Source organism: Streptomyces sp. NPDC021749, from assembly GCF_040640655.1.
GTDB lineage: Bacteria > Actinomycetota > Actinomycetes > Streptomycetales > Streptomycetaceae > Streptomyces.
In genome coordinates, this window is the sequence record NZ_JBFACE010000005.1 from 226,697 (window position 1) to 283,598 (window position 56,902).

At 72.4% G+C, this 56,902-nt stretch carries 50 protein-coding genes and 1 pseudogene (2 of these 51 cut by a window edge); 24 read left to right on the top strand and 27 right to left on the bottom strand.

Annotated elements, in window-relative coordinates:
• Together AB0G35_RS07420 and AB0G35_RS07425 are read left to right on the top strand one after the other, a co-directional pair.
• On the top strand, positions 1-259 hold the 3' portion of the coding sequence (locus tag AB0G35_RS07420; RefSeq protein WP_360945340.1) for an aromatic amino acid ammonia-lyase. Its footprint begins 1,226 nt before the window's first position; only the last 259 of its 1,485 coding nucleotides appear in the window; its start codon lies beyond the left edge, outside the window; its stop codon occupies positions 257-259.
• A 532-nt stretch (positions 260-791) separates the two neighbouring features.
• Positions 792-1,751, top strand: coding sequence for a MurR/RpiR family transcriptional regulator (locus AB0G35_RS07425; protein ID WP_360945161.1), 960 nt, complete (start codon positions 792-794; stop codon positions 1,749-1,751).
• Between the two features lie 252 nt (positions 1,752-2,003).
• Here the strand turns inward: AB0G35_RS07425 and AB0G35_RS07430 are convergent, their stop codons facing one another.
• The 5 genes from AB0G35_RS07430 to AB0G35_RS07450 all read right to left on the bottom strand — a co-directional run bounded on the left by AB0G35_RS07430 (position 2,004) and on the right by AB0G35_RS07450 (position 6,353).
• Entirely contained in the window at positions 2,004-3,326 is a 1,323-nt protein-coding gene (locus AB0G35_RS07430) for a diaminopimelate decarboxylase (protein WP_360945164.1), read from the bottom strand.
• 153 nt (positions 3,327-3,479) lie between these two features.
• On the bottom strand, positions 3,480-4,391 hold the full coding sequence (locus AB0G35_RS07435; protein ID WP_360945167.1) for an ABC transporter permease: 912 nt from the start codon (positions 4,389-4,391) through the stop codon (positions 3,480-3,482).
• Positions 4,392-4,492: 101 nt separating this feature from the next.
• The gene (locus AB0G35_RS07440) at positions 4,493-5,458 is read right to left on the bottom strand and encodes an ABC transporter ATP-binding protein (RefSeq protein WP_360945170.1); all 966 of its coding nucleotides are present in this window, start codon (positions 5,456-5,458) and stop codon (positions 4,493-4,495) included.
• The gene (locus tag AB0G35_RS07445) at positions 5,455-5,838 is read right to left on the bottom strand and encodes a transcriptional regulator (protein WP_360945173.1); all 384 of its coding nucleotides are present in this window, start codon (positions 5,836-5,838) and stop codon (positions 5,455-5,457) included. Before AB0G35_RS07445 ends, AB0G35_RS07440 begins: the two co-directional genes overlap by 4 nt.
• On the bottom strand, positions 5,835-6,353 hold the full coding sequence (locus AB0G35_RS07450; protein WP_360945176.1) for a hypothetical protein: 519 nt from the start codon (positions 6,351-6,353) through the stop codon (positions 5,835-5,837). The genes AB0G35_RS07445 and AB0G35_RS07450 overlap by 4 nt, the downstream gene beginning before the upstream one ends.
• A gap of 213 nt (positions 6,354-6,566) precedes the next feature.
• On the opposite strand from AB0G35_RS07450, the gene hutU reads away from it, so the two are divergent.
• Genes hutU through hutI form a run of 4 tightly spaced genes read left to right on the top strand, consistent with a single transcriptional unit; the run spans position 6,567 to position 12,014 of the window.
• Positions 6,567-8,231 carry a urocanate hydratase gene (gene hutU, locus AB0G35_RS07455; protein ID WP_360945179.1) on the top strand — a complete coding sequence of 555 codons (1,665 nt, stop codon included), beginning with the start codon at positions 6,567-6,569 and terminating at the stop codon, positions 8,229-8,231.
• Positions 8,228-9,466, top strand: coding sequence for an allantoate amidohydrolase (locus AB0G35_RS07460; RefSeq protein WP_360945182.1), 1,239 nt, complete (start codon positions 8,228-8,230; stop codon positions 9,464-9,466). Before hutU ends, AB0G35_RS07460 begins: the two co-directional genes overlap by 4 nt.
• Positions 9,457-10,815: a formimidoylglutamate deiminase gene (locus tag AB0G35_RS07465; protein WP_360945185.1), complete on the top strand. Its 1,359-nt coding sequence runs from the start codon at positions 9,457-9,459 to the stop codon at positions 10,813-10,815. The genes AB0G35_RS07460 and AB0G35_RS07465 overlap by 10 nt, the downstream gene beginning before the upstream one ends.
• Before the next feature lie 17 nt (positions 10,816-10,832).
• Positions 10,833-12,014 (top strand): imidazolonepropionase, encoded by a 1,182-nt coding sequence (gene hutI, locus AB0G35_RS07470; RefSeq protein WP_360945188.1) that lies wholly within the window; start codon positions 10,833-10,835, stop codon positions 12,012-12,014.
• A gap of 119 nt (positions 12,015-12,133) precedes the next feature.
• On the opposite strand, the gene AB0G35_RS07475 is transcribed toward hutI, so the two are convergent.
• Positions 12,134-13,072, bottom strand: a complete 939-nt coding sequence (locus tag AB0G35_RS07475) for an RNA polymerase sigma factor SigF (protein WP_360945343.1) — start codon at positions 13,070-13,072, stop codon at positions 12,134-12,136.
• 262 nt (positions 13,073-13,334) lie between these two features.
• Between AB0G35_RS07475 and AB0G35_RS07480 the strand changes: the two genes are divergently transcribed.
• The 5 genes from AB0G35_RS07480 to AB0G35_RS07500 all read left to right on the top strand — a co-directional run bounded on the left by AB0G35_RS07480 (position 13,335) and on the right by AB0G35_RS07500 (position 18,934).
• Positions 13,335-13,703 (top strand): STAS domain-containing protein, encoded by a 369-nt coding sequence (locus AB0G35_RS07480; protein ID WP_030416081.1) that lies wholly within the window; start codon positions 13,335-13,337, stop codon positions 13,701-13,703.
• A 173-nt stretch (positions 13,704-13,876) separates the two neighbouring features.
• Positions 13,877-14,380: an ATP-binding protein gene (locus AB0G35_RS07485; RefSeq protein WP_360945192.1), complete on the top strand. Its 504-nt coding sequence runs from the start codon at positions 13,877-13,879 to the stop codon at positions 14,378-14,380.
• 325 nt (positions 14,381-14,705) lie between these two features.
• Complete coding sequence (locus AB0G35_RS07490; RefSeq protein ID WP_360945195.1) at positions 14,706-15,416, top strand: LPXTG cell wall anchor domain-containing protein; 711 nt, start codon at positions 14,706-14,708, stop codon at positions 15,414-15,416.
• Positions 15,417-16,493: 1,077 nt separating this feature from the next.
• On the top strand, positions 16,494-17,462 hold the full coding sequence (locus AB0G35_RS07495) for a hypothetical protein (RefSeq protein ID WP_360945346.1): 969 nt from the start codon (positions 16,494-16,496) through the stop codon (positions 17,460-17,462).
• Positions 17,462-18,934 carry a hypothetical protein gene (locus AB0G35_RS07500; protein WP_360945198.1) on the top strand — a complete coding sequence of 491 codons (1,473 nt, stop codon included), beginning with the start codon at positions 17,462-17,464 and terminating at the stop codon, positions 18,932-18,934. Before AB0G35_RS07495 ends, AB0G35_RS07500 begins: the two co-directional genes overlap by 1 nt.
• 80 nt (positions 18,935-19,014) lie before the next feature.
• On the opposite strand, the gene AB0G35_RS07505 is transcribed toward AB0G35_RS07500, so the two are convergent.
• Positions 19,015-20,520 (bottom strand): oligopeptide:H+ symporter, encoded by a 1,506-nt coding sequence (locus tag AB0G35_RS07505; protein WP_360945201.1) that lies wholly within the window; start codon positions 20,518-20,520, stop codon positions 19,015-19,017.
• A 504-nt stretch (positions 20,521-21,024) separates the two neighbouring features.
• Between AB0G35_RS07505 and AB0G35_RS07510 the strand changes: the two genes are divergently transcribed.
• Positions 21,025-21,705 carry a response regulator transcription factor gene (locus AB0G35_RS07510; RefSeq protein WP_030416075.1) on the top strand — a complete coding sequence of 227 codons (681 nt, stop codon included), beginning with the start codon at positions 21,025-21,027 and terminating at the stop codon, positions 21,703-21,705.
• 6 nt (positions 21,706-21,711) lie between these two features.
• Positions 21,712-22,962 (top strand): ATP-binding protein, encoded by a 1,251-nt coding sequence (locus tag AB0G35_RS07515; protein WP_360945204.1) that lies wholly within the window; start codon positions 21,712-21,714, stop codon positions 22,960-22,962.
• A gap of 16 nt (positions 22,963-22,978) precedes the next feature.
• Here the strand turns inward: AB0G35_RS07515 and AB0G35_RS07520 are convergent, their stop codons facing one another.
• Positions 22,979-23,509: a GtrA family protein gene (locus AB0G35_RS07520; RefSeq protein WP_360945207.1), complete on the bottom strand. Its 531-nt coding sequence runs from the start codon at positions 23,507-23,509 to the stop codon at positions 22,979-22,981.
• A gap of 89 nt (positions 23,510-23,598) precedes the next feature.
• Positions 23,599-24,012 (bottom strand): protease inhibitor I42 family protein, encoded by a 414-nt coding sequence (locus AB0G35_RS07525; RefSeq protein ID WP_360945210.1) that lies wholly within the window; start codon positions 24,010-24,012, stop codon positions 23,599-23,601.
• Positions 24,013-24,189: 177 nt separating this feature from the next.
• Between AB0G35_RS07525 and AB0G35_RS07530 the strand changes: the two genes are divergently transcribed.
• The 3 genes from AB0G35_RS07530 to AB0G35_RS07540 are packed head-to-tail and all read left to right on the top strand — an operon-like array spanning position 24,190 to position 27,049.
• On the top strand, positions 24,190-25,329 hold the full coding sequence (locus AB0G35_RS07530) for a 5-(carboxyamino)imidazole ribonucleotide synthase (protein ID WP_360945212.1): 1,140 nt from the start codon (positions 24,190-24,192) through the stop codon (positions 25,327-25,329).
• Positions 25,326-25,865, top strand: a complete 540-nt coding sequence (gene purE, locus AB0G35_RS07535; RefSeq protein WP_360945215.1) for a 5-(carboxyamino)imidazole ribonucleotide mutase — start codon at positions 25,326-25,328, stop codon at positions 25,863-25,865. Before AB0G35_RS07530 ends, purE begins: the two co-directional genes overlap by 4 nt.
• Positions 25,862-27,049, top strand: a complete 1,188-nt coding sequence (locus AB0G35_RS07540) for a dipeptidase (protein ID WP_360945218.1) — start codon at positions 25,862-25,864, stop codon at positions 27,047-27,049. Before purE ends, AB0G35_RS07540 begins: the two co-directional genes overlap by 4 nt.
• Before the next feature lie 9 nt (positions 27,050-27,058).
• On the opposite strand, the gene AB0G35_RS07545 is transcribed toward AB0G35_RS07540, so the two are convergent.
• Positions 27,059-27,433, bottom strand: a complete 375-nt coding sequence (locus AB0G35_RS07545) for a VOC family protein (protein WP_360945221.1) — start codon at positions 27,431-27,433, stop codon at positions 27,059-27,061.
• 83 nt (positions 27,434-27,516) lie between these two features.
• Positions 27,517-28,857, bottom strand: a complete 1,341-nt coding sequence (locus AB0G35_RS07550; protein WP_360945224.1) for a UDP-glucose/GDP-mannose dehydrogenase family protein — start codon at positions 28,855-28,857, stop codon at positions 27,517-27,519.
• A gap of 208 nt (positions 28,858-29,065) precedes the next feature.
• Between AB0G35_RS07550 and AB0G35_RS07555 the strand changes: the two genes are divergently transcribed.
• A complete protein-coding gene (locus AB0G35_RS07555; RefSeq protein ID WP_360945227.1) occupies positions 29,066-30,238 on the top strand; it encodes an acyl-CoA dehydrogenase family protein in 1,173 nt (390 codons plus the stop codon).
• 199 nt (positions 30,239-30,437) lie between these two features.
• On the opposite strand, the gene AB0G35_RS07560 is transcribed toward AB0G35_RS07555, so the two are convergent.
• From AB0G35_RS07560 to AB0G35_RS07585, 6 genes and pseudogenes are all read right to left on the bottom strand, one after another.
• Positions 30,438-30,743 carry a tyrosine-type recombinase/integrase gene (locus AB0G35_RS07560; RefSeq protein ID WP_360945230.1) on the bottom strand — a complete coding sequence of 102 codons (306 nt, stop codon included), beginning with the start codon at positions 30,741-30,743 and terminating at the stop codon, positions 30,438-30,440.
• On the bottom strand, positions 30,740-31,438 hold the full coding sequence (locus tag AB0G35_RS07565) for a tyrosine-type recombinase/integrase (RefSeq protein WP_360945233.1): 699 nt from the start codon (positions 31,436-31,438) through the stop codon (positions 30,740-30,742). The genes AB0G35_RS07560 and AB0G35_RS07565 overlap by 4 nt, the downstream gene beginning before the upstream one ends.
• A 124-nt stretch (positions 31,439-31,562) precedes the next feature.
• Complete coding sequence (locus tag AB0G35_RS07570; RefSeq protein ID WP_360945348.1) at positions 31,563-32,261, bottom strand: IS3 family transposase; 699 nt, start codon at positions 32,259-32,261, stop codon at positions 31,563-31,565.
• Positions 32,224-32,364 (bottom strand): annotated as a pseudogene (locus AB0G35_RS07575) (DUF6879 family protein); the annotation flags it as partial. The gene AB0G35_RS07570 and the pseudogene AB0G35_RS07575, both read right to left, overlap by 38 nt.
• Positions 32,348-32,539 (bottom strand): hypothetical protein, encoded by a 192-nt coding sequence (locus AB0G35_RS07580; RefSeq protein WP_360945236.1) that lies wholly within the window; start codon positions 32,537-32,539, stop codon positions 32,348-32,350. The gene AB0G35_RS07580 and the pseudogene AB0G35_RS07575, both read right to left, overlap by 17 nt.
• Positions 32,540-32,931: 392 nt before the next feature.
• On the bottom strand, positions 32,932-34,218 hold the full coding sequence (locus AB0G35_RS07585) for an LCP family protein (protein ID WP_360945239.1): 1,287 nt from the start codon (positions 34,216-34,218) through the stop codon (positions 32,932-32,934).
• A 632-nt stretch (positions 34,219-34,850) separates the two neighbouring features.
• Here AB0G35_RS07585 and AB0G35_RS07590 point away from each other — a divergent pair.
• A complete protein-coding gene (locus tag AB0G35_RS07590) occupies positions 34,851-35,396 on the top strand; it encodes an acyl-CoA thioesterase (protein WP_360945242.1) in 546 nt (181 codons plus the stop codon).
• Here the strand turns inward: AB0G35_RS07590 and AB0G35_RS07595 are convergent.
• Genes AB0G35_RS07595 through AB0G35_RS07605 form a run of 3 tightly spaced genes read right to left on the bottom strand, consistent with a single transcriptional unit; the run spans position 35,347 to position 37,903 of the window.
• The gene (locus AB0G35_RS07595) at positions 35,347-35,928 is read right to left on the bottom strand and encodes a VanZ family protein (protein ID WP_360945245.1); all 582 of its coding nucleotides are present in this window, start codon (positions 35,926-35,928) and stop codon (positions 35,347-35,349) included. The genes AB0G35_RS07590 and AB0G35_RS07595 overlap by 50 nt on opposite strands.
• Before the next feature lie 42 nt (positions 35,929-35,970).
• Positions 35,971-36,429 (bottom strand): hypothetical protein, encoded by a 459-nt coding sequence (locus AB0G35_RS07600; protein ID WP_360945248.1) that lies wholly within the window; start codon positions 36,427-36,429, stop codon positions 35,971-35,973.
• Between the two features lie 22 nt (positions 36,430-36,451).
• A complete protein-coding gene (locus AB0G35_RS07605; RefSeq protein WP_360945251.1) occupies positions 36,452-37,903 on the bottom strand; it encodes an LCP family protein in 1,452 nt (483 codons plus the stop codon).
• 217 nt (positions 37,904-38,120) lie between these two features.
• On the opposite strand from AB0G35_RS07605, the gene AB0G35_RS07610 reads away from it, so the two are divergent.
• Positions 38,121-39,155 (top strand): glycosyltransferase family 2 protein, encoded by a 1,035-nt coding sequence (locus AB0G35_RS07610; protein ID WP_360945254.1) that lies wholly within the window; start codon positions 38,121-38,123, stop codon positions 39,153-39,155.
• Positions 39,156-39,245: 90 nt separating this feature from the next.
• Here AB0G35_RS07610 and AB0G35_RS07615 read toward each other — a convergent pair whose 3' ends face one another.
• The 4 genes from AB0G35_RS07615 to AB0G35_RS07630 all read right to left on the bottom strand — a co-directional run bounded on the left by AB0G35_RS07615 (position 39,246) and on the right by AB0G35_RS07630 (position 45,210).
• Complete coding sequence (locus AB0G35_RS07615; protein ID WP_360945257.1) at positions 39,246-40,946, bottom strand: LCP family protein; 1,701 nt, start codon at positions 40,944-40,946, stop codon at positions 39,246-39,248.
• Between the two features lie 69 nt (positions 40,947-41,015).
• The gene (locus AB0G35_RS07620; RefSeq protein ID WP_360945260.1) at positions 41,016-42,785 is read right to left on the bottom strand and encodes an LCP family protein; all 1,770 of its coding nucleotides are present in this window, start codon (positions 42,783-42,785) and stop codon (positions 41,016-41,018) included.
• A 237-nt stretch (positions 42,786-43,022) separates the two neighbouring features.
• A complete protein-coding gene (locus tag AB0G35_RS07625; RefSeq protein ID WP_360945351.1) occupies positions 43,023-44,258 on the bottom strand; it encodes an LCP family protein in 1,236 nt (411 codons plus the stop codon).
• Between the two features lie 187 nt (positions 44,259-44,445).
• Positions 44,446-45,210: a TIGR03089 family protein gene (locus AB0G35_RS07630; protein ID WP_360945263.1), complete on the bottom strand. Its 765-nt coding sequence runs from the start codon at positions 45,208-45,210 to the stop codon at positions 44,446-44,448.
• Between the two features lie 129 nt (positions 45,211-45,339).
• On the opposite strand from AB0G35_RS07630, the gene AB0G35_RS07635 reads away from it, so the two are divergent.
• From AB0G35_RS07635 to AB0G35_RS07645, 3 genes are all read left to right on the top strand, one after another.
• Positions 45,340-46,683, top strand: coding sequence for an N-acetylmuramoyl-L-alanine amidase (locus AB0G35_RS07635; RefSeq protein WP_360945354.1), 1,344 nt, complete (start codon positions 45,340-45,342; stop codon positions 46,681-46,683).
• A 261-nt stretch (positions 46,684-46,944) separates the two neighbouring features.
• Positions 46,945-48,027 carry an NDP-sugar synthase gene (locus tag AB0G35_RS07640; RefSeq protein ID WP_360945266.1) on the top strand — a complete coding sequence of 361 codons (1,083 nt, stop codon included), beginning with the start codon at positions 46,945-46,947 and terminating at the stop codon, positions 48,025-48,027.
• A 220-nt stretch (positions 48,028-48,247) separates the two neighbouring features.
• Positions 48,248-49,153, top strand: coding sequence for a DNA-3-methyladenine glycosylase 2 family protein (locus tag AB0G35_RS07645; RefSeq protein ID WP_360945269.1), 906 nt, complete (start codon positions 48,248-48,250; stop codon positions 49,151-49,153).
• Between the two features lie 306 nt (positions 49,154-49,459).
• On the opposite strand, the gene AB0G35_RS07650 is transcribed toward AB0G35_RS07645, so the two are convergent.
• Genes AB0G35_RS07650 through AB0G35_RS07660 form a run of 3 tightly spaced genes read right to left on the bottom strand, consistent with a single transcriptional unit; the run spans position 49,460 to position 52,291 of the window.
• Positions 49,460-50,782, bottom strand: coding sequence for a coenzyme F420-0:L-glutamate ligase (locus tag AB0G35_RS07650; RefSeq protein ID WP_360945272.1), 1,323 nt, complete (start codon positions 50,780-50,782; stop codon positions 49,460-49,462).
• Positions 50,779-51,735 carry a 2-phospho-L-lactate transferase gene (cofD, locus tag AB0G35_RS07655; protein WP_360945275.1) on the bottom strand — a complete coding sequence of 319 codons (957 nt, stop codon included), beginning with the start codon at positions 51,733-51,735 and terminating at the stop codon, positions 50,779-50,781. The genes AB0G35_RS07650 and cofD overlap by 4 nt, the downstream gene beginning before the upstream one ends.
• Positions 51,736-51,793: 58 nt before the next feature.
• Positions 51,794-52,291 (bottom strand): cysteine dioxygenase family protein, encoded by a 498-nt coding sequence (locus tag AB0G35_RS07660; protein ID WP_360945278.1) that lies wholly within the window; start codon positions 52,289-52,291, stop codon positions 51,794-51,796.
• Between the two features lie 702 nt (positions 52,292-52,993).
• Between AB0G35_RS07660 and AB0G35_RS07665 the strand changes: the two genes are divergently transcribed.
• Together AB0G35_RS07665 and AB0G35_RS07670 are read left to right on the top strand one after the other, a co-directional pair.
• Positions 52,994-53,257 carry a WhiB family transcriptional regulator gene (locus tag AB0G35_RS07665; RefSeq protein WP_003983763.1) on the top strand — a complete coding sequence of 88 codons (264 nt, stop codon included), beginning with the start codon at positions 52,994-52,996 and terminating at the stop codon, positions 53,255-53,257.
• Positions 53,258-53,574: 317 nt separating this feature from the next.
• On the top strand, positions 53,575-56,902 hold the 5' portion of the coding sequence (locus tag AB0G35_RS07670) for a glycosyltransferase (protein WP_360945281.1). 434 nt of this gene lie beyond the right edge of the window; only the first 3,328 of its 3,762 coding nucleotides appear in the window; its start codon is at positions 53,575-53,577; its stop codon lies off the right edge, out of view.

Consider the following 56,902-nt stretch of genomic DNA (forward strand, 5'->3'; position numbering starts at 1 on the left):
GGAACAGGCCAGCTTCGCCTCCCTCGGAGCCCGCCAGACGCTGCGCGCCGGCACCTACTACCGCCAGGTACTCGCCTGCGAACTCGTCGCCGCCGTAAGGGCGTTGCGGATGCGCTCACTGGAACCCGACCCCGGCCTGCCGCTCGCCACCGCCTACACCCGGGCCGCCGAGGCGCTCGACCCACGCATGGAGGACCGACCGCTGACGGACGACGTGGCGGTGGCGGCGGGGCTGCTCGACGAACTGGCGGAGACATGAGCGTGATGACAGGGGGCGCGGGGGCGACGGAGGGAGGCGTGAGCGCGATGAACGAAGCGGCCAACGCTCGGCGCGCCCGGGGCTCCCGGACGGCCCGGACCGGCCGGACTGGCCGGACCGGCCGGACAGCTAAGGCCGCCCGGACAGGTAGGGCCGCCCGGACAGTCCGGACCGGTAGCGCGACGGGCCCCGGCACGGCCGCACACCCGGACGGGTGCCGGACCGCCGCTCCCCGGCGCACGGGGGCGCGCATGGGGGTGGGTAGTGGCCGCCGGGGTGCCTTTGGCGGGCCGGGTCGTCAGGCGTGCCGCGTGCGGTCGGGTCGGTGGGACGGTGTGCTGCGGCGTGGGGGTGCGGCCGGGCGGGTGGTGGGTCGGCTGCGGTGGGCGGGGGCGCGTATCGGGGTGGGCGGTGGCCGGAACGATTTCGTCCGGCCGGGGCGTCAGGCGTACCGCGCGCCCTCCCTGGCCAGGAATTCCGTACAGTCGGTCGACACAGGACAAGGCCCACACCGGGCCGGGAAGAAGAGGCGATGAGCGGGGACGGGGAGAACGGCCGCGGCACCGGCGGCGCGGCCGGCGGTGCGCCGGGGGAGCGGGGCGCGGAAGTCCGGGCCGAGGAGGCGCGGGACGCGACGGCCGGCCGCGTGACGGACGCGGACACCGGCACCGCCGCCCGCCTCCAGAAGCTCTTCGAGGGCCACCGCCTGACGCCCACCCAGCGCCGGATCGCCCACTGCATGGTGCGCCGGGCCGCCGACGCGCCCTTCCTCTCCAGCGTCGAACTGGCCGAACTGGCCGGCGTCAGCCAGCCCTCCGTCACCCGCTTCGCGGTGGCGCTCGGCTTCGACGGCTACCCGGCGCTCCGCCGCCACCTGCGTGAGGTCGCGCCCGCGGAGAAGACCGGCGACGACGGCACCGCCAACGAGTACCAGCAGGCCGTCCAGGCGGAGATCGACAACCTCCGGCACCTGGCCGCCGCGCTCGCCGACCCGTCGCCGGTGATCGAGGCCGGCCGCCTCTTCGCCGCCTCCCGGCCGCTGCCCGTCCTCGGCCTGCGGGCCGCCACCGCCCAGGCCGCCGGGTTCACGTACTTCGCCCGCAAGGTCCACCCCGACGTCCGGCTGCTGGAAGAGGGCGGCACGATGCTCCCCGACCGGATCGACGCCGCGGTGCGGGCCGGCGCCACGAGCCTGCTGTGCTTCGCGCTGCCCCGGCACCCCCGCGAGGTCGTCGAGGCCCTCGCCTACGCCCAGGACGCGGGTCTGACCGTCGTCACCGTCGCCGACAGCGCCTTCGCACCGGTCGCCCGCCACACCGACCTGCTGCTGCCCGCCGCGGTCGGCACCGGCCTCGCCTTCGACACCGCCTGCGCCCCCATGCTCCTGGGGCGCGTCCTCCTGGAGGCGATGTGCGACGCGCTTCCGGACGCGCAGGCGCGCCTCGAAGAATTCGACGCGAAGGCGGCGGCCCGGGGCCTCTTCGTGGAATAACCCCACGTTCCGCTGCGCCCTGCGGCGCCTCCGACGTGCCTGGCTGTCCCGCCGCGGTGGTCTCTCGCCGTGGCGCCAGGCGCAACAGCGAACAAGCCCGACGGCGGGACGGCCGACAACGTACGCCGCGCCGCAAAGCACGCAACGGCGACCAACCCCCGCGCCGGGACGGCCAGGTACGTACGCGGCGCCGCAAAGCACGCAACCGCGAACAAGCCCCGCGCCGGGAGAGCCAGGCCAGGTACGTGGGGGCTACAAATCGCGGAGCGATTCCACGTGTGTGGCGCCGCTTTCCGCTGTCAGTTCCGAGAGGGTCTGCGGGGTGCGGATGACCGCGAAGCGGACGCCGTCGGGGTGGGCGGCGTAGCCGTAGACGCCGGGGCGGGGGAGCGAGTTGTAGGCGAAGTGGGTGGAGAAGTAGTAGGCGCCGGTGTCCAGCAGGGCGGCGTGGTCGCCGGAGGAGAGGAGGGGGAGCGGGCGGTTCTCGGCGACCAGGTCGCCGGCGAAGCAGCAGGGGCCGGCGATGTCCTGGGCGACCGGCGCCCCCGTCTTGGGGCGCCCCTCGGCGTCGTAGGCCGCGACCCGGAGCGGCCAGGCCTCGGGGACGAAGACCGTACGGGTGGCGACCTGGGCGCCGGCATGGGTGACCGCGATCGGGCGGCCGCCCGCCGACTTCGCGTACTCGACGCGGGCGAGGACCGTGCCGTGCTTGGCCAGCAGGGAGCGGCCGAACTCGGTGATCAGGCGGTAGCGCCCGGCGAGCAGCCCGGGGACGGCCGCGCGGAGCAGCGCGGCGTACTCGCGGTAGGTGGGGGTGGTGGTGTCGGAGGAGAAGTTGACCGGGAGGCCGCCGCCGATGTCCAGGGTGTCGATCTGCTGCCGGCCGGCACGTTCGTTGATCTCCTCGGCGAGGTCGAACAGGGACCGCACCCCGGCGCCCATCAGCTCCAGCGGGATGCCCTGCGAACCGACGTGGGCGTGCAGTCGGGTCAGCCACGGACGGTCGAGGCAGGCGCGGACGACCCAGGCGCGGGCGCCCTCGTCGCGGAGTGCGATACCGAACTTCGAGGTGTCGGTGGCGGTGCTCATCGCCCCGATGCGGCCGCCGCCGATCTGCGGATTGACCCGCAGGCCGACGGGCGCGGTGCTCGGCAGGGACGCCCTCAGGCGGTCGATCCGGGCGAGTTCCTCGCGGTTGTCGGCGTTGACGGCGATGCCGAGGGCCAGCGCCTCCCGCAGCTCGGCGGGGGTCTTGGCCGGTGAGTCCAGGACCGTGCGGTCGGCCGGCACCCCGGCGGCCCGGGCCAGCGCCAGCTCGCCGGGACTGGCCACCTCGCAGCCGAGCCCCTGTTGCGCGAGCAGCCGCAGCACGGGCACCAGGGAGGCCGCCTTCACGGCGAACGCGTGCAGCACCGGCGCGCCGGGTGCGGCGAACTCCTCGAAGGCGGCGCGGAGTTCGGCCGCCGATCGCCGGACGCCGGCGATGTCCAGCAGTCCCGCCACCGGCTCCTCGGGCCCCACCAGGCCCTGCGCAACGGCTGCCTGTACGGCACGGTCTCGGTCCGTGTACGTCATGGGGCCACTCCATCATCGCGCGGGGGCCCCGCGCCATCGCTTACCGGGCGGGGCGGCCCTGTGGGCGGAGGGGCCGTGGTGGCGCGGTGCCCGGCCGGCGCCGTCCCGGGGGTGGACGGCGCCGGCCGGGCCGGGCGGACCGGGCGGACCCGGTCAGGCTGCGGGGGCCGCTCCGAGGTTGGCCTTGCGGTGGCGCTCGCCGAGCCGGGAGCCGGACTCGCGGCGCGCGGCACGGCGCAGCAGGGGTATGGCGAGCAGGAAGCCGGCCACGGCCCAGGCGGTGAGGACCAGGGCGACCGTCGGCAGCTCCCAGGAGCCGGCCGGTTCCGCGGCCTGCGCGGCGTCCGGGAGCAGCGCCGAGCGCAGGCCCTGGGCCATCCACTTCAGCGGGAAGAACGAGGCGATCTTCTGGACGACCGCGGGCAGCGAGGTGAGCGGGAACATCGCCCCGGACGTCACCAGCAGGCCCATGGCCGGCAGCATGATCAACGCCAGCGCCTCACGCGGATTGGGCAGGACGGCGCCGATGGCCGCACCGAGCGGCACCACGGCCAGGAGGCCCAGCGCACCGACCCACAGCAGCGTCAGCCAGTTGTCGACGCCGTGCGGCAGCGGGCCGTTCGCCAGCAGTGCGCCGGCACTCAGCAGGACGACCAGGGTGGCCAGCGCCAACGCGACGACCACCACCGACTTGGCGATGAGGTAGGCCGGTATGCCGCCCGGAGTGGTCCGCAGCCGCAGCAGGGCGCCCTCCTCCCGCTCGGTCACCAGGATCTGCGGGAGGTTCACCAGCCCGATCTGGAAGAGCAGATAGGCGGCGAAGCCGGAGAGCGTCAGATGCGCCATCGGGATGTGCGTCCCCGGTACGTCGCCGTCCATGAAGCGCACGACGACCAGCGCGACCATGATGTTGACCAGATGGCCGCTCAGCTCCTTGGGGTTGCGGAGCAGGTGCCGTATCTCGATCCCGCCGCGCAGCCAGCCGGCCCGCACGTAGCGCCGGCGGAGACCGGACCTGCCCTGGGAGGGACCGTGCCCGCTGCCTCCGACTTCCTTGTCTGCCATGCTGCTTGCCCCGTCCGCGTTCGTCGCTGCCGTCGCTGTGTCGACCGCTGTCATGTCCGTCCCCCTTGGTCTGTGGTGCTGTGCGTCCGGCCCCCCCCTCATCAGGCGGCGCGGTTCTCCCTGCCGGCGACACCGGCGAAGGCGTCCGTCATCGGTCCGGCCGTGGCCTGGGGCACCTCTTCCTGGTGCACCATCCGCAGATAGGTGTCCTCCAGCGTCGGGCGGCGCACCTCCAGGTCGGCGACCGGGCCGCCGATCTCGCGGTGGAGTTCCCAGACCAGCCGGGACGGGTCCGCGGTGTGCTCCCGCCGGGCCGTGCCGTCCGGTGCCGTCCAGCGGACCTCGGCCTGGGCGGCGGCACTGCGGGCCAGCTCCGCCGGGGTGCCGTAGGCCCGGATCCGGCCGTTGACCAGCATCGCTATCCGGTCGGCCAGCCGCTCGGCCTCCACCAGGTCGTGGGTGGTCAGCAGGATCGTGACGCCCTCGTCGCGGGCCAGTCCCTCGATCAGGTCGTGGAAGTCGCGGCGGGCCTCGGGGTCGAAGCCGGTGGTCGGCTCGTCCAGGAAGACCAGCTCGGGGCGGCCGACCAGGGCGAGCGCCACGTCCACGCGGCGGCGCTGCCCGCCGGAGAGCTGGTCCACCTGCTTGCCGGCCTGCCCGGTGAGGCCGACCAGGGCCAGCAGCTCACCGGGGTCGCGCGGGGCCTGGTGGTACGTGGCGAAGTGCGTCAGCAGCTCGCCCACCCGCCAGCGGCGGTGGTCCCGCCAGGACTGCAGGACCAGTCCGATCCGGCCGCGCCAGGCGTCGCCGCCGTGCGCCGGGTCCGTGCCCAGCACCCGGACCGTCCCGGCGGAACGCTGCCGGAAGCCCTCCAGGATCTCGACGGTGGTGCTCTTCCCGGCGCCGTTGGGGCCGAGCAGCGCGAAAACCTCGCCGCGCCGGACGTCCAGGTCGACCCCGTGCAGCACATCGGTGCTGCCGTAGGACATCCGCAGGCCGCTCACCTCGATGACCGGCGGTGCGGCATGGGTGGTCGGGGGCACGGGCGCGCCCTCGGTGGTCGTCATCGGTGTGCCTCCGCACGCTGTTGCTGAGTGGTCGGGTCCGAGGTCTGTCCCGGATCGGGGGGTGGGGCCGCGGGGGCGGCCGTGGGGCCGGCGCCTTCGACGATGGCCCGGAGTGCGGCCACATGCCCCTCGAAGGCGGTGCGGCCACGGCTCGTCAGCCGTACCTTGGTGCGGCGTTTGCGACCGCCGCCCTCCTTGTGGATCTCCAGATATCCGGCCTCCTCCAGCGTGTGCAGCTGCTTGGACAGCGCGGAGTCGCTGAGCGAGAGGCTGTCCCGGATGAAGGAGAAGTCGGCCCATTCCGTCGCGGCGAGCAGCGCGACGACCGACAGCCGCGTGGAGGGGTGGATCAGTTCGTCGAAGCCCGATGGAGTGCTCATCGGCCGGCCTCCTCGGGGGTTCTCAGGGTGTGGTCGCTCAGGGCCCGGTCACGCAGCGGGCTGACCGCCCAGCGGTTGGCCGGGCCGACGAAGAGCACGAAGACGCCGGCGGAGAGAGTGGCCTGGATCAGGCTGCCGTAGGGCAGCGCCAGCCAGTCGGTCAGGCGCCCGGTGAGGATGATCGTGCCGCCGCTGAGGACCGCGCCCGCGAGGCAGGTGGCGACGCTGCGCCAGCCGTACCGCGACCGGTGCAGGCGCATCCGGCTCCGGCGGCTGTAGACGACGGCCAGGGTGATCAGGGCGGCGACATAGGCGCCGAGGAGCACGAAGGAGCCCCACTTCGGGAGGTCGAGTCCCCAGCTGGCGAGGAAGAGCCACATGAGGCCGGCGGTCACGTACGCCCCCCGCCGGTCGCCCTCCGCGCAGCGCTCGACCTCGTCGTACACCCGCTCCTGGGGTACCCGAATGCGCTGGAGATCCTGCCAGGCCCGCTCGGCATCCACCGGTGTCGTCATGTCCTTCGCCTCCCCGTTGGCGTTCCAGACAGGCGGGGCCCTGCCGGCACCCCACCTCAACTTTCCTACTGGGAAAGCTAACACCGACTTTCCGGCCGGGCAAGTCGAACGCCCGGCTGTGGAAAACCTTCCCCGCGTCCTGTTGACTAGCGCTATTCATCGACCCCAAGATGTGAATAGCTCAATCCATTCGATGTCAGGGAGGCACGGCCCATGTCGGGACCGCGACCCGTGCGGGCACCGCGCGGTACGGAGCTGAGTGCTCGGGGATGGCAGCAGGAAGCCGCGCTGCGCATGCTGCAGAACAACCTCGATCCGGAGGTGGCCGAACACCCGGACCAGCTCGTCGTCTACGGCGGCACGGGCAAGGCCGCCCGTGACTGGCGCTCCTTCGACGCGATGGTGCGCACCCTCACCACGCTCAAGCAGGACGAGACGATGCTCGTCCAGTCCGGCAAGCCGGTCGGCGTGATGCAGACCCACGAGTGGGCGCCGCGGGTGCTCATCGCCAACTCCAACCTCGTCGGCGACTGGGCCAACTGGGAGGAGTTCCGCCGCCTGGAGGCCCTCGGCCTCACCATGTACGGCCAGATGACCGCCGGTTCGTGGATCTACATCGGCACCCAGGGCATCCTCCAGGGCACCTACGAGACGTTCGCCGCCGTCGCGGCGAAGAAGTTCGGCGGCAGCCTCGCCGGGACCATCACCCTCACCGCCGGCCTCGGCGGCATGGGCGGCGCCCAGCCGCTCGCCGTCACCATGAACGACGGCGTCGCCCTCTGCATCGACTGCGACCCGCGCGCCATCGAGCGCCGGATCGAGCACCGCTACCTGGACGTGAGGGCGGACAGCCTCCAGCACGCCCTCCAGCTCGCCGTCGAGGCCCGCGACCAGCGCAAACCGCTGTCCATCGGCCTGCTCGGCAACGCCGCCGAACTGCTGCCGCAGATGCTCGCCGAGGGCGCGCCGATCGACATCGTCACCGACCAGACCAGCGCCCACGACCCGCTGTCCTACCTCCCGATCGGCATCGACTTCGCCGACATGGCCGACCACGCCGCCAAGGACCCGGCCGGTTTCACCACCCGCGCCCGCGAGTCGATGGCCAAGCATGTCGAGGCCATGGTCGGCTTCATGGACGCCGGCGCCGAGGTCTTCGACTACGGCAACTCCATCCGCGGCGAGGCCCAACTCGCCGGCTACACGCGGGCGTTCGCCTTCCCCGGCTTCGTCCCCGCGTACATCCGGCCGCTGTTCGCCGAGGGCAAGGGGCCGTTCCGCTGGGCCGCGCTGTCCGGCGACGCCCAGGACATCGCCGCCACCGACAAGGCGATCCTCGACCTCTTCCCGGAGAACGAGTCGCTCGCCCGGTGGATCAAGATGGCCGGCGAGCGGGTCCACTTCCAGGGCCTGCCCGCCCGGATCTGCTGGCTCGGCTACGGCGAACGCGACAAGGCCGGCGAGCGATTCAACGAGATGGTCGCCGACGGCACCCTGCGCGCCCCGCTGGCCATCGGCCGCGACCACCTCGACTGCGGCTCCGTCGCCTCCCCCTACCGCGAGACCGAGGCCATGAAGGACGGCTCGGACGCGATCGCCGACTGGCCGCTGCTCAACGCCATGGTCAACGTCGCCTCCGGCGCCTCCTGGGTCTCGCTGCACCACGGCGGCGGCGTCGGCATGGGCCGCTCGATCCACGCCGGACAGGTCACCGTCGCCGACGGCACCCCGCTGGCCGGCGAGAAGATCCGCCGGGTCCTCACCAACGACCCCGGCATGGGCGTCATCCGCCACGTCGACGCCGGCTACGAGCGCGCCGACGAGGTGGCCGCCGAACGCGGCGTCCGCATCCCGATGCGCGAGGGCGAGGGCGCGTGACCGCCTCGTTCCACGAGATGTGGCAGGAGTTGCGGCCGCTCGGCCGCAACTCCGCCACCGGGGGCTACCGCCGCTACGCCTGGACCGACGCGGACGCCGACTGCCGCGCGTGGTTCCGGGCACAGGCCGAGACCCGCGGACTCGCCTACGAACTCGACCGCAACGGCAACCAGTGGGCCTGGCTCGGCGCCACCGGCCACCAGGACGTGGCCCCCGGCGACGCCGTCGTCACCGGCTCCCACCTGGACTCCGTACCGGACGGCGGCGCCTTCGACGGCCCGCTCGGCGTCGTCAGCTCCTTCGCGGCGCTCGACGAACTCCGCCGCCGCGGAGCCGAACCCACCAAGCCCCTGGCGATCGTCAACTTCGGCGACGAGGAAGGCGCCCGCTTCGGCCTGGCCTGCGTCGGCTCCCGGCTCACCGCCGGCGCCCTGACCCCGAAGGCCGCGCACGAACTCCGCGACGCCGACGGCATTTCGCTGCCGCAGGCCATGGAACGCGCCGGCTACGACCCCGACGCCATCGGCCCGGACCCCGAACGGCTCGCCGCGATCGGTGCGTTCGTCGAACTCCACGTCGAGCAGGGCCGCGCCCTGGACCTGTCCGGCGACCCGGTCGGCGTCGCCTCCGCCATCTGGCCGCACGGCCGCTGGCGGTTCGACTTCCACGGCGAGGCCAACCACGCCGGCACCACGCGCCTGGAGGACCGGCGCGACCCGATGCTCAGCTACGCCGCGACCGTCCTCGCCGCACGGGAACAGGCCCGGCTGGCCGGCGCCCTGGCCACCTTCGGGAAGATCAGCGTGGAGCCGAACGGCGTCAACGCCATCCCCTCGCTCGTCCGCGGCTGGCTGGACTCCCGCGCCCCCGACCAGGACACCCTGGACACCGTGATCCACGGCATCGAGCAGGCCGCCGCCGAACGCGCCGCACGCGACGGGGTCGACCTGACCGTCGTCCGCGAATCCTTCACCCCGGTCGTGGAGTTCGAGCACGCCCTGCGGGACGAGCTGAGCGCCCTCCTGGGCAAGGCGGCGGAGCGCCCGGTACCCGTCCTCGGCACCGGCGCGGGCCATGACGCCGGTATTTTGTCCGGAACCGTCCCCACCGCCATGCTGTTCGTACGCAACCCGACCGGCGTGTCCCACTCACCCGCAGAAGCGGCGGAGGAGGACGACTGCGCCGCCGGGGTCCTCGCACTCGCCGACGTACTGGAGGGGCTGGCGTGCCGCTGACCACGCAGGCAACACCGACGACGTACTGGCTCGAACACGCCTGGCTCGGCAGCCACGTCGAGCCGGGCGTGACCCTGGAGACCGCGGACGGGCGGATCGCGGCCGTCCGCACCGGGGACGCCACCCCGCCGCCCGGCGCCACCGTCCTGCGCGGTCTGACGCTCCCCGGCCTGGCCAACGCGCACAGCCACGCCTTCCACCGCGCCCTGCGCGGCACCGTCCAGGTCGGCAGCGGCACCTTCTGGACCTGGCGCGAGATCATGTACTCCGTCGCCGACCGGCTCACCCCGGACAGCTACTACGCCCTCGCCCGCGCCGTCTACGCCGAGATGGCGCTGGCCGGCATCACCTGCGTCGGCGAATTCCACTACCTCCACCACGCGCCCGGCGGCACCCGCTACGACGACCCCAACGCCATGGGCCAGGCGCTGATCGCGGCCGCCGCGGACGCCGGCATCCGCATCACCCTGCTCGACACCGCCTACCTCTCGTCCGGCTTCGGCGCCCCGCCCGACCGGCACCAGCTGCGCTTCTCCGACGGCACCGCGGACCGCTGGGCGCAGCGCGCCGAGGCGCTCAAGGAGGACCGCGAGCACGTCCGCATCGGCGCCGCCATCCACTCCGTACGCGCCGTGCCCGCCGGTCAGCTCGGCACCGTCGCGGACTGGGCCCGCGAACGGCGGGCCCCGCTGCACGTCCACCTCTCCGAGCAGACCGCCGAGAACGACGCCTGCCGGGACGCGCACGGCCGCACCCCCACCCAACTGCTCGCCGACCACGGTGCGTTGGGCCGGCGCACCACGGCCGTGCACGCCACGCACCTCACCGACCAGGACATCGCCCTGCTCGGCGGCTCGACCACCGGCGTGTGCATGTGCCCCACCACCGAGCGCGACCTCGCCGACGGCATCGGCCCGGCCGCCCGGCTCCAGGGCACCGGCAGCCCGCTGTCCCTCGGCAGCGACAGCCACGCCGTCATCGACCTGCTCGAAGAGGCCCGCGCCATGGAGCTCGACGAGCGGCTGCGCACCCGCACCCGCGGGCACTGGACCGCCGCCGCCCTGCTGCGCGCCGCCACCGCCGACGGCCATGCCGCCCTCGGCTGGGACGACGCCGGCACCCTGGAGACCGGCGCGCTCGCCGACCTCACCACGATCGCACTGGACTCCGTACGCACCGCCGGACCACTGCCCCGGCTGGCCGCCGAAACGGCAGTATTCGCCGCCTCCGCGGCGGACGTGCGACACACCATCGTCGGCGGGCGGCAGATCGTCCGGGACGGTGTGCACACTCTTGTCCCCGACGTGCCCGCAGCCCTCGCAGAATCCATCGCCGCCGTACGCGGCTGAAGGAGAACACCCCCGCGATGACGACGACCTCCGCGCCGACCACCGCCATCACCCACATCTCCCAGCTCGTCACCAACGACCCCTCCCTCGGTGAAGGCCCCCTCGGTCTGATCCAGGACGCCGCGGTCGTCATCGACGGCGACCGCATCGCCTGGGTCGGTGCTTCCAGCAAAGCACCCGCCACTGACAACACCGTCGACGCCGCCGGCCGGGCCGGCATCCCCGGCTTCGTCGACTCCCACTCCCACCTCGTCTTCGCCGGCGACCGCACCGAGGAGTTCAACGCCCGGATGTCCGGGCGCCCTTACTCCGCCGGCGGCATCCGCACCACCGTCGCCGCCACCCGCGCCGCCACCGACGCGGAACTGGAGGCCAACCTCACCCGCCACCTCGCCGAGGCACTCCGCCAGGGCACGACCACGTTCGAGACCAAGTCCGGCTACGGCCTGACCGTCGAGGACGAGGCCCGGGCGCTGCGCATCGCCGCCGCGCACACCGACGAGGTGACCTTCCTCGGCGCCCACATCGTCTCCCCGGACTACGCCGACGACCCGGCCGGCTACGTCGACCTGGTCACCGGCCCGATGCTGGACGCCTGCGCCCCGCACGCCCGCTGGATCGACGTCTTCTGCGAGAAGGGCGCCTTCGACGGCGACCAGGCCCGCGCGATCCTCACCGCCGGCAAGGCCAGGGGCCTCGCCCCGCGGGTGCACGCCAACCAGCTCGGGCACGGCCCCGGCGTGCAGATCGCGGTCGAGCTCGGCGCAGCCTCCGCCGACCACTGCACCCACCTCAGTCCCGCGGACATCGACGCCCTCGCCCAGTCCGAGACCGTCGCCACGCTGCTGCCCGGCGCCGAGTTCTCCACCCGCGCCCAGTGGCCCGACGCCCGTCCGCTGCTCGACGCCGGCGTCACCGTCGCGCTGTCCACCGACTGCAACCCCGGCTCGTCCTTCACCAGTTCCATGCCGTTCTGCATCGCCCTGGCCGTCCGCGACATGGGCATGACCCCCGACGAGGCGGTGTGGTCGGCCACCGCGGGCGGTGCCCGCGCACTGCGCCGTACCGACGTCGGCCGCATCACTCCGGGTGCCCGCGCCGACCTGGCCCTCCTGGACGCCCCCAGCCACGTCCACCTCGCCTACCGCCCGGGCGTCCCGCTCGTTTCGGCCGTGTGGCACAAGGGAGTCCTGGTCTGACGCACAGGAGGCCCCAGCGGCCTCCGGACGCGGAGGAGGGCCCGTCCCGGTACCCCGGGGCGGGCCCTCCTCCGCGCGGGCGGTGCCGGTCGCGAGGACCGGCAGGACGACCGCGGGCCTCACTCCTCGACCATCAGCCCCTTGCGGAGCCGGCCGAGCGTGCGGGAGAGCAGACGGGAGACGTGCATCTGGGAGATGCCCAGCTCCTCGCCGATCTCGGACTGGGTCATGTTCGCCACGAAGCGCAGGGACAGGATCTGCTTGTCGCGCGGCGGGAGTTCGGCGATCAGCGGCTTCAACGACTCGACGTACTCGATGCCTTCGAGTCCGTGGTCCTCGTAGCCGATCCGGTCCGCCAGCGCGCCTTCGCTGTCGTCCTCCTCGGGCTGGGCGTCCAGCGAGCTCGCGGTGTAGGCGTTGCTCGCGGCCATCCCCTCGACGACCTCGTCATTGGTGATGCCGAGGCGTTCGGCGAGTTCGTGCACCGTGGGGGCGCGGTCCAGCTTCTGCGAGAGTTCGTCGCCGGCCTTGGCGAGGTCCAGACGCAGTTCCTGCAGACGCCTCGGTACGCGCACCGACCAGCTGGTGTCGCGGAAGAAGCGCTTGATCTCGCCGACGATGGTCGGCATCGCGAACGTCGGGAACTCCACACCGCGGCTGAGTTCGAAGCGGTCTATCGCCTTGATCAGGCCGATCGTGCCGACCTGGACGATGTCCTCCATCGGCTCGCTGCGGGAGCGGAAGCGGGAGGCCGCGAACTTCACCAGGGCGAGATTGAGCTCGACCAGGGTGTTGCGGACGTAAGCGAATTCGTGGGTGCCTTCCTCAAGCGATTCGAGTCGCTCGAAGAGGGTCTTGGACAGGGCCCTCGCGTCCACCGGACCCACCTCGTCGAACGGCGGGATCTCGGGCAGATCGTCGATCTCGGAAAATTCCGCCTGATCGGATTCGGCAGGGTTGGGCTGGGAAGGGATCCGTCCGTGCAGGTCGGACAGGGGTGTCGACGATGCGGACTGCCGGGTGTCGTCGGTACGCGGTTCGTCGAGCCGGGGTGACATGGTCTCCTCCATCGTTCTCGGCATATGGCTGCCGATGCCTCTACGTGAAGCCTTCGGTGTGCGGCGCCTCCAAAGCCGGCCGTTGCGAATGTGTCCTTCTACGCCTACCTGGGTTTGCCGGAAGATGGCAAGTAAGCGTTGTCCGTATATTGGGCAATATGCGGATTGTTCGGCTACCGGCGGGCGTCAGGAAGGCGTAGGGTTCGACGCGCGCAGTCGTAAGCAATCCAGTCGTCTAGACAGCAAAAGGGGTGCGCTTCGCATGGACCGCGGGACGGTCGGCAGTGCAAGCCGGGGCCGGCTTCACGTCGAGATCCGCCATCACGGCGCAAGCGCAGTCGTGACGGTCACGGGTGAGCTTGATCACCACACCGCGGATCTGTTGCGGGAATCACTCGAAGGCTGTGTGGACGACGGTTACGCACGCCTGGTGGTCGACTGCTCACAGCTCGAATTCATGGACTCCACGGGCCTCAACGTACTGCTCGGCGCGCGCCTGAAGGCGGAGGCCGAAGGGGGCGGGGTCCACCTGGCCGGCATGCAGCCGGTGGTCGCCCGGGTATTCGAGATCACCGGTGCCGAGGCAGTCTTCACGGTGCACGATTCCGTCGATGCGGCCCTGGCCGAGTGACCTGACGACGGTGTCCGGAACGATCTGTTCCGGCCGCGTAGTCCGTGTCACAACTTCCGTACCCAAGAAGTGGGTGTTCTCACGGTCCGGTCGGGCAGGAGACATCTGAATCCGTTGCAAGCAGTCCGCTATCTGTTCTCCGTGAATAGGCGAATCGGTGAGGTGAAGCGCTGATGAGCACCACCCGGCCGTACCCGCCGGGCGATCTCGGCCCGGAGCCGGGCGGCGCCGGTGCTTCCGCTGCCGTTCCGTCCGCCGCAATGCCGGCGGGCCAGATCCGCCGGCTGCGCCTGGCGGGCACCCGGGGCGCCGTGGCACGTGGCCGTGATTTCGCCCGGCAGGCCCTGCACGACTGGGGCTGGTTGCCGGCCGCCAGCGCCGACCAGCGGGCCGCCGCCGAGGACGTGCTGCTCGTGGTGTCGGAACTGGTCACCAACGCCTGTCTGCACGCCGAGGGGCCCGAGGAGCTGCGGCTGCGCTGCACGTCCAAAGTGCTGCGGCTGGAGGTCACCGACCTCGGCGCGGGCTCACCGGCGCCGCGCAGCCCGCACCGCCCCGGCCGCCCCGGCGGCCACGGCATGTTCATCGTGCAGCGGCTCTGCCTGGACTGGGGCGTGGTGCGCAATCCGGACGGCACCGGCAAGACCGTCTGGGCGGAGCTCGCCGCACCGGCCTGACCGGGGCGGCGACTGCAGAGGAGCGCGGGTCCGCGGACTCGCGCTTCTGTCGTTCCCGGGCCCGGGCCTTCGCCGTTCCCGGGTCCGCGCCTTCGCCGTTCCCGGGTCCGCACCTTCGCCGTTCCCGGGCCCAGGCCTTCGCCGTTCCCGGGTCCCTGCCGTGCCCACGGCCGGCGGCCGGATGTGCCCGCCGGTGCGGCCCCGGACCGATCGGGGCTGTGCTGTGCCTTCCCTCGACAAGGTCCCCGGCGTACCTTGAGCGGCCAATCTGATGTGCCGTCAGTAACAGTCGGCGGTGCGCCCATCGGGAGAAGGGGAACGGACAGTGGCCCGCTTCTACGCACAGCACGGCCGGCGACCGCGCCGGGCGGCCGGCCTCGCCGCCGCCGCGGCGCTGACGGCGGGGTCCGCGGTGCTGCTCACCGCGCCGGCCGCCCACGCCGAGGTCGTCGACGTCAACTACCAGTGCAGGACGCCGATCGGCAACAAGGGCGCGGTCTCACCGATCGACATCAGGAGCACCCCCAGCGGCGGTGCGTACAAGCTGGTGATGTCCTTCCAGAAGGGGGTCTCCTCCAGCCCCGTCGAGCTGGGCAAGGGCGCGATGCAGCCGAGCGCGCTGATCAAGCTGGGCGGCGCGGAGAGGGGTACGGTCGCGGTCTCCGGCCCGCCCAACGACCGGGCGATTCCGGCCAACACCCCCATCAAGATCAGTGACTTGAGCGGGACGTACACCCCGAAGGCCGGCGGCAAGGTCACCTTCACCGCCTCCACCCTCACCATCAAGGCCCTCGGCACCACGACCACCTGCACCCCCGGCAACCACCCCAAGCCGTCGCTCACCCTCGACGTGAAGGCCTCCGGGGGCAGCGGCGGCGGGGCGGCCACCGGCGGTACGGGCGGCTCCTCCGGCGGACGGCTGCCGCAGACCGGGCCGGCGGACTCCGCGGTGGCGCTGGGCACCCTGGGCGGCACGGTGCTGCTGGCCGGCGCGGCCGGAGTGCTCTGGCTGACCCGCCGTCACCGGCGCGCCTGAACCGCATCCGGACAGCAGCCTCCGCACCACGTGCAGCCCCCGCACCACGAGTACCAGGAGCCGCCGATGCCGTTCCGTCCTCGCCCCGCGGTCAGCGGTGCGGTCCTCGCCGCCGCAGCGGTACTGCTGTGCCCCGCCGCGGCCCAGGCCCGCCCCGCCGCGCCGACCGGGCCGGGCTGGTCCGCCGCGCCCGCCCCCGGACCCGGCGCCGCACCGAGCGCGCAGGACCGCCCGTACTTCTACCTGGAGGGGGCGCCGGGCACCGTGCTGTCCGACCGGCTGTCCCTCGGCAACCCCACCCGCCGGGCCGTCACCGTACGGCTGCGCGGCACCGGCGGCGGGACGGGCGGCGGCACCGGTTCCTGGCTCCGGTTCGCCGCGGGGCGGGTCACGGTGCCGCCGCGCACCCGGGCGAGCGTCCCGTTCACGGTGACCGTGCCGCGCGACGCGGCCCCGGGCGACCACCCCGGCACGATCACGGCGGCCGCCGGACCGGCGCGGCACGGCGGGCCCGCGGTCCGGCGCACCGTACCGGTCCACCTGAGGGTGGCCGGCCCGGCGCTGTCCGCGCTGACCGCCGAGGACGTGTCGGTGCACCGCCAAGGGAGTGCGGCGGTCATCCGGTACACCCTGGTCAACCGCGGGAACACGGTGCTCACCCCGCGGCTGGCGGTGCGCGCCGACGGCGTCCTTGGGCCGCTGCTGCGGCGCGCCGCCCGCACCCTGCCGATCACACTGGCGCCCGGCGAGCGGGCCCGTCTGACGGAGGACTGGCCCGATCCGCCGGCCCTGGACGCGGTGGACCTCCGGCTCACGGTGACGGCGGGCGCCGGCGCCCACGCCGCCGCCACGGCCTCGTACACCGCCCTCCCGTGGGGCGTCGCGGCCGGGGCGGCGCTGGTCCCGGTGGCGGGCGCGGCCGGTCTGCCGGCCGTACGGCGGCGACGCCGGCGCCGGAACGGGGACGAGCGGGACGAGCGGCGGGGCCGGGGCGGCGGCAGCGGCGGGCCCGGGCGGCCGGTGCGGACGGCGGCCCTTCCCGCGGCCGTCACCACGGCCCTCGCCGCCGCTCTCGTCCTGGTCCCGCCGGCGGCCGGCGGCGCCCGCGCCGCCTCGCCGGCCGAGGCACCCGGTGGGCACCCCACCGTCCAGCTCTCCAAGAAGGAGGCCGGGAAGGGCGGCACGCTGACCGTGACCGGTCGCGGCTGGCGGCCCAAGGCCCTGCTCACCCTGCTGATCTGCGGCCAGAACATGATCGGTGGCACCAATACCTGCGCCAACGGGGACGGCCGGGCGGTCACCACCGATGCGCACGGCGCCTTCCGCAGACGCCTGCCGGTCGCCGAACCGCCCAAGCCCTGCCCGTGCGTGGTGCACGTGGCGACGGTGACGGGGGCGACGGCCGCCGCGGACGCCGCGTTCACGGTGGCGGGCCATCCGGTGGCGCCGCTGCCCAAGGAGCGCACCGGCGGCCGGCTGGCGGTGCTGTCCCCGCCGCGGCTGGCCGGCAGCAGCGGACTGCTCACCTGGTTCGGCGCCCCACCGCAGCGTGAACTGACCGTCACGGTCGGCAATCTCGGCTCCGCGCCGGCCCGTGACCCGGTCTTCCAGGTCGGCACCTCGCACGGCGTCTTCGCCCCCCAGTGGGAGGAACAGCAGTGGCGGGGGACCGTACCGCCCGGAAAGAAGGCCCAGGTCAGGCTGCCGGTCGAGCTGGCGGCCGGCGCCCACGGGGACTATCTGGTCTCCCTCAGATACGGCGGCAAGGTGCTGGCCGAGCAGCCCTGGGGCGTCGGCCGGCCGTGGGGCGTGACGCTCTTCTGGGTGCTGCTGTGCGTCGTGGTCCCGACCGCAGTGTTCCGTATCGGCATGGCGGTCGTGGACCGGGTACGCCCGCGCCGCCCGGCGGGCCACGCCCGCCCCCGCAGCCGCACCCGTCGTACCACGCCGGCCGGCGACCGTGCCGCGCTGCCGTGGTTCACCCCGGACACCGCACCGTCCACCACCACATCCACCGAACGACCGACGTCGAAAGGTTCTGCGTGATGAGGCAACGGAGGAGAGCCGCGGTGGCCTCGGTGGCCGCGCTGGCGCTCGCGGGAGCGGGCATCATGACGGCGGCCGGTGCCGCCGAGGCCGCGGAGGTCTCGTACAAGACCGAGTGTCTGCCGCCGCCGATATCGGGGCTGCCGCCGATCGAGGGCACCACGAAGGTGGACGTCAGCGCGCCCGCCACGGCCAAGGTCGGGGACGAGATCGAGGTGGTCTGGAAGACCGTCGAGGGCGCGTCCAAGAACCCCGACATCCTCGATCTGGGGAAGGACACCGTCGAGCCGACCGGCACGATCAAGGTGGCCGGGGCACAGACCGGGGAGCTGCCGATGAAGGGGCCGCGGCAGAACCCGCCGATCCCCAAGGGCGGTGCGATGAAACTGTCCGACATGACGGGGAAGCTCAAGCTGACCAAGCCCGGCGAGGTCACGCTCACCCCCGGCTTCTACAACATCAACGTCAACCGGCCGATCTCCACCGACACCAAGTGCTCGCCCAAGGAGGAGGTGAAGCCCGCGGTGACGATCAAGGTCACCGACGGCGGGGGCTCCACCGGCGGGACGACCGGCGGCAGTACGGGCGGCACGACGGGCGGCAGCACCGGCGGGACGACCACGGGCACCTCCGGCGGGAGCACCGGTGGGAGCACCTCGGGCGGCAGCACCGGCGGTTCCACGGACGGCGGCAGCACCGGCGGTTCGAGCGCCGGCGGTTCGACGGCCGGGGGTTCGACCGGCGGCTCCGGCGGTGACCCCGACGGCACCGCGTACCAGGGCAAGGAGATCAAGGTGCCCTACGCCTGCAAGACGCCCATCGGCGACAAGAAGGCGACCTCGCCGGTGCAGATCAACGCCGTGAAGAAGGGCGGCGGTTACGACCTGACGGTGCGGTTCAAGAAGTCCGTGATGACCAGCCCGGCGGACATCCCCAAGGACTCCGTCAAGCCGTCGATGGACGTCAAGGTGGGCGGCGCGGACAAGGGAACGGTCAAGGTGGAGGGCCCGACCAATCCCGGGCCCATCAAGTCGGGCGACCCGATCGAGATCCCCGATCTGAAGGGCACCTACAAGCCGGGCGCCACCGGCAAGGCCACGCTGACCCCGGGCGTGCTCACCGTCAACGCCCTGGGCACCACCACGACCTGCACCCCGGAGAAGGACCCGGGGGCCTCACTCGCCCTGGACACCGCGGCGCAGCCGGGCGGCACCTCCGGCGGCACGTCGGGCGGCTCGTCGAGCGGTGCCACGGGCGGGACCACGGCGTCCGGCGGGGGAACGGCGTCCGGCGGCGGCGCGACCGGATCGGCCGGCGGCTCGGGCAGCAGCGGCAGCGGCGGCGAGCTGGCCCACACCGGTGCGGGCGCACAGGGCGCACTGACCGCGCTCGGCCTGCTCGCCGGCACGGCCGTCCTGCTGGGCGGCGCGGTGTTCACGTTCCTGCCGCGACGGCGGGCACGGCTCCGCTGAGCCGGCAGGCCCACCGCACGACGAAGGGGGCGTCGCACCGGCGGTGCGACGCCCCCTTTAGCCGTCGGGGCCGGCAGGCGTCAGTTGACGCCGCCCATCAGCTGCTTGACCCGCTTCCGGGACATCCAGATGCCGAGGCCGGCGACGACCGCGAGGGCGGCCTCGACGGCGACCGAACTCGCGGTGTTCAGGTCGACGTTCAGCTGCGGCGAGGTCAGCAGACCCGCCACGGAGTCACCGGCGGTGACCGCGAGGAACCAGACACCCATCATCTGGGAGCCGTACTTGGCGGGCGCCATCTTCGTGGTGACCGACAGGCCGACCGGGGAGAGGCAGAGCTCACCGACGGTCTGGATGAAGTAGACCGCCACCAGCCACATCGGGCTGACCTTGCCGCCGTTGGCCGCGGTGTCCAGCAGCGGGAAGAGGAACACGGCGAACGAGATGCCGATCAGCGCGAGGCTGGACGCGAACTTGACGGCGGTGCTCGGCTCCTTGCCGCGCTTGTTCAGCCACAGCCACCCGGAGGCGACCACCGGGGCGAGCGCCATGATGAAGATCGGGTTCAGCGACTGGTACCAGGACGTCGGGAAGTGGAAGCCCAGCAGGTCGTTGGTGGTCGAGTGCTCGCCGAAGATCGACAGGGTCGAGCCGTTCTGGTCGTAGATCATCCAGAAGACGGCGGCGACCACGAAGAACCAGATGTAGCCGGAGAGCTTGGACTGCTCCAGCTCCGAGAGCTCCTTGTCGCGCTTCATGCGGAACAGCACGGCGATCGGGATGACCAGGCCGGCGATGGTGATCGGCATCAGCGCCCAGTCGGCGAAGTTACCGGTCACACCGAGCAGGGTGTAGAAGACGGCGGCGACGGCCAGCCAGAGCAGGCCCTTGCGCAGCGCGGACGTCTTCTCCTGGGCCGTCGCGGGCTGCGAGACGACGTCGCTCTCGGCGCTCAGGTGGCGGGTGCCGAGCAGGAACTGGGCGAGGCCGAGGGCCATGCCGACCGCGGCGAGCGTGAAGCCGAAGTGCCAGTTGACGTTCTCGCCGACGGTGCCGATGGTCAGCGGGGCCAGGAAGGCGCCGAGGTTGATGCCGATGTAGAAGAGCGTGAAGCCACCGTCACGGCGCGGGTCCTGCGGGCCGTCGTAGAGGTGGCCGACCATCGTGGAGATGTTCGCCTTCAGCAGGCCGGAGCCGAGCGCCACCAGGACGAGACCGGCGAAGAAGGTCACCGGGGTGGGCAGGGCGAGCGTGATGTGACCCGCGATGACGACGAGGGCGCCGATGGCGACCGTCTTGCGCGGACCCCAGAAACGGTCGGCCATCCAGCCGCCCGGCATGGCGAGCAGATAGACCATCGCCATGTACACGGAGTAGATCGCCGTCGCCGTCGTGGCCTGCATGTGCATGCCGCCGGGGGCGATCAGGTACAGCGGGAGCAGCGCCTTCATGCCGTAGAAGCTGAAGCGCTCCCACATCTCGGTCATGAAGAGCGTGGCCAGTCCGCGGGGGTGGCCGAAGAAGGTCTTGCCGCCGTTGACAGGGGTTCCCTGCTGGGCGGCGCCCTTCGTCAGGCTGGACGCCATGATGGTTCCTTGCTGCTCGGGACGCGCGCGGAGGCCGTGGCGCGCCCGGGGGGATGACCGAGACCGGTGCGGAACCGCCCGCCCCCACGCCCGGGGGTTCGGTGCCCACGCCCTCATCGAGGCGGCACCGGCAGGACGGTCCGAACCGGGATCCACGCCCCCCGTGCTGCTCGCGCGGTGGACCCGGTCGACAGGTCAATCACTGTGTACCGGGGCTGGGGGTACCAGCCCCGCACACAACAGGGACCGGTGACGTCAGTTGAGCGTCACGGTCCCGGTGGTTGTGCGTTGGACGTTGCATTCACCATACGACTCGATCCGCCGCCGAGGGGTCCCGTGAGAGAACGCTCACACTGAGGTGGGGAACCGCGTGCGCCCTTCCGGGCGACCGCGCGCGCCCGTCCCGCACGGGCGCGCCGCCTGCCACGCTGCAGGAACGGTCCGCCGCCGGCCATCCGTGCTGGTCCACCCCTCGGGCCGGATACATCGGACTACCATCGGCCCATGACCCGTGTACTGCTCGCCGAGGATGACGCGTCCATCTCGGAGCCGCTCGCCCGCGCCCTGCGCCGCGAGGGTTACGAAGTCGAGGTGCGCGAGGACGGCCCGACGGCGCTCGACGCCGGTATCCAGGGCAACATCGACCTCGTCGTCCTGGACCTGGGGCTGCCCGGCATGGACGGCCTGGAGGTCGCCCGCCGGCTGCGCAACGAAGGCCATTCCTTCCCCATCCTGGTCCTGACCGCCCGCGCCGACGAGGTGGACACCGTCGTCGGCCTGGACGCCGGCGCCGACGACTACGTCACCAAGCCCTTCCGGCTCGCCGAACTCCTCGCACGGGTACGGGCCCTGCTCCGCCGCGGCTCCACCGCCGAGCCCCAGCAGCCGCCGGCCACCCACGGCGTCCGCATCGACGTCGAATCGCACCGCGCCTGGATGGGCGAGGAGGAACTCCAGCTCACGGCGAAGGAGTTCGACCTGCTGCGGGTCCTGGTACGGGACGCCGGCCGGGTCGTCACCCGCGACCAGCTCATGCGCGAGGTCTGGGACACCACGTGGTGGTCGTCCACGAAGACGCTGGACATGCACATCTCCTGGCTCCGCAAGAAGCTCGGGGACGATGCCGCCAACCCCCGTTACATCGCCACCGTCCGCGGTGTCGGTTTCCGCTTCGAAAAGAGCTAGGGGCCCGTGCGCCGCCGCCTGATCAACTCCACGCTCGCCGTGGTCCTCGTCGTGATCGCCGTCTTCGGCGTCTCCCTCGTCATCGTCGAGACCCGGACGATCCAGGCCGGCGCGCAGGAGAGCGTGGCGTCCGAGGCGGTCCGGCTGGTCGGGATAGTGGAGAGCCGGCTCGGCAGCGGGGAGAAGATCACCCCCGACGTCCTCTCCGAGCAGATCACCGCCAAGCGGCACGCCGAGATCAAGGTGCCCGGCAAACCACCGATCGAGATCGGGCAGCGCCCCGCCGGCGACGTCATCCAGTCGACCGTGCACGGCGACCGCGGCGAATCCGTCACGGTCCAGGAGTCCCGGTCCACGATCAGCGCGGAGATCGGCCGGACGCTGCTGGTCATCCTGGCCGTCGCGCTGCTGGCGATCCTCGCGGCCGTCGTGCTGGCCGTCCGCCAGGCCCGCCGGCTGACCGCGCCGCTGACCGACCTCGCCGAGACCGCCGAGCGGCTCGGCTCCGGCGACCCCCGCCCACGCCACCGCCGCTACGGCGTGCAGGAGCTGGACCGGGTCGCCGATGTGCTCGACGCCAGCGCCGAGCGGATCGCCCGGATGCTGACCGCCGAGCGGCGGCTGGCCGCGGACGCCTCGCACCAGCTGCGGACGCCGCTGACCGCGCTGTCGATGCGGCTGGAGGAGATCACCCTCACCGACGACCCGGACACCGTGAAGGAAGAGGCCACCATCGCGCTGGCCCAGGTGGAGCGGCTGACCGACGTCGTGCAGCGGCTGCTGACCAACTCCCGCGACCCGCGCAGCGGCTCCGCGGTCGCCTTCGACCTGGACGAGGTCGTCAAGCAGCAGATCGAGGAGTGGCGGCCGGCCTACCGCAGCGCGGGGCGGGCCATCGTCCGCTCCGGCAAGAAGGGCCTGCGGGCCGTCGGCACCCCGGGCGCGGTCGCCCAGGTGCTGGCCACGCTGATCGAGAACTCGCTGATGCACGGTGACGGCACGGTCGCGCTGCGTACCCGCGTCACCGGCAACCAGGCCGTCGTCGAGGTCACCGACGCCGGGCCCGGAGTGCCGCCGGACCTCGGCTCGCGGGTCTTCGAGCGGACCGTCTCCGGCCGCAATTCCACGGGCCTGGGCCTGGCCGTCGCACGGGACCTGGCGGAGGCGGACGGCGGGCGGCTGGAGCTGCTGCAGCAACATCCGCCGGTCTTCGCGCTGTTCCTGGCCCGGGAGGCCGAGCCGCCCGCCGAGGAGTGAGGCGTACGCGCCGCGGCTACTTGCGGGAGGCGGGCCGCCGGACGTGCGAGGTGCGGTGCCGCTCGTGCGCGCCGTCGGCGAGGAAGGACTCCGCCGTCTCTATCGCCTCGCGGGCCGGCAGCGTACGGAACACCCAGGTGCGGTACGACCAGAAGCGGAAGAGCGTGGCGAGCCCGATGCCGAGGAACTTGAAGACGTTGTTCTCCAGCGGGGTGTCCCAGTGGAAGCCGTACGTCGCGATGTAGAGCAGGCCGTTCTCGATGACCAGACCGACCGCGCTGAACAGCAGGAAGAGCGTCAGCTCCTTCGTGCGGCCGTGCTTGTCGCGGTCCCGGTAGGTGAAGTAGCGGTAGCCGAGGTAGTTGGTGCCGGTCGCCACGACCGTGGCGATGATGCTCGCCCGCACCACGGGCACGTCGGTCAGGTGCCGTACGAGGTTGAAGACCACGAAGTTGACCACGACGCCCGCGCCCCCGACGGCACCGAACTTCACCACTTCACGGGTGAGCGCCTCCAGCCTCGACCGCAGTGCGCTCCGTTCACTCATGGTGCTCGTTCAGCTCCCCGTCGTGGGCGGTGTGCGCGGCCGTCAACCTTGGTCCGCACCCTCATGCTAACCACGCCCGCCGGAAGCGCTCAGCCGACCGTGACGCGGAAGTTGAGGGTGCGGGCGCCCGGCTCGTCGGCCGCCCCCGCTGAGCAGCGCCGGCAGCGCACCAGACGTAAGTCCGTACGGCCCGGGCGGACCGCCTCGAAGTCGAGGTAGCGGACCGGGCCGGCGCCGCCCCGGGCCTCGTGGGCGCCCGTGGGCCGCAGGACGGCCGGGTCGGGCCGGGGCTCGGCGACGATCCAGCGGAAGCCGCCGGGGTCGTCGGCGGGCTGCACGCTGAACCGGTCGCCGGCCGACACCGCGATCTCGGTGTCGTCCGGACCGTAGACCTTCGGCGCGGACAATTGGCTGAAAACGGAGTGCAGGGCGATCAGCAGCGCGGCGATCGCGATGACGATCACCAGCGTCCTGGCGCCCCTGGATATGCCGCTGTTCTCCATCCGGCCTCCCCTTCGCCGGGCCCGGGCCGCGCACCGGGCGTCGCCCCGGTACCGGCTGCCCGGCCCGAGACTAACGACCCGTGACGATCTTCCACCGGCGATCTTCGAACGTGCGAACTCGGAGGATCATCCAAGGCCGGGTCATGCGGAACGTCGGCGTACGGATACCCTGGGGGCGTGACGTTCCCGGTAGTCGGCATGGTCGGCGGCGGTCAGCTCGCCCGTATGACCCACGAGGCGGGTATCCCCCTCGGCATCAAGTTCAAGCTCCTCAGTGACACGCCGCAGGATTCGGCGGCCCAGGTGGTCAGCGAAGTCGTCATCGGCGACTACCGCGATCTGGACACCCTGCGCGCCTTCGCCCGCGGCTGCGACGTGATCACCTTCGACCACGAGCACGTGCCCACCGAGCACTTGCGGGCCCTGGAGGCCGACGGCATCCCCGTCCGGCCCGGTCCCGACGCGCTGGTGCACGCCCAGGACAAGGGCGTGATGCGGGCGAAGCTGGACGCGATCGGCGCGCCCTGCCCGCGCCACCGCATCGTCTCGGACCCCGAGGACGTGGTGCGGTTCGCCGAGGAGGGTGAGGGCTTCCCGGTGGTCCTCAAGACCGTCCGAGGGGGCTACGACGGCAAGGGCGTCTGGGTCGTGCGATCCTCCAAGGAGGCTGCCGAGCCGTTCCGCGCCGGGGTGCCCGTCCTCGCGGAGGAAAAGGTCGATTTCGCCCGCGAACTCGCGGCCAACATCGTCCGCTCCCCGCACGGCCAGGCCGTCGCCTACCCGGTCGTGGAATCCATCCAGGTCGACGGCGTCTGCGACACGGTGATCGCCCCGGCACCCGGCCTCGACCCCGAGCTGGCCGGCCAGGCCCAGGAACTCGCGCTGCGGATCGGCCAGGAACTCGGCGTCGTCGGCCACCTCGCCGTCGAGCTCTTCGAGACCGCCGACGGCCGGATCCTCGTCAACGAGCTCGCCATGCGCCCGCACAATTCCGGCCACTGGACCCAGGACGGCGCGATCACCTCGCAGTTCGCCAACCACGTCCGTGCCGTGCTCGACCTCCCGCTCGGCGACCCGCGCCCGCGCGCCCGCTGGACGGTGATGGCCAACGTCCTCGGCGGCGACTACCCCGACATGTACTACGCGTATCTCCATTGCATGGCGCGGGACCCGCAGCTGAAGATCCATATGTACGGCAAGGACGTGAAGCCCGGCCGTAAGGTCGGACACGTCAACACCTACGGCGACGACCTGGCGGATGTGCGCGAGCGCGCCGCACACGCCGCCGGCTACCTGCGAGGAACGATCACCGAATGAGCTCTCCCGCGTCCCCCCTGGTCGGCATCGTCATGGGCTCCGACTCCGACTGGCCCGTCATGGAGGCCGCCGCCCAGGCCCTCGCCGAGTTCGAGATCCCGCACGAGGTCGACGTCGTCTCGGCGCACCGGATGCCCCGCGAGATGATCACGTACGGCGAGGACGCGGCCGACCGCGGCCTGAAGGTGATCATCGCCGGCGCGGGCGGCGCGGCCCACCTCCCCGGCATGCTCGCCTCGGTCACCCCGCTGCCCGTCATCGGCGTCCCCGTCCCGCTCAAGTACCTGGACGGCATGGACTCCCTGCTCTCCATCGTGCAGATGCCGGCCGGCGTCCCGGTCGCCACCGTCTCCGTCGGCGGGGCCCGCAACGCCGGACTGCTCGCCGCCCGGATGCTCGCCGCGCACGACCCCGAACTCCTCGGCCGGATGCGCGACTTCCAGCAGGAGCTGAACGACCAGGCCACCGAGAAGGGCAAGCGGCTGCGCAACAAGGTCGCCACCCCCAACGGCTTCGGCTTCGGGGGTGCCAAGTGAGCAGCTCCCGGGACGCCGCCCGGGAACTGCTCGACCGCTGGCCCGTCGTCGACGGCCACAACGACCTGCCGTGGGCCCTGCGCGAGCAGGTCCGCTACGACCTCGACCGGCGCGACCTCGCCACCGACCAGTCCGCCACCCTGCACACCGACCTGCCGCGACTGCGGGCCGGCGGGGTCGGCGCGCAGTTCTGGTCGGTCTACGTACGCGCCGACTACGCCGGCGACACCGCGGTCAGCGCCACCCTCGAACAGATCGACGCGGTACGGCAGTTGGTCGCCCGCTACCCGGACGCGCTGCGCCTGGCACGCACCGCCGACGACATCGAGGCGGCCCGCGCCGAGGGCCGGATCGCCTCCCTGATGGGCGCCGAGGGCGGCCACTCCATCAACAACTCGCTCGCCACCCTGCGCACCCTGCACCAGCTGGGCGTGCGCTATATGACCCTCACCCACAACGACACCATCGACTGGGCGGATTCGGCGACCGACGAGCCGCGCCACAACGGCCTGTCCGCCTTCGGCGAGGAGGTCGTCCGGGAGATGAACCGCTGCGGCATGCTGGTCGACCTCTCGCACGTCTCCGCGGACACCATGCGCGACGCCCTGCGGGTCAGCACCGCACCGGTGATCTTCTCGCACTCCTCCGCGCGGGCCGTCTGCGACCACCCGCGCAACGTCCCCGACGACGTACTGGCCCAGCTGCCCGCCAACGGCGGCATCGCGATGGCCACCTTCGTGCCGAAGTTCGTGCTGCCCGAGGCGGTGGAGTGGACGCGGCGGGCCGACGAGAACATGCGCGCCCACGGCCTGCACCACCTCGACACCACGGAGGAGGGCATGGCCGTCCACCAGGCCTTCGAAGCGGCCCACCCGCGGCCGAAGGCCACCGCGGCCACCGTCGCCGACCACCTCGACCACATGCGCGAGGTCGCCGGCGTCGACCACATCGGCATCGGCGGCGACTTCGACGGGACCGCCTTCACCCCCGACGACCTGGCGGACGTCGCGGGCTACCCGAACCTGATCGCCGAACTGCTGGACCGCAACTGGTCCGAGGCCGACCTGGCCAAGCTGACCTGGCAGAACGCGGTCCGTACGCTGCGCGCCGCGGAGGACGTGGCACGCGCCGAGCGGCAGCGGCGCGGCCCGTCCCACGCGACGATCGACCAACTGGACGGCTGATCGCGGCCGTTACGTGAGGCAGAGGCAGAAGGGGTGCCCGGCGGGGTCGAGATAGACCCGGAAGTTGCGCACCCCTTCGTCGTGCTGGACGAGCTTCGCGCCCAGCCCGACGACCTTGCGCTCGGCCTCGTCGATGTCCGCCCGGGCCACGTCGAAGTCCAGGTGCAGCTGCTGCGGCACCTCCTGGCCCGGCCACTGCGGCGGCCGGTACCCCTCCGCCACCTTCTGGAAGGCCAGCGTGCGCCCATCGGGCCCGGCGACCTCGATCCAGTCGTCGTCCTCGCCCTCCGTCACCCGCCAGTCGAGCATCTGCGCATAGAACTCCGCGAGCGCGGCGTGGTCGGGACAGTCCAACACGGTGACACCAAAACGGATCAGACTCATGCGGCCACGATAGCTCCGCCACGGGGTGCCGCCGTTGCGCTTTACGGCGCCTCAGACAGGTACGTGGGAGGCACCCCGTGGGGCTACGCCCGAGGGCGTCCGAGCGCGCGGTACGTCCAGCCGGCCTTGCGCCAGAGTTGGGGGTCGAGGGCGTTGCGGCCGTCCAGGATGCGGCGCTCGGTGGTGACCTCGGCCAGGGCCGCCGGGTCCAGCTCGCGGAATTCGCGCCACTCCGTCAGGTGCAGCACCACGTCCGCGCCGCGCACCGCGTCCAGTGCGGTGTCCGCGTAACCCAGCGTCGGGAAGAGCCGGCGCGCGTTCTCCATGCCCTTGGGGTCGTAGACGGTGACCTGGCCGCCCTGGAGGTGGATCTGGCCGGCGACGTTGAGCGCGGGGGAGTCCCGGACGTCGTCCGAGTCCGGCTTGAAGGTCGCGCCGAGGACGGCGACCCGCTTGCCGAGGAAGCCGCCGCCGACCGCGTCCCGGGCCAGTTCGACCATGTGGCCGCGGCGCCGCATGTTGATCGAGTCGATCTCGCGGAGGAAGGTCAGCGCCTGGTCGGCGCCCAGTTCGCCGGCGCGGGCCATGAAGGCGCGGAGGTCCTTGGGCAGGCAGCCGCCGCCGAAGCCGATGCCGGCCCGCAGGAACTTCTTGCCGATCCGGTCGTCGTGCCCGATCGCCTCGGCGAGCTTCACCACGTCGCCGTCGGCCGCCTCGCAGACCTCGGCCATCGCGTTGATGAAGGAGATCTTCGTCGCCAGGAAGGAGTTGGCGGAGGTCTTCACCAGCTCGGCCGTCGGGTAGTCCATGACGATGAACGGCGAGCCCTCGGCGATCGGTGTGGCGTAGACCTCGCGCAGCAGTTCCTCGCCCCGCTCACCGGCCACACCGGCGACGATCCGGTCGGGGTGCAGGGTGTCCTGGACGGCGAAGCCCTCGCGCAGGAACTCCGGGTTCCAGGCCAGCTCGGCCGCCGGACCGGCCGGGGCGGCGGCCGCCAGCCGCTCGGCGAGCCGGGCCGCGCTGCCCACCGGCACCGTCGACTTGCCGACCACCAGCGTGGGCCGGGTCAGATGCGGCGCCAGCGCGTCGAAGGCGCTGTCCACGTAACTCATGTCGCAGGCGTACTCGCCGTGCTTCTGCGGGGTGTTCACGCAGACGAAGTGGACGTCGCCGAACGCGCCGGCCTCCTCGTAGGAGGTGGTGAAGCGCAGCCGGCCGGTGGAGCCCTCGATGCCGGCGACATGGCGGCGCAGCAGCTCCTCCAGCCCCGGCTCGTACATCGGGACCTCGCCGCGCTGCAGCATCTCGATCTTCTCGGGGACCACGTCGAGCCCCAGCACCTCGAAGCCGAGCTCGGCCATGGCTGCGGCGTGGGTGGCGCCGAGGTAGCCGGTGCCGATCACGGTGATCTTGAGGGCCATGGGTGCTCCAGACGCATGCTGACGGAAACGGCCGGACCGAGCATAGTCGCGAGGGGAATGGCCTACTCCAGTCGTGCGGCGGGCAGGACCGTAACTGTCGGCAACCTCACGTATCCGCAGGCCGGGCCCGGCGCCTAGAATCCGGAGAGGTAAAGTGTTACTTAACGGTAGTTAGCACTGCCGGGAGCTCACAGGGGAGTGAGAGTTAGTGGCGGGAACCGCTGATTTCGATCTGTACCGGCCGTCCGAGGAGCACGACATGCTCCGCGAGTCGGTGCGCTCGCTCGCCGAGGCGAAGATCGCGCCGTTCGCCGCCGCGGTGGACGAGGAGGCCCGCTTCCCCCAGGAGGCGCTGGACGCGCTGGTCGCCAACGACCTGCACGCCGTCCACGTACCCGAGTCCTACGGCGGTGCCGGCGCCGACGCGCTGGCGACCGTCATCGTCATCGAGGAGGTCGCCCGGGTCTGCGCCTCGTCCTCCCTCATCCCGGCCGTCAACAAGCTCGGCTCGCTGCCGGTGATCCTCTCCGGCTCCGAGGAGCTGAAGAAGAAGTACCTGGCCCCGCTCGCGGGCGGCGACGCGATGTTCTCGTACTGCCTGAGCGAGCCGGACGCCGGTTCCGACGCGGCCGGCATGAAGACCAAGGCCGTGCGGGACGGCGACCACTACGTCCTCAACGGCGTCAAGCGCTGGATCACCAACGCCGGCGTCAGCGAGTACTACACCGTGATGGCGGTCACCGACCCGGAGAAGCGCTCCAAGGGCATATCGGCCTTCGTCGTCGAGAAGGGCGACGAGGGCGTCTCCTTCGGCGCCCCCGAGAAGAAGCTCGGCATCAAGGGCTCCCCGACCCGCGAGGTCTACCTCGACAACGTCCGCATCCCCGCCGACCGCATGATCGGCGAGGAGGGCACCGGCTTCGCCACGGCCATGAAGACCCTGGACCACACCCGCATCACCATCGCGGCCCAGGCGCTCGGCATCGCCCAGGGCGCGCTGGACTACGCCAAGGGCTACGTCCGGGAGCGCAAGCAGTTCGGCAAGCCGATCGGCGACTTCCAGGGCATCCAGTTCATGCTCGCCGACATGGCGATGAAGCTGGAGGCGGCCCGTCAGCTCACCTACGCCGCGGCGGCCCGCTCCGAGCGGATATCCGCCGGCGGCAAGGACGAGGACCTGACCTTCTTCGGCGCCGCGGCCAAGTGCTACGCCTCGGACGCCGCCATGGAGATCACCACCGACGCGGTCCAGCTGCTCGGCGGCTACGGCTACACCCGCGACTACCCGCTGGAGCGGATGATGCGGGACGCCAAGATCACCCAGATTTATGAGGGCACGAACCAAGTGCAGCGGATCGTGATGGCAAGGAACCTTCCCTAGCAGGGTTTTTGCAGGTCAGAAGCTGTTTCGAAGGCCCGCAGGGACACCCTCGGCTTTCTGCCCGTTGCGGCCCGATCAGAGTCGTTCCTGGGCGTCATGCTGGGGGAATCCTGGGCGGATGCCGGGCTGAAAACAGCCACTGACCTGCACAAACAACACAGCCCCTGGCGCGTCGCCGGGGGCTGTTGTCATACGCGTATCAGGCGACCTCTGATGCCTCCGTCGGGTCGTCGGCGCCGGGCGTCAACATCGTCGCGATGGCGGCCCGACCACGCTGCTCGGCCCCTTCGAAGATGTGGTGGTAGTGCTCCCTCAGCACGTCCGTACTGCTGTGGCCCGTCCAGTCGGCCACATCGTTCTCGGGGACTCCGGCGTACAGCAACCGCGACCCGTAGTAGTGCCGGAGTGAGTGCGCCTTGCAGTACTTCACCTGTCCCTTACCCAGAGCCTCCATCCAGATCTTCGGGTAGAAGTACGGCGCGTAGAGGTAGCCAGTCCGCGTCACGTTGGGGAAGAGAAGCCGCTCCGGCCCCCATGCGCCGTGGTTCTTGATGTGCCGCCGAAGCTCGAAGGCGACGTTCGGCGGGAGGGGACGGAACGCCCTGGCTCGCCTTCGCCACGAGCCTTGATGTGCCGACGCTGGATCGCGCTGTTCTTCCCCGACTCGGTGTCTCCGTCCTCCGCAATCTGGAAGTCGACGCGAAGCGTCTCGGCCTTGAAGTCGATCTGATCGCGGGACACCGCCATGGCCTCACCCAGCCGAAGGCCGCACCCGGCCATGAGCCACAGCATCGCGCGGTATCGCGGAGGAGCGGCATCCAGCATCGCCAGAACTTCCCGCGTCGTGAGTCGCCGCGCGGTGCTCTTGTGCTCCCTGATCTCCTTGGCGCGGCTCCCTGCGCCCTTGACCTTCTTGCACGGGTTCCGGCCGATGATCCCGTTGACGACGGCCCAGTCCATCATCCCGGAGAAGAACGAGAATCGTTGGCGTCGAGTGCGCGCCGACAGCTTCCGGTCCCGCTCCATCCACAAGAGCCACTGCTCAACGTCGGCAACCTTCAGGGACAAGATCGAACGGGCCTTGAAGAACGGCTCAATGGTCGTGTTGAGAATGGATGGGTACTGCTTCTTGGTGCTGTTCTCCAGCTTCCTTTGATTGGTCCACTGCTCCCAGACGGCCGTCACCGGCTGCTTGCCCAACCGATCGTCGAGGTACGTTCTGAACCGCCCCGGGTTCAATAGAGATCTCAGATTGTGGTTGTGACCTGGGGTTTCATGGATTCCGTGTAGTGGTTGGCCTCGTACTCGACGGGCGGAACGTGGCCTATCTCACCGTGGAGTCTGCGATCTGCTCGGCGAGCCGGAAGCTCGTATATTGCGACCCGGCGTCCGAGTGGTGGATCAACTCGCCTGGCTGTACCGGGTGTTGGTCGCGATCACGTTGCCACACGGCCATCTCCAGGGCGTCCAGGACGAAGACCGTTTCCTTCACGGTGGCCGCGGACCAGCCGACGATCCGGCGGGAGAACGTGTCCACGACGAAGGCGACGTAGACGACACCGGCCCAGGTTTTCACGTGGGTGAAGTCCGCGACCCAGCAGCGGTTCGGGGTGACGGCGACGAAGTCGCGGTCCAGCAGGTCCGGCGCCCGGTCCACCTGCCCGCCAGGCAGCGTGGTGATCACGCGTCTGCCGCGGACCGCTCCGGTGATGCCGAGTTCGCGCATCAGGCGTTCGACGGTGCAGCGGGCCGCGCGGTGGCCCTGCCGGTTCAGCTCACGCCAGATCTTTCTCGCTCCGTAGACGCGGTAGTCGGCCTCGAAGACCTTGGTGATCTGTTCCTTGAGTCCGGCGTCCCGCACGGTCCTGGCCGAGGGCTTGCTCCGGCGTTTGTGGTGGGCGTAGTAGGTAGAGGGGGCGATCTTGCAGTCGTGTTCGGTAAGGGCTCTGCAGATCGGCTCGACGCCGCCGAAGCGGTCCCGGTGCCGGCTGCTGCTCCCCGGCCAGGAACGCGTGATAGGTATCGACGTTCCCCGACTTGCTGTAGTCGTCGAGGGTTTCGAGCCGGAACGCCTCACGCTGGAACGTGTCGAAGAGGTCGCCGAGGGTCCTAGATGAGGTTGTCACGGATGGCCTTCTGGATCAGTTCCATCGGGATCTCGACCAGGGTTTCGTGAGCGGGAATCTGAAGCCCTTGATCGGACGCAGCCTCCCCCTGAACCAAGAGCGTGCCGCGATCCGTCGCGTAGATCGTGGGGCAGTCCGTGATGTCGCACGTGCTGACCAGCTTGGTGACCTTCATGGTCTGGGTCTCCCCGTGCTGCCAGGACCCCGCATCTGGGTTGATGCTCCCGAGGCCAGGGCGCGCGGGTCAAGCGATCACGGTTGACGGAACGGGAAACCGCGTAACCTCCCCGGAGCCTGCCGCTCCTCCGGCCGGTCGGGGAGGCTGCCGCTGGTACGGCGCCGACCTGGGCAGACTCCTGACGATCATGGGGAAATGCTGGGGAGGACCCTCCAGGGAGGGGTGTCCGTGCAGGTCAGAGCCGTATGACCTGTAAAGCACGCAGATCTACGAGGGCACCAACCAGGTCCAGCGCATCGTGATGGCGCGCAACCTGCCCCAGTAAGCACCACGGCAGACAGGAAGGGGCCCGGACCGCCGTGGCCCCTTCCCGTGGCCGGGTCCCTGCGTCAGTTGCTGCTGACCGTGACCTTCTCGTCGTTGTTCAGCTGCTGGACCAGCTGCTGCACCTTGGCCTTGTCCCACACCAGGTTGCCGCCGGCGGAGCCGTTGATCGGCATGTTCATCGACTTGCCCTCACCGCTGGTCACGCCCTTCATCGCGAAGAACATCTCGCCCAGGTCCCACAGGCTCATGTCCTTGTCGACGATCAGCGTGTCCAGACCGGCGCCCATCACCGGGTAGAGCTTGAACGGGTTGAGCACGGTGCCCGGGGTGGCGGTCTGGCTGGCCAGCGCCGACAGGAACTTCTGCTGGTTCTTCGTCCGGTCCAGGTCACTGCCGGCGAAGGCGTGCCGGGTGCGGACGAAGGCGAGTGCCTGCTGACCGTTGAGGGTCTGCTTGCCGGCCGGGAAGTCGGCGCCGGACCACTTGTCCTTGAACGCCTTGGGGATGTCCATCTCCACGCCGCCGATCGCGTCCACGATGTTGGCGAAACCGGCGAAGCCGATCTCGACGTAGTGGTCGATGTGCAGGTGGGTGTTGGCCTCGACGGTACGCACCAGCAGCTCCGGGCCGTCCTCGGCGTAGGCCGCGTTGAGCTTGGTGTGCCGTCCGGTGCCCGGGTACTTCTTGCCGGAGTCCGAGCCGACGAAGGAGGGTATCTCGACGTCCGAGTCACGCGGCAGCGAGATCAGCGTCGGGCCGTTGCTGCCGTCGTGCAGGATCATCATCGAGTCGGTGCGCTTGCCCTCGGCGGACCCGGTGTGCAGCTTCTTCTTCTGCTCGGCGGACATGCCCTCACGGCTGTCCGAGCCGACGATCAGGTAGTTCGTGCCGTCGCCGGTCTCCGGGCGGTCGATGACCTTGCTGAGGTCGACCTGGCGGCGGAGCTTGCCGTCGGCCCAGAAGTACGTGGCGACCGAGGCGACGGCCAGGACGACGACCACGGTGATGATCGTCCACTTGATGCGCCGCCCCCAGCGAGGTCGCGGCCGCCCGCCGCCGTAGCCGTCGTCGTGGCGGTCACCCCCGCCACCGCCGCCGCCGTAGACCTGGCCGGTGTTGTAACCGCTGTCGTACGCGTCGTCGTAGCCCTGGGACTGCTGCGGCGGCACGGTCGCGCCCCTGCGCGGGGACATCGACGGCGGCAGCGGGGGCTCCTGCCGCGGGTAGCCGGGGGCCACGTCACGCCGTACCTGGGGCATGGCGCGCGCACCCTCGGGGTCGGCGCCGCTGCCGAGCCCGTATCCGTTGCCGTTCCGGTTGCCGGACCATCCGTGGGGCCACTCATTCATACGGGGCAGTGTGCACGGCTCCGGGCCCCGCCCCATAGGGCGGGTGCCGGATCGGGCCAGGGCTGTTGCAGACCTGATGCAAAGCGACGGCGGCGTTCCGCCGCATATCGCAAGGGCCTCTGACCATTCCGACCTGGGCGAACGGAACTAGCCATTCCGGATACCTCCCACGCGCTCGGCTGTCCCGCCGTGACGTTTGTGGCTTTGCCCACGTACCTGTCTGCGGCGCCCCGCACGTACCCGGCCGTCCCGCCGTGGTTGTTGCTCGCCGTTGCCCTTTGCGCGGTGACAGCCCTCCAGACTTCGTCCTCCGGGCTGTCCCCTCCCGTGGGGGGAGTTTTCGTTGGGGGTGGGCGTGGTTCCGTTCACTGCGGACGCGTACGCCGGAGACGTGCACCCCCGCCGGCCGTTTCCTACCCCCTACGGGAGGGGCCGGACCGGAGGACGACGTCTGGAGGGCCGGAACCGCACCCGACCGCCACCAGCCCGCCGCAGGCGGCACGGCGAGACGCCCCGCGGCGCCGCAGACGGGTACATAGGGGGCGCCGCCCAGCGCGAACGGGGAGCAACCACCACGGCGGGGCGGACAGGCACGTGGGGAAGACGAGGCGCAGCCGCATAGGCTGGGGCGCATGAGCGAAGAAGTCACCGACCGTGAACCCGTGGGCAAGCCCACCTCCGTGTCCCGGATCACGCTCAGCCACATCATGACGGCCGGCGACACCAACCTCCTCGGGACCGTGCACGGTGGCGTGATCATGAAACTGGTCGACGACGCCGCCGGCGCGGTGGCCGGCCGGCACTCCGGCGGGCCGGCGGTGACCGCCTCCATGGACGAGATGGCCTTCCTGGAGCCGGTCCGGATCGGCGACCTGGTGCACGTCCGGGCCCAGGTCAACTGGACCGGTCGCTCCTCGATGGAGGTCGGCGTGCGGGTCCTGGCCGAGCGCTGGAACGAGTCCAGCCCGCCCCAGCAGGTCGGCTCCGCCTACCTCGTCTTCGCCGCCGTCGACGAGCACGGCAAGCCGCGCCCGGTGCCGCCGGTGATCCCCGAGACGGAGCGGGACAAGCGCCGCTACCAGGAGGCGCAGATCCGCCGTACGCACCGGCTCGCGCGCCGCCGCGCCATCAGGGAGCTGCGCGAACGGCGCGCCGCGGAAGGCCTCGGCGACGCATAACGGCCACCGCCAGCTGGCCCAGCAGCGCCAGCCCCGAGCCGATCACGGTGCCGGCCGCCGCACACAGCACATCGTCGATGTCGGCGATCCGCCCGGCCCGCATCAGCAGCTGTGCCGTCTCGATCACCAGGGACAGCCCCACCCCGAGCAGGAACGCCAGCGCGGCCGGGACCCGCGGCACGGCGAACCGCAGGAGCAGCGGCACCGGCACGAACAGCCCGGCGTTGGCCGTCTGCCGCCGGACCAGCATCGTCAGTTCCCCGGGCTCCAGCGGGGCGCCCAGCTCGAACAGGCCCTCACCAGGGCGCCACCACACCGTCGCGTCCCCGGAGCCGATCGGCTGGGCCGGTGCCAGCGTCGCCGCCAGGAGCAGCAGCAGCCAGCCGGCCAGCAGGACCCGGGCGGTGGTGCGCGGCGCGGTGCCGGCCGGGGCCAGCGCGGTCCACACGGCGAACCCCGCCGCCAGCGCCAGCGCCGCGATCAGGAACAGCGCCGCCGTGGTGGGGGTGATGCCCAGCACAACCTGCCACACGAGGTGCACCTTTCCGAGTAGGTCCGTGGCGCCCGCCGGGCGTCAACTGCAGCTCCACTTGGTGACGTAGACCGTTCCCGCGTGTTCCATGACGCCCCGGATGCACTCGTCCGCGAGCATCTCCACCCGGCCGCTCAGCGCCACCGCGCCGTGCCGGGTCCGCCGGGTGCCGAACCAGCCGGGGAACGCCGTGATCCGGGTGTTCTTGCGCTGGTAGCCCAGCCGCACCGCGATCTCCCCGAGGCCGGCCGCCGCCCCCTGCCGCCGGTAGCTCGCGGTGTACGTCCCGTCGGAGCCCACCGGGCCGCGCAGGCACAGCTGGCCGCGGACCAGGTCCCCGCAGCCGGTCGGGGCCGCGGGCGCCGGCGGTGCCGCGGCGGCGGTCGCCGCGACCAGGCACAGCGCGGCCGCCGCGACGAACGCCCGGCGGACCCGGCGGCGGGCGTCCGGGCGGCGCGCGGGCGGCGCGGCCGGCGTGCGGCGGGGCGCGGGGACGCTCATGCCGGGGCCTCGCTTCGCGTCCTCATGGGCACACCGCCTGGTCGCCGGTGACCGCCGAGACCGCGCCCGCCGGCGGCGACGGCTCCTCGGCCCGCACCCGGCGGACCGCCTCGTGGCGCTGCCCGACCGACACCCGCATCACCGGCCCCTGTCCGGTCACCGGCCGCAGCTCGGCGCCCGGCAGTGCGGCGGCCAGCGAGCGGGCCGAGCGGTCCCAGCGGGGGTCGTAGGCGATGACCGTACGGGCCAGCCGGCCGAGCGGGGAGTTGCCCGGGGTGCCGACCGTGGCGAACCCGGTGGCGTGCAGCTGCCGGGCCACCGTCGTGGCCAGCCCCGCCCGGTCGCTGCCGTTGTCGACCCGCACCTGCACCCGGCCCGGCGGCACGTCCACCACCGCGGCGCGCGGCCGGTGCCCGTCCCGGTGCACCGCGAGCGGCCGGTCCTCGCGGATCGCCGCGAACAGCTTCGGCGCCCGTACCGGGTCCCACCGCACGGTCGAGCCGACGCCCGGCACCGGCTGCGCCACGTCGCCCAGCGGGACGGAGGTGAACTCCGACGACGACGGGGTGAAGCCGCGCATCGCCTGACCGAGGTCGACCAGGTCGTTCGCCTCGAACCCCGGATCGGCGCGGACGGACGCCAGCATCGTGTCGGCGACGTCCTTGAAGCGGATCGGGTTCATCAGCACCCCGGACGAGGTGGTCTGGTGGATGAGGGCGGCCAGGAAGCGCTGCTGGCGCTGCATCCGGCCCAGGTCCGCGGAGCCGTCGATGTGGCGCGAGCGCACGTACTGCAGCGCCTGCCCGCCGTTGAGCTGCGACTTGCCGACCGGCAGGTTCAGCCCCGTGTAGCTGTCGCGCAGCGGCCGTGCGGTGCAGATCTCCACCCCGCCGACCGCGTCCACGGTCCGCATGAAGCTGGTGAAGTCGACCTCCAGGTAGTGGTCGATGTGCACCCCCGTCATGTGCTCGACGGTCCGCACGGTCAGGTTGGGGCCGCCCTCGGCGTAGGCCGCGTTCAGCTTGATCGGGTGCGCGGCGCGGGCCCGGCCGGTGGCCGCGTCCGTATGGGCGGGCACCTCGGCGTAGGAGTCACGGGGCAGGCTGACGACGCTGGCGCGGTCCCGGTCGGCCGACAGGTGCACCAGCATCAGGGTGTCCGTGCAGTGGCACGGCTGACCGCCCAGGTGGTACTTCTCCTTCTCCTCCTGGGTGAGCTTGTCCCGCCCGTCCGTGCCGACGACCAGGAAGTTCAGCCCGTCGCCGCCCCCGGGCCGGTTGCTCATCCCCTGGAAGGCGTCCACCCGCCCGATGCCGGTCTCGACGCCGGTGACCATGGCGTGCCCCACCCCGCTCGCCGACAGCAGCAGCACGGACGTGGCCGCACCGATCCGCAGCCCCCAGCGCGGGCCCGCCGGGCGGCGGTGCGCGCCGGAGCGGTCGGCCCGGCGGGCGGAGCGGAACGGCGCGGTCACGGGGGACACCTCCGCGGTACGGACGGAACCGGCGAGAACACCGTAGGCCCATACGATCTGCTGCAAAGCGCCACACGCCGGGCACCGGCCGGCCGGCCACCCGGCTGCGTCCGGGCCGGTCCCCCGTTCGCGGTAACGTGAAGCGCGATACCTGCAGTCTCCCGGCGGGCGCTGCCGCCCCTGGCGGCTCCGCCACGGGCCGTACCCCCGAGGAACCATGCCGCAGCAGCCGCCCCCGGCCGTCTCCGTGATCATGCCGGTGCTCAATGAGGAACGTCACCTGCGTAATTCGGTCCGGCACATCCTGGAGCAGGAGTACGCCGGCGAGATGGAGGTGGTGATCGCCCTCGGCCCCTCCACGGACCGCACCGACGAGATCGCCGCCGAGCTGGTGGCCGAGGACCCCCGGGTGCACACCGTGCCCAACCCCACCGGCCGCACCCCCGCCGCTCTGAACGCCGCGATCAAGGCGTCCCGGCACCCGATCGTGGTCCGCGTCGACGGCCACGGCATGCTCTCCCGCAACTACATCGCCACCGCTGTCCGCCTCCTGGAGGAGACCGGTGCCGCGAACGTCGGCGGGATCATGCACGCCGAGGGCGAGAACGCCTGGGAGGACGCGGTGGCCGCCGCGATGACCTCCAAGATCGGCGTGGGCAACGCCGCCTTCCACACGGGCGGCGAGGCGGGCCCCGCGGAAACCGTCTACCTCGGCGTCTTCCGCCGTGCGGCCCTCGAACAGCAGGGCGGGTACAACGAGGAGTTCATCCGCGCCCAGGACTGGGAGCTGAACTTCCGCATCCGCGAGGCCGGCGGCCAGATCTGGTTCTCGCCCGAGCTGAAGGTCCAGTACCGCCCCCGCCCGAGCATCAAGGCCCTGGCGAAGCAGTACAAGGACTACGGCAAGTGGCGCCACGTCGTGGCCCGCTACCACGCCGGCTCGATCAACCTGCGCTACCTCGCCCCGCCGACCGCGGTCTGCGCGATCGCGGCCGGTCTGGTGGTCGGCGCCGCCGTCACCCCGTGGGGCTTCGTCGTCCCGGCCGGCTATCTGGCGGCCATCACCGCGGGCTCGCTGCCCGCCGGCAAGGGGCTCTCCCTGAAGGCCCGCGCCCAGATCCCCGTCGCGCTGGCCACCATGCACATGTCCTGGGGCGTCGGCTTCCTGACCAGCCCCCGTTCGCTGGCCCGCAAGGTCATCGCCAGCCGCCGCCCGGCCGTCGTCGCGCCGGCGGCGACGAGCACGGACTGAGCCCGGCCGCCTCGACGACGGCAACGGCCGCCGCCCCGCCGGATCTCCCGGCAGAGCGGCGGCCGCTCGCATGTCGAGGCGCGGACGGCGCTAGAACGTGTAGTCCGGGTTCACCTTCATGCAGCCCTTGCTCTCGCCGTTCTGGGCGTCCGCGCTCTCCGGCGCCTTGTCGGCCGGCTTGTCGTTGCCGGACGGCTTCGGGTACGTCGTGCCCGCCCGCCAGTCGTTGCCGACCACCAGCTGCAGCCCGCTCACCGAACTCGACTCCCGCACCGCGCTCTTGGGCAGCCCGAGCGCCTTGGCCACGGCCAGCGCATCGCCGCGGTGGTCCGCGCCGTGGTACGTCAGGGTGGTGTCGGCCTGGCTGGTGAGCACCGTGGTGGTGCCGGCTGCGGTGTAGCCCAGGCCCGCCAACTGCCGCTGGATGTCGGAGGCGCGGCCGGAGGCCGGACCGGTCACCGTGCTGTTGGTGCCGTTCTGCACGACGACCTTCAGCTGACCCTTGGGAGTTGACGGCTTCGGGTCGGGCGCGGGCTTCTTCTTGGTGTCCTTGCCGTCGAGCGCGGTGTCGTTGCGCAGCATCGCGAAGGTCGCGTCCGCGTCACCGGGCTTGGGCAGGACGTAGCGCTCACCGGGGCCGTACTGCCAGGGCATGGTGACCATCGTGATGCGCTTGGTCGGCACCCGGCTGAGGTCACCGGCGAGGTCGTAGAGCTTCTTGACGGTGTCCAGCCCGTCGTCGACGGTCAGCGCCTGCGTCGCGGCCTCGGCCAGGTCCCGCAGCTGCCCCGGGTCGGAGAGCTTGGTGCCCTTCTTCAGCTGGCGGACCATCGCGTTCATGTACATGTGCTGGGCCTTGGCCCGGCCGATGTCGGTGTTGTCCTCGAAGCCGTAGCGGGTGCGCAGCCATTGCAGCGCCTGGACGCCCTTGACGTAGTGGGTGCCCTTGGTGAGCTTCAGGCCGCTGCCGTGGCCCTTGCTGTCGTGCGAGTAGACGTTGGCCCGCACGCAGACCGGGACGCCGCCGATGGCGTCCGCCATGTCCACCACGCCGGAGAAGTCGACCATCATGAAGTGGTCGATGTAGACGCCGGTGAGCTCCTGCCAGGTGGACAGGGTGCAGCCCGGACCGCCGTGCTGCAGCGACTCGTTGATCGGCGCGGTGGTCTGCGGATAGACCTCGTGGGTCTTGGGGTCGGTGCACTTCGGGATCGTCACCCGGGTGTCCCGCGGGATGGAGATCACCGACATGTTGCTGCGGTCGGCGGAGACGTGCACCAGCATCTGGACGTCGGCCAGCGGCTTGCGGTCCGCGTCCTGCCGGGCGCCGCCGAGCTCGATGTTCTTCTTGCTGTTCCGGCCGTCGGAGCCGAGCAGCAGGATGTTCAGCGGGGTCTGCCCGAACGCGTTGGGGTCCGGCTTCTTCAGGCCGTTGCCGCCCAGGGACCGCGGGGCCTTGCGGAGGTTGGCGTTGAGGTGCTCGTAGTACCAGTAGCCGGCGCCCGCGGTGCCCACTATCAGGACGGCGAGGGATATGGCGGTCCAGCGGAGCGCCTTGCGGCCCTTGCCGCCCTTCTTGCGGCCCGGCCGGCCCCCCTTGCGGTGGCCGCCGCCCGCCTCGGGCCCGTCCTCGTCGCCGGGCGGCACCTCGCCGCCCTCCGGCGGCGTCCAGCCGGGCGCGTCCGGCGGCAGCCCCTTGTTCTCGTAGAGGCTGTCGTCCCAGCCCAACTCCTGTGCGTCCGGCTGCCGTCGCCGGCGTGATCGGTCACCACGCACACTGCTCTGCCGCATTGGGCCCTCTCCCCGTTGTCAGTCCGGTGGTGCGCCCCGGCCTCCGTGCGGGCGGCCGGGTCCCGTTCGTTACTTCGCGCAGACGTTCTTGTCGTCTGCGTTGACGTTCTGCACCCCGTCCGGGGTTTCGGTGGGCGCCGTGATCGGTGTGCCCGGTGCCTTGAAGTCCTTGCCGAGGATCAGCTTCATCGGCACCCGGTCGCCGGCGTCCTGCCCGGACTTCTTCAGCGCGCTTTTGGGCAGGCCCATCCAGTCGGCCAGTGCGGCGGCCTGGTCGGCCTGGTTGGGGGCGTATTCGAGACGGGTGGCGGACAGCTTCTGCGGGGCGTTGCCGGCGTTGGTGGACAGCCGGGCGCCCTTGGTGTTCTGCAGCCAGTCCACGGTCTCCTGGGCCGAGCCGATCGGCCCGCCGCCGTTGGTCACATCGACCCGCACCAGCTCCGGCGGGGCCTTCTTGACCGGCCCGGAGCTCTTCTTGCTCTTGTGCTTCTTGGCCAGTTGGTGGTCGGCCCGGACCATCGCGAACAGCGGGTCCGCCTTCGCCTTGTCCAGGATGACGGTGGCCGGGTCGTCGGGGTTGTCCAGCACCGGGACCGTGGCGAAGGTGATCTTGTCGATGTTGACCCGCTTCAGGTCGTTGCCGAAGTCCAGCATCTTGCCCACGGTGCCGATACCGGTGTCGACGGTGAGCGCCCTGGTCGCCGCCTGGCTGACGTCGTAGAGCTTGCCGGGGCTGGAGAACGCGTCGGATTTCAGCTTGCGGATCAGCGAACTCAGGAACTGCTGCTGCAACTGGATTCGGCTGAGGTCGCTGCCCGTTCCGACGGCGTGCCGGGTGCGGACGAACGCCAGCGCCTGCTCGCCCTTGACGATGTGCCGGCCGGCCTTCAGGTGCAGGTGCGACTTGGGGTCGTTGATGTCCTTGCCGGCGCAGACCTCGACACCGTCCACCGCGTCGGACAGCTCCTTGACCGCGTTGAAGTCCGCCATCATGAAGTGGTTGATCTTCAGGCCGGTGAGCTTCTCGACGGTGCGCCAGGTGCAGCCGGGGTCCCGGCCCTCCTGGCCCAGGCTGGTGTTGAAGCGCACCCCGTGCTCGCCGGCGATGACCTTCTTCGAGCCGTCCTTCTGCTTCGTCGGGCAGTTCGGGATGTCGGTGATCAGGTCGCGCGGGATGCTCAGCGCGGTGGCGTTCGACCGGTCCTTGGAGATGTGCATCAGGAGCGTGGTGTCCGCGTGCCCGACGCTCCCGGCGTCGCCGTAGCCGGAGTTGCCCTTGCCCGACCGGGAGTCCGTCCCGATGATCAGCACGTTGACCGGGCCGTCGGACACCGCGTCGTTCTCCACGCCGACGTCGACCTTGGAGATGTTCCCGTCCAGCTGCTGGTACAGGTAGTACGCGCCGCCGCAGCCGGCGACCAGGACGAAGCCGACCACGCCGGCCGTCCAGTACAGCGCCTTCTTCTTCCCCGACGCCTTCGGCTTGCGCTTGCGGCGGCTCGCCGGGCCCGCCACCGAGGGGGAGCCGGTCGCGGTGCGGCCGGCCGCCCGCCGCGCCGCCGCCCGGCCACCGGCCGGACGCCCGCCCGCATCGTCCTCGGCCCGCTCGCCGCGGCGCCCGCGCTGCGTCGGCAGCGGCCGGGTGTCGGTGTCGTCCCCGGCACCGGGCCGCCGCGCGGCGCGTCTGGAGCCGGGGGCCTTGGGGTCGGAGGGCCGAGCGGGGGCTTGACCGGCCGGGTCAAGCCGCAGCTCGTAGTTGCCGGTGTCCGGATCGAACACCCACTGATCGGCGGGATCCACGTTGTTGTCGCCCGCCTGCCCACGGCCTTGCGCGTCCACGGTGCCTTGAGTCCTCCGTCGGTGCCACGCGGCGCCATCCCCTCAAGGCGCTCGGTAGGTCGATCGTGCAGTGCATGGTCAAAGATGCATGGTCATCGGTCCGGCAAGGTGCGGACCGGACCGCTCACACTATCCGCCCAGTTCAGCGCCACGCGACGCGCGTGACAAATTCCACTTCCCTACAACTGGGCAATCCGCCCAATCCATTCGAGTCATCGGGCGTCCTTTGCGGCATCTTTATTCGCAGATCCCGCGTTCCGCCGTCGTACCGGGAAAGGTAGGCCCTGAACTCGCAGAAGGCGAGGGCTCGGGCCCCGGCTTGTCGTCCGGCGACCCGCCGCCCGGTGTTCCGCCCCCGGACCGGACCGGCCGTTCCCCGCCGCCCGGCGACGGCTGCACGGTCACCGGAAGATCGCTGCGCAGCCGCCCGAAGAGCCGGCCGGCATCCGGTTCCACCAGCTCGTCGCGGTTGGGGTCGAAGCGGTACTCCCGGCGCGGCACGGTCAGCAACTGCACCCGGCCGGTCGGAATGCCGCGAGTGCTGCGCACCAATTCGTACAGCCCGCGCAGCGAAGCCAGCCCGCCATCCGTGGTCAGTGAACTCGTCGCGGCATCCAGAACCGGATACAGCCGGGTCGGATTGAGCAGCACACCATTGCTCTGCACTTTCTTCACGAGAGCACCAAGAAATCGTTGTTGTCGCTCCATGCGCTCGGTGTCACTGCCGTCCCCCAGGCTCTTGCGGGCCCGCACGTATCCGAGCGCGGCCTCGCCCTGCAACGTCTGCCGTCCCGCGGGCAGATCCAGGTGCGCCTCGTCGTCCCGGACCGCGCGGGGCAGGCAGACCTCGACCCCGCCCACCGCGTCCACCATCCGCTTGAAGCCCACGAAATCGATGATCAGGTAGTGGTCGATCCGGATCCGGGTCAGCTTCTCCACCGTCCGGATCGTGCAGGCCGCCCCGCCGTACGCGAACGCCGAGTTGAACTGCGTCGTCTGCGGACCGGTCTCCCGCCCGTCGGCCCCCTTGCAGTGCGGCACCTGCACCACCAGGTCCCGCGGGATGCTCACCGCGGTGGCGCTCCTCCGGTCCGCCGCCAGATGCAGCAGCATCGTGGTGTCCGACCGCTGGCCGCTGCTCCGGCCGTACACGCTGTTGCCGCCGGTGCGGCTGTCGGAACCGATCAGCAGCAGGTTCTGCGCGTTCGGCGGCCCCGCCGGCGGCCGTTCCGACTCCCACTTGCGCAGCTCGGCCTCGATGTCGCTGTCGGTGTGGATGTTGCCGTTCAGCTTGGCGTACAGCGCCCAGCCGGCCCCCGTCCCGGCCAGCAGCACCCCGGCCGCCCCGAGCGCGAGCCGGCGCCGCCAGCGCCCGCCCGGCACGCTCCGCCGCGGCCCCGGCCCCCTGGCCGGGCGCTCGCCCCAGCCGGTGAACCTGGGGGGCTCGGGGGTCTCGGTCACCTGTGCGTCCATCCTCACGGAGTCGGCGTAGCGCCCGCACGGGCCCCGCGTCACGACGGACGGACGGAACCCGCGCCGGGCCGTACGTATCTCCTGAGCATGGACGGAAACGGGCGCCCGGGCCTGCGCTGGGCCCCCGCGGTCCGCCGGACGGGGGAGCGGTACGGGGACCGCCCCGGCCCCGCCCCCGCGACACGCCCTACCCGGCCGCCCGCGGCGCCCGGAACGTGATCTTCTCGCTGCTCTCCCGGGCCGCCTCGGCCTCCGCGTCCAGCCCGCCCAGGTGCCGGCAGAGCACCACCGAGCCGCCGGCCGCCAGCGGCGCGTACAGCCCGTACGACAGGCCCTCCCAGGTGTCGTACCCCAGCCCCGACAGCACCCGGGGCGCCGCGGGCAGCCCGGCCGCGGCCGCATCGGCCCGCGCCCGGTCCACGACCTGCGCGCCGGTCAGCTCCGCGCCGGCCACCACCAGCGCCACCGCGTCCGCGTCCACCGGGACGAACGGCACGAACCGGTCACCCTGCCCCGGCACCTCCACGGCGTAGTCCGCGAACCCCTCCGGCGGCTGCGGGAAACGCCCGCCCAGCGGACGCAGCGCCAGCGCCACCCGCTCCCCGGAACACGCCCGCGCCTCCGCCAGCCGGTCCGGCCCGGCCACCACCAGATCGGCCGCGGCCGGGTCCCCGCCGACCTCCGCCACCACACCCACCGACGAGCAGGCCAGCAGCCAGACGGCGGTCTGCCAGTGGGCGGGCAGCAGCAGGGCGAGCCGGTCACCGGGCTCGGCGGCCAGATCGCCCTGCAGGTAGTTGGCGGTCTTGGCCACCCAATTGGCGAAGGTCGCGACGGACAGTTCCACGCGCTCGCCGGTGGCGTCGTCGTAGAAGGTCACCAGCGGGCGGGCCGGGTCCGCGGCGAGCGCGGAACCCAGCAGGTCGGCGGGGGTACGGTCGATGGCGTTCATCGCGGCCAGGGTACGCGCGGCGGCCGCTGACGGTGGGTCGGGCCCGGCCGGCCGGCGCCACCGGATCGGCCGATGCCCCGTCAGGTCACCGTTGGCGTGTTGCCTCCGCCCGTGTTCACGATGCTGTCCATGCGCCCCTTCCTCGCGAGCTGTCTCGGCGCGGCGTGCACCGCCGCCCTCGCCCTGCCCTTCGCGCCGGACGCCGGTGCCGCCGGCCGGCCACCCGGCCCCGCCGCGGCGCGCACCGCCGACCTCCCGGGCAGCACCCAGTCCCTGCCGGTTGCGCCCCTCGGCCCCGGCGCGCCCCGCCCCACCGACCGTGACACCGCCGCCGTACCGGCCCCCCGCACACTCGGCCTGCCGGCCCGCGCCGTACGGCCGTTCTCCCTGCTCGGCGTCGTATGGGAGGACGCCCGCGCCGCACTCCACGGCCGCGTCCAGGTCCGCACCCGCGCCGCCCGCACCGGCGCCTGGTCCGGCTGGCAGGACGTCCAGACCCACAACGACGACGCCCCCGACCTCGACGCCGCCGAACGGCACGACAGCGACGTACGCGGCAGCACCGCGCCCCTGTGGGTCGGCGACTCCGACGCCGTCCAACTGCGCATCACCCCGCAGACCAGCCACCGCGCCCCGGTCGCCGTCCCGCACGGACTGCGCCTCGAACTCGTCGACCCCGGCAGCGCACCGCCCGCCCGGCGCGGCCTTGGGGCCGGCCCGCCGCGCCCGCTCGGCCCCGACGCCACCGCGGCCTCCGCCGCCAACGCCGCCCTCGCCCCGATCGGCGCCACCGAGATCCCCGCCCTGGACCGCGCCGCCTCCCAGGCCGACATCGCCGCCGCCGGCGGCCGGCCCGCCGGCCCCACCTACGTCGGACCGCGCCCCCGCATCGTCACCCGGGCCGGCTGGGGCGCCAACGAGAAACTGCGCGAGAAGTCGTTCCTCTACACCCACGCGGTGCGCGCCGCCTTCGTCCACCACAGCGGCTCCGGCAACAACTACACCTGCGCCCAGGCCCCTTCGCTGATCCGCGCCATGTACCGCTTCCACGTCAAGAGCAACCACTGGCGGGACATCGGCTACAACTTCCTCATCGACAAGTGCGGAACGGTCTACGAGGGCCGCGCCGGCGGCGTCGCCAAACCCGTCATGGGCGCCCACACCCTCGGCTTCAACAACGCCTCCACCGGCATCGCCGTCCTCGGCACCTACACCGACACCGAGCCGCCCAAGCCCGCCCTCGACGCGGTCGCCCACCTGACGGCCTGGAAGCTCGGCCTGTCCCACGCCGACCCGCGCGCCACCACCCAGATGGTCTCCACCGGCGGCAACCGCTACCCCAAGGGAACCAAGGTCCCGCTGCACGTCATCTCCGGCCACCGCGACGGCTTCACCACCGACTGCCCCGGCAACCACCTCTACAACAAACTCGCCACCACCCGGCTCGCGGCCGCACAACTCCAGGGGCGCTGAACGGCGACCGCCGCCGGACGGGTACCACCGGGGACCGCCGCCCGGGTGACGGGAGAGGGCCGCCCGTCCGGGTTGCCCCGGACACCACTGAACCGTTCCTGCAGCAGACACGTCTTAGCGACAACGACCAGGTGACCACGACGCGGCGACCACGGCGTCCGCCACCGGCCGGCCCCCGCCCTCCGCGGGGGCCGGCCGGAAGCCCGTCTGCCTACACTGGTCCGCCGACCGGCCGACCCCAGCAGGAAGCAGAGACGACAGGTGACAGAAGCGATCCTCCTGGTCGGCGGCAAGGGCACCCGGCTGCGCCCGCTGACGGTGCACACCCCCAAGCCCATGGTCCCGGCGGCCGGTGTTCCGTTCCTCACCCACCAGCTGGCCCGCGCCCGGGCCGCCGGCGTCGAGCACATCGTCCTGGCCACCTCCTACCTCGCCGAGGTCTTCGAGCCATATTTCGGCGACGGTTCGGCCCTCGGACTGCACCTGGAGTACGTCACCGAGCGGGAGCCGCTGGGCACCGGCGGCGCCATCCGCAACGTCGCCGAACGGCTGCACTCCGCCCCCGGCGACCCGGTCCTGATCTTCAACGGCGACATCCTCACCGGCCTGGACATCAAGGCCCTGGTCGACACCCACCGCACCTCCGGCGCCGACGTCTCCCTCCATCTCACCCGGGTCGACGACCCGCGCGCCTTCGGTCTCGTCCCCACCGACGACACCGGACGGGTCACCGCCTTCCTGGAGAAGCCGCAGACGCCCGAGGAGATCGTCACCGACCAGATCAACGCCGGCGCCTACGTCTTCAACCGGTCGGTCATCGACACCATCCCGGCCGGCCGCCCGGTCTCCGTCGAACGCGAGACCTTCCCCGGGCTGCTCGCCGGCGGCGCCCACCTCCAGGGCATGGTCGACTCCACGTACTGGCTGGACCTCGGCACCCCGCAGGCCTTCGTCCGCGGCTCCGCCGACCTGGTCCTGGGGCGCGCGCCGTCCCCGGCGGTGCCCGGCCGCCGCGGCGACCGCCTCGTCCTGGAGACGGCCGAGGTCGCCCCGGACGCCAAGCTCACCGGCGGTACGGTCGTCGGCCCGCGCACCGTCATCGGCGCCGGCGCCCAGATCGACGGCAGCGCGGTCCTGGAGGGCGCGGTCGTCGAACCCGGCGCCGTGATCCGTGACTCCCTGATCGGCGCGGGCGCCCGCATCGGCGCCCGTACGGTGCTCGACGGCGCGGTCATCGGCGACGGCGCCCGCATCGGCGCCGACAACGAACTCCGCGACGGCATCCGCATCTGGTGCGACGCGGACATCCCGGCCGGATCGGTGCGGTTCTCCTCGGACCAGTAGCGGGGAATACCCTCCTCGCCCGGCCGGTTGTGGCCCCGCAGGGGGCGCTCGCATCCCCTACGGGATCTGTTCGACGTCCCCGTAAGGGCCCAGGGTCCCGGTGAGGGCCCAGGGTCCCGGTAAGGGCCCAGGGTCCCCGCCCCCGTGGCCCGCCCCCTCAGCCCCCTCCGCCTCCCCCTCGCCCCGCCCCGCTGTCACCCCCATCGCCTAATCTGGCCGCATGCCCGTCCGCACCTGGGTCCCGCCCGGCCCGTACGACCTGCACCGCACCCTGGGGGTGCTGCAGCGCGGCCCGGGCGACCCGGCGTTCGCGGTGCGCGGCGGCGAGATCTGGCGCGCCTGCCGTACGCCCCAGGGCCCCGGCACCCTGCGCGTCGCGGCCCGCCCGGCCGACGGCGAGGTGACGGCCGAGGCCTGGGGGCCCGGCGCCGCATGGCTGCTGGACCGGCTGCCCCGGCTGCTGGGGGAGGACGACGACCCGGCGCAGCTGACCGCCCGGCACCGCATCGTCCATGAGGCCCGCCGCCGCCACCCCGGCGTCCGGCTCGCCCGCACCGGCCTGGTCCTGGAATCGCTGATCCCCTCGATCCTGGAGCAGAAGGTCACCAGCGACGAGGCGTACCGCGCCTGGCGCCTGCTGCTCCAGCGGCACGGCGAGCCCGCGCCCGGCCCCTGGGAGCGGCTGCGGGTGATGCCCGATCCGCGCGGCTGGGCACTGATCCCCTCCTGGGAGTGGCACCGCGCCGGCGTGGACGCCAAGCGCTCCTCCGCGATCCTGCGCGCCGTGAAGGTGGCCCGCCGGATGGAGGAGGCCGCGCGGATGGACCTGGCCGACGCCACCCGGCGGCTGACGGCGATACCCGGCATCGGTCCGTGGACCGCCGCCGAGACGCTCCAGCGCGCCCTCGGCGCCCCGGACGCCATCACGGTCGGCGACCTCCACCTCCCGAAGATCGTTGGCTACGCCCTCACCGGCCGCCGCGGCACGACCGACGAGGAGATGCTCGAACTCCTCGCGCCGTACGCCGGGCAGCGGCACCGCGCCGCCCGGCTGATCCTGCTCTCCGGGATCACCCCGCCGCGCCGCGCGCCCCGGTTCCCGGTCGGCGACATCGCCCGCCTCTGAGACCGGCGGGACCAGGGCCGAGGAGCGCCCCCCGACCCCGCGCACGACGACGAGATCGCACCCGCAGCCACGCACCCGCAGCCACGCACCCGCAGCCACGCACCCAGCACGCACCCGCAGCTCGCACCCAGCACGCACCCGCAGCTCGCACCCAGCACGCACCCGCAGCTCGCACCCAGCACGCACCCGCAGCTCGCACCCGGGAAACGCCCCCCGCAAAGCGGCCCCGCAAAACGCCCTCGCTAAGCGGCCCCGCAAACGCCCCCGGAACGCGCGCCGGAAAGCGCCCCGGAACGCGCCCCCGCCTCAGCGCACGATGACGAAGTCGTCCGCGGTCCGGGCCGGTCGCGGGCGCGGTGCCTCGGCCGGACGACCGATGGCCACCGCCCCCATCGGCTCCCAGTCGGCGGGCAGGTCCAGGACCTCCCGTACGACGTCCCGGCAGAACATCGTCGAGGAGATCCAGGCGGACCCCAGCCGTTCGCCGGCCAGCGCCACCAGGAAGTTCTGGATCCCCGCCCCGTGGGCGACGACGAACATCTCCCGCTCCGCCGCGTTGCGCCGCGCGTCCGGATAGGTGTGCGCACCGTCCAGCACCATGCACGGCACCGCCAGATACGGCGCGTTGCGCAGCACGTCGCCGCGCCGCACCCGCTTGGCGATGGACTCCTCCGACTTGCCGTCGCCCCGCAGGTCCGCGATCCAGGCGTCCCGCATCGCGTCCAGCAGCCGCTCTTGTACCTCGCCGGACTCCAGCAGCACGAACCGCCAGGGCGTGGTGTGGTGCGGTGCCGGTGCGGTGACCGCCGCGGCCACCGCGCGCCGCACCGCCCCCGGGTCGACCGGGTCGTCCGTGAAGGCCCGCACCGTCCGCCGCAGCGTCACCGCCTCCCGTACGGCCTCGGAGGTGCCCAGCCGGAACATGTCGTCCGCGGCGCCGCGCACCATCGCCCGCGCCCCGTCGCCGGTCTCCTCGACGACGTGCCCCAGCCCGCGCACCACGGCGACCGGCAGCCCGGCCGCCTTGCCCTTCACCAGGTCGCCGGCCGCGGCGAGTTCGTCCGCGGTGGCCACCACGGTCGCGCTGAGCGGATTGCCGTACGCGTCCGTGCCGCCGCGCAGATCGTCCAGCACCCGCACCCCGGCCGCCCCGATGGCGACATCGGTCAGACCGCTGCGCCAGGGGCGGCCGAAGGTGTCGCTGATGACGACGCCGACGTCCACGCCGAGTGCGGTGCGCAGCCCGGCCCGCAGGGCGCGCGCCGAGCGGTCCGGGTCCTCCGGCAGCAACAGCACGGTGCCGGCCGGGGTGTTGGAGGCGTCGACGCCGGCCGCGGCCATCACCAGGCCCTGCCGGTTCTCGACGATCCGCAGCGGGCCGCGGCGGGCGACCAGCCGCACCGTCTCCCGGTCGATGGCCGCCTCCCGGTCGGTGGCCTCGACGATCCGCCCCTCGGCCTTGCTGACGATCTTCGACGTCACCAACAGCACGTCGCCGTCGGCGAGTTGCGGCACGCCGTCCGCGGTCACCGCGGCCGCGATCAGCTTCACCAGGTCGTCGCCGGGCCGCACCTCGCCGATCCCCGGCACCGCCCAGACCCGGTACGCCGGCACATCGGTGCCGGTCACCCCCGGACCTCCTCGGCCAGCGTCAGTGCCTCGCGGGCCATCGCGGCCGTGGCGTCCAGGTCGGTCATCATCAGCGGTACGGCCCGGCAGCGGATCCCGGCCGCCTCGACCTCGGCCACCGCGCCGGCGTCGACGGAGTCGACCAGCCAGCCGTCCAGCAGCCCCGAACCGTAGTGCCGGGCGACCGCCGCGGCGGTGGACTCCACGCCGACCGCCGCCAGCACCTTGTCCGCCATGCCGCGCACCGGCGCGTCCCCGACGATCGGCGAGAGCCCGATCACCGGCACCCCGGCGTCCGCGATCGCCTCGCGGATCCCGGGCACGGCGAGGATGGTGCCGACGCTGACGACGGGGTTGGACGGCGGGAAGAGGATGACGTCGGCGGCCCCGAGGGCCTCCAGGACGCCGGGCGCGGGCTTGGCCTGTTCGGCGCCGACGGGGACGACGGCCCTGGCGTCCACCGAGGCGCGCAGCCGCACCCAGTACTCCTGGAAGTGCACGGCCCGCTGCTCGCCGTCCTCCTCGATGGCGACGTGGGTCTCGACCCGGTCGTCGGACATCGGCAGCAGCCGCACACCGGGCTGCCAGCGCGCACACAGCGCTTCGGTGACGGCGCTGAGCGGGTAGCCGGCGGCCAGCATCTGGGTCCGCACGATGTGCGTGGCGAAGTCCCGGTCGCCGAGGCCGAACCACTCGGGGCCGACGCCGTAGGCGGCCAGCTCCTCCTTCACCCGGAAGGTCTCGTCGGCGCGGCCCCAGCCCTGCTCCTCGTTGATGCCGCCGCCGAGGGTGTACATCACGGTGTCGAGATCGGGACACACCTTCAGGCCGAACAGGTGGATGTCGTCACCGGTGTTGCCGATGACGGTGATGTCCGCGCCCGGAGCCGCTGCCTTCAGTCCCCGCAGAAAGCGGGCGCCGCCGATACCGCCGGCCAGAACCACGATTCGCATGGAAACAGTGTGTCAGCCGAAGGCTGACTCGATGAGGGGCGGTGGTCGGGCGACGGGCTCAGGACGCGATGGTCTCCCGGGCCGTCGTGGAGCAGTGGGCCGCGTCGTGCATGGGCATTTCGGTCAGACCGGGGAAGTAGACGTGCAGGCTGACCGCGGGGGTCAGGGAGTCGTTGACGACCTCGTGGACGTAGCCGGGGGCGAAGACCTTCTGGGTGCCGGCGGTGAGGGCGCGCGGTCCGGAGGGCCCGTGTTCGGTCAACTCGCCTTCCAGGACGGTCAGTACGCCGGAGGACCGCCCGTGGTCGTGCCGCCCGCTGCCCTGGCCGGGGAGCCAGCTCAGCAGCCACACCTCGTAGCCGGGGCCGGTGCGCAGCCGGTGGTACCAGCGGGTGGTGGCGTCGTACCGGACGAGCGGGGCCCAGGCGGCGCGGTCCGCGGCGACGGTGCGGGCGAGCCCGACGAATCCGGCGACGGTGTCGGGGTGGGCGGGAACGGGCGGCAGGAGGTGGGGGACGGCGAGCGGGTCGCCGGCGATCTGGACGTCGCTGTTCATCGGTTTCGGATTCCTCGGCGGAAGAGCTGGGGGGCCTCCCGGCCGTAGCCGGGGGAGGGGGTGGCCGGCGCGGGCGGTCCCTGTGGGGTGCGCGGCGCGGGCGGGAAATGCGGGGCGCTGCGGGGTGGTGCGAGCGGAAAGCCGGAGCTCAGTGGCATCAACAGCTGGAACAGCGACAGCGAGCCTGCGCAGCGCAGAGCGACCCGTAGGCACGGGTCAGTCGGGGCGCGGCAGTCACTGGCATGGGGTCAAGGAGACCGGGTTCCCGGCGCAATGTCAACCTGATGACTGGTTTGCCGCGAATCTTTCACCGCATCCGGTTACTCCGGCCGGAGAAAGGTTTGTGCAGTCCTGGACGCGGAGACATCGACCGGCAATCGCTGCTCCAAACGCCGTTGCGGTCCCGTGATCCGTCTGTGATCTTCCCCGCTTCGGCGCGCGGGGTGCAACGCGAATGCCGCCTGATCACGTCTTCAGGCAATGACACGGACGTGCCGGGAGGTACGCCCGGGGAAGTGTCCTGGTTTTTACTGATTTGAACACTTTCCGCATCCGCTTGGTTCCGCCGAGTGAATAAGAGGCTCAATAGCAGATCTCGGCTTGACTGGCCCGGATCACCACACTTGTAATTTCACTCGTGTCGTTCAGCCGAAATCGATCACGGCTTGATCACGGGGACGTAAAGACAGACGAGGGGCGCACATGACCGAGCTGTTCCAGGAATTGCTGGTCGAGGAGGCGGACGAGGAGCTCGGCTGGCAGGAGCGCGCGCTGTGCGCCCAGACCGACCCCGAGTCCTTCTTCCCGGAGAAGGGTGGCTCCACCCGCGAGGCGAAAAAGGTCTGTCTCGCCTGTGAAGTCCGCTCCGAATGCCTCGAATACGCCCTCGCCAACGACGAGCGCTTCGGTATCTGGGGCGGTCTGTCGGAGCGCGAGCGGCGCCGGCTCAAGAAGGCCGCCGTCTGACCGTGACGAGTCAGCCAACTCTGCCCACCGCGCGCGGCCTCACGGACCCCGCCGCCGCACCGCCCCAACTCCCCATATCCCCCTATAGCGAACACTCCGCCTCCAGCGCACCGGGCGCCGGAGGCGGACTGCTGTGTACGGGCCCGGTCGGGGCACCGGCACGAACCATTAGTGTGGGGCCCCGTCCGAGATGCGCCGCCGCCCACCGGGGCGCGCGCGTCGCCTCGTAGTCCGTCGCAGTGTCTTCCGGGGGCGGGGCCCTTAAGCGACTTCGCCACGGGCCTTCGAACTCCCGGGTCCGGAGGGCCCGTACCTCGATGTCCGTGCACAGCCAGTCGGCGGCGCAGGCCGCCTCATATGCAGCCGCCACGCCAGAGTTCCCGCGGCACGTCGTCACCGCCGTGATCGTCTCCCACGACGGCGCCCGCTGGCTGCCCGACGCGCTCACCGGCCTGCTCGGCCAGGAACGCCCGGTGCAGAACGCCATCGGCGCCGACACCGGCAGCGCGGACCACTCCGCCCAGCTGCTCACCGAATCCCTCGGCGACGAACGCGTCCTGCACCTCGCCCGCCGCTCCGGCTTCGGCACCGCCGTCGACGAGGCGGTCCGCGCCGCCCCCGTCCTCGGCCCGGACGACCTGCCGTACCTGCGCCGCCCCAGCGGCTGGGACCCGGTCAGCCGCACCTGGCGCGACGAGGCCTACGACATGCCGGAACTGCCGCACGGCGAACCCGTCCAGTGGCTCTGGCTGCTGCACGACGACTGCGCGCCCGAGCCCGACGCCCTCGCCGAACTGCTGCGGGTCGCCGACGCCAGCCCCTCCGCCGTCATCGTCGGCCCCAAGCTGCGCAGCTGGTACGACCGCCGGCAACTGCTCGAAGCCGGCGTCACCATCGCCCGCAGCGGCCGCCGTTGGACCGGCCTGGACCGCCGCGAACAGGACCAGGGCCAGCACGACCAGGTGCGCCCGGTGCTGTCCGTCTCCACCGCCGGCATGCTCATCCGCCGCGACGTCTACGAGGAGTTGGGCGGCTTCGACCGCCGGCTGCCCCTGATGCGCGACGACGTCGACCTGTGCTGGCGCGCCCAGGCCGCCGGCCACCAGGTCCTCGTCGCCCCGGACGCCGTCCTCCGGCACGCCGAGGCCGCCGCCCGCGAACGCCGCCCCATCGACTGCGTCGGCCGGAGCGTCGCCAACCCGCACCGCGTCGACAAGGCCGGCGCCGTCTACACCCTGCTCACCAACACCCGCGGCGCCCTCCTCCCGTACGTCCTGCTGCGGCTGCTGCTCGGCACCCTCCTGCGGGTCCTCGCCTACCTCGTCGGCAAGGTCCCCGGCCAGGCCCTCGACGAACTCGCCGGCCTCTTCGGCACCCTGCTGCGGCCCGGCAAGATCCTCGCCGCCCGCAAACGCAGAGGCCGCCCCGCGGTCGACGCCGGCGAGCTGCGGCCGCTCTTCCCGCCGCCCGGCGCGACCGTCCGCGCCACCGTCGAGCAGATCGCCGGCAACCTCGCCGGCCGCGCCGCCCCCGACGTGGCCTCGGCCGGCCGGCACGGCGCCGTCGAATCCGGGCCCGGCGGCGACGACGCCGACTTCCTGGAGATCGAGCAGTTCGCCCGGCTCAAGCGGATCGCCCGCAAACCGGCCCCCGTCCTCTTCCTCGTCCTGCTGGTCGTCTCACTGGTCGCCTGCCGCGGACTGCTCGGCTCCGGCGCCCTCACCGGCGGCGCCCTGCTGCCCGCCCCCGGCAGCGTGGCCGACCTGTGGTCGGCGTACCTCGACAGCTGGCACGCGGTCGGCACCGGCGCCGGCGCCGCCGCACCGCCCTACCTGGCCGTCGTCGCCCTGGTCTCCAGCGTCTTCCTCGGCTCCACCGGCTTCACGCTGACCCTGCTGCTGGTCTGCTCCGTCCCGCTGGCCGGCCTCACCGCCTACTTCGCCTCCCGCCCGCTGGTCACCTCCCGGCTGCTGCGGGCCTGGGGCAGCATCGCCTACGCCTTCCTGCCCGCCGCCGCCGGCGCACTGGCCGGCGGCCGGCTCGGCACCGCCGTCCTCGCGATCCTGCTGCCCCTCATGGCGCGCGCCGCGATCGCCGCGAGCGGCCTGCGGCTGCCCGTCGGCACCCGCCCCAGCTGGCGCGCCACCTGGGCCTACGCCCTGCTGATCACCTTCACCACGGCCTTCACCCCCGTGGTCTGGCCGATGGCCGTCCTGCTCGGCATCGGCCTGCTGGTGCTGCGCCTCATGGACGGCAGCCGGGACCTGATCGTCGCCTACGGGCTGCGCTTCCTGGCGGTGGTCCTCGCCCCGCTCGTCGTCCTCGCCCCCTGGTCGCTGTCCCTGCTGACCCACCCGTCCCGCTTCTTCCAGGAGGCCGGCCTCGCCTACGGCACCGGCTCCGCCTCCGTCCTCGACCTCATCGGGCTCAGCCCCGGCGGCCCCAAGGCCACCGGCGGGTTCCTGCTCCTCGGCATCGTCCTCGCCGCGCTCGCCGCCACCCTGCGCGACGCCCGCCAGCTCGCCATCCGCACCGCCTGGGCCGTCGCCGTCACCGGCCTGCTCTTCGCCGCGCTCGGCAACGGCTCCGGCTGGACCGGCCCCGCCGTCCTCGTCTACGGCCTGGCCCTGCTGTGCGCCGCCGCCCTCGGCGCCGAGGGCATCCGCACCCGCATGGCCAGCCTCGGCTTCGGCTGGAAGCAGCCGGTCGCCGTACTGATCGCGCTGGCGTCCGTGCTCGCCCCGCTCTACGCCGCGGTCAGCTGGATGATCACCGGCGCGGACGGCCCGCTGGAACGGCGCAGCCCCGAACAGGTCCCGGCGTTCGTCGCCGAGGAGTCCGGCAGCGCCGACCGGCCCCGCACCCTCGTCCTCGACGGCACCCGCGGCCATGTCTCCTACACCCTCGTCCGCGGCTCCGGCGCCCGCCTCGGCGACGCCGACCTGGCCGCCGAGGCCGGCGAGGACAAGCGCTTCGGCAGCATCGTCGCCAACCTCGTCGCCGGCTCCGGCGCCGACCAGACCAACCAGCTCGGCGGCTACGCGGTCCGCTACGTCCTGGTCAAGAACGGCGCCCCGCGCGAAATGGGCCGCGTCCTCGACGCCACCCCGGGCCTGACCCGGCTCAGCCAGGAGGACGGCAGCGCCCTGTGGCGCGTCGACCGCCGGGTCTCCCGGGTCTCGATCGTTCCGCCGCAGGCCCAGGACGGCACCACCGCCGGCGAGGCCGCCGCGCCCACCGCCGTGGCCGCCGGGCCCGTCGAGGCCCACACCAAGATCCCCGCCGGACCCGCCGGCCGGGTGCTGCGCCTCGCCGACGCCGCCGACGAGGGCTGGCAGGCCACCCTCGACGGCACCCCCCTCAAGCCCGTCACCGTCGACGGCTGGGCCCAGGGCTTCACGCTGCCCTCCAACGGCGGCCGGCTCGACCTCACCCACGACGACCCGCTGGGCCACACCCTCTGGCTGTGGGCCCAGGGCCTGCTCGCCGTCGTCCTGGTCGTCCTCGCCCTGCCCGGCCGCCGCCGCGAGATCGACGACGACCTCCCCGAGGACACCGCCGCCGCACAGGCCGCCGCGGCCACCGGCGACGGCCGCCGGGCCCGCCGGCTGCGCGCCCAGGCCGAGGCCGCCGGCACCCCCGAAA

Coding starts and splice junctions, on each gene's coding strand:
- AB0G35_RS07425 (WP_360945161.1), top strand. CDS start 792: ATGAGCGGGGACGGGGAGAACGGCCGCGGCACCGGCGGCGCGGCCGGC.
- AB0G35_RS07430 (WP_360945164.1), bottom strand. CDS start 3,326: ATGACGTACACGGACCGAGACCGTGCCGTACAGGCAGCCGTTGCGCAG.
- AB0G35_RS07435 (WP_360945167.1), bottom strand. CDS start 4,391: ATGGCAGACAAGGAAGTCGGAGGCAGCGGGCACGGTCCCTCCCAGGGC.
- AB0G35_RS07440 (WP_360945170.1), bottom strand. CDS start 5,458: ATGACGACCACCGAGGGCGCGCCCGTGCCCCCGACCACCCATGCCGCA.
- AB0G35_RS07445 (WP_360945173.1), bottom strand. CDS start 5,838: ATGAGCACTCCATCGGGCTTCGACGAACTGATCCACCCCTCCACGCGG.
- AB0G35_RS07450 (WP_360945176.1), bottom strand. CDS start 6,353: ATGACGACACCGGTGGATGCCGAGCGGGCCTGGCAGGATCTCCAGCGC.
- hutU (WP_360945179.1), top strand. CDS start 6,567: ATGTCGGGACCGCGACCCGTGCGGGCACCGCGCGGTACGGAGCTGAGT.
- hutI (WP_360945188.1), top strand. CDS start 10,833: ATGACGACGACCTCCGCGCCGACCACCGCCATCACCCACATCTCCCAG.
- AB0G35_RS07475 (WP_360945343.1), bottom strand. CDS start 13,072: ATGTCACCCCGGCTCGACGAACCGCGTACCGACGACACCCGGCAGTCC.
- AB0G35_RS07480 (WP_030416081.1), top strand. CDS start 13,335: ATGGACCGCGGGACGGTCGGCAGTGCAAGCCGGGGCCGGCTTCACGTC.
- AB0G35_RS07485 (WP_360945192.1), top strand. CDS start 13,877: ATGAGCACCACCCGGCCGTACCCGCCGGGCGATCTCGGCCCGGAGCCG.
- AB0G35_RS07500 (WP_360945198.1), top strand. CDS start 17,462: ATGAGGCAACGGAGGAGAGCCGCGGTGGCCTCGGTGGCCGCGCTGGCG.
- AB0G35_RS07505 (WP_360945201.1), bottom strand. CDS start 20,520: ATGGCGTCCAGCCTGACGAAGGGCGCCGCCCAGCAGGGAACCCCTGTC.
- AB0G35_RS07510 (WP_030416075.1), top strand. CDS start 21,025: ATGACCCGTGTACTGCTCGCCGAGGATGACGCGTCCATCTCGGAGCCG.
- AB0G35_RS07520 (WP_360945207.1), bottom strand. CDS start 23,509: ATGAGTGAACGGAGCGCACTGCGGTCGAGGCTGGAGGCGCTCACCCGT.
- AB0G35_RS07525 (WP_360945210.1), bottom strand. CDS start 24,012: ATGGAGAACAGCGGCATATCCAGGGGCGCCAGGACGCTGGTGATCGTC.
- purE (WP_360945215.1), top strand. CDS start 25,326: ATGAGCTCTCCCGCGTCCCCCCTGGTCGGCATCGTCATGGGCTCCGAC.
- AB0G35_RS07545 (WP_360945221.1), bottom strand. CDS start 27,433: ATGAGTCTGATCCGTTTTGGTGTCACCGTGTTGGACTGTCCCGACCAC.
- AB0G35_RS07550 (WP_360945224.1), bottom strand. CDS start 28,857: ATGGCCCTCAAGATCACCGTGATCGGCACCGGCTACCTCGGCGCCACC.
- AB0G35_RS07580 (WP_360945236.1), bottom strand. CDS start 32,539: ATGAAGGTCACCAAGCTGGTCAGCACGTGCGACATCACGGACTGCCCC.
- AB0G35_RS07585 (WP_360945239.1), bottom strand. CDS start 34,218: ATGAATGAGTGGCCCCACGGATGGTCCGGCAACCGGAACGGCAACGGA.
- AB0G35_RS07590 (WP_360945242.1), top strand. CDS start 34,851: ATGAGCGAAGAAGTCACCGACCGTGAACCCGTGGGCAAGCCCACCTCC.
- AB0G35_RS07600 (WP_360945248.1), bottom strand. CDS start 36,429: ATGAGCGTCCCCGCGCCCCGCCGCACGCCGGCCGCGCCGCCCGCGCGC.
- AB0G35_RS07610 (WP_360945254.1), top strand. CDS start 38,121: ATGCCGCAGCAGCCGCCCCCGGCCGTCTCCGTGATCATGCCGGTGCTC.
- AB0G35_RS07615 (WP_360945257.1), bottom strand. CDS start 40,946: ATGCGGCAGAGCAGTGTGCGTGGTGACCGATCACGCCGGCGACGGCAG.
- AB0G35_RS07625 (WP_360945351.1), bottom strand. CDS start 44,258: ATGGACGCACAGGTGACCGAGACCCCCGAGCCCCCCAGGTTCACCGGC.
- AB0G35_RS07630 (WP_360945263.1), bottom strand. CDS start 45,210: ATGAACGCCATCGACCGTACCCCCGCCGACCTGCTGGGTTCCGCGCTC.
- AB0G35_RS07635 (WP_360945354.1), top strand. CDS start 45,340: ATGCGCCCCTTCCTCGCGAGCTGTCTCGGCGCGGCGTGCACCGCCGCC.
- AB0G35_RS07645 (WP_360945269.1), top strand. CDS start 48,248: ATGCCCGTCCGCACCTGGGTCCCGCCCGGCCCGTACGACCTGCACCGC.
- cofD (WP_360945275.1), bottom strand. CDS start 51,735: ATGCGAATCGTGGTTCTGGCCGGCGGTATCGGCGGCGCCCGCTTTCTG.
- AB0G35_RS07660 (WP_360945278.1), bottom strand. CDS start 52,291: ATGAACAGCGACGTCCAGATCGCCGGCGACCCGCTCGCCGTCCCCCAC.
- AB0G35_RS07665 (WP_003983763.1), top strand. CDS start 52,994: ATGACCGAGCTGTTCCAGGAATTGCTGGTCGAGGAGGCGGACGAGGAG.